General features: G+C 39.5%; 50 protein-coding genes (1 of these 50 running past the window's edge). 28 read left to right on the top strand and 22 right to left on the bottom strand.

Annotation, left to right across the window (positions count from 1 at the left end; translation table 11 throughout):
* On the bottom strand, positions 1–203 hold the beginning of the coding sequence (locus tag BM291_RS12035; protein WP_092897714.1) for a Gfo/Idh/MocA family protein. 1,168 nt of this gene lie to the left of the window's left edge; 203 of the gene's 1,371 nt are visible here — the first part of the coding sequence; it begins with the start codon at positions 201–203; the stop codon falls past the left edge of the window.
* Between the two features lie 29 nt (positions 204–232).
* Complete coding sequence (locus BM291_RS12030; RefSeq protein WP_092897712.1) at positions 233–1,201, bottom strand: DUF6807 domain-containing protein; 969 nt, start codon at positions 1,199–1,201, stop codon at positions 233–235.
* 80 nt (positions 1,202–1,281) lie between these two features.
* Between BM291_RS12030 and BM291_RS12025 the strand changes: the two genes are divergently transcribed.
* From BM291_RS12025 to BM291_RS12015, 3 genes are all read left to right on the top strand, one after another.
* Entirely contained in the window at positions 1,282–2,208 is a 927-nt protein-coding gene (locus tag BM291_RS12025; protein ID WP_092897710.1) for a ThuA domain-containing protein, read from the top strand.
* 79 nt (positions 2,209–2,287) lie between these two features.
* Positions 2,288–2,545 carry an aspartyl protease family protein gene (locus BM291_RS22520; protein ID WP_092897708.1) on the top strand — a complete coding sequence of 86 codons (258 nt, stop codon included), beginning with the start codon at positions 2,288–2,290 and terminating at the stop codon, positions 2,543–2,545.
* 25 nt (positions 2,546–2,570) lie between these two features.
* On the top strand, positions 2,571–2,897 hold the full coding sequence (locus BM291_RS12015; RefSeq protein ID WP_092897706.1) for a hypothetical protein: 327 nt from the start codon (positions 2,571–2,573) through the stop codon (positions 2,895–2,897).
* A gap of 60 nt (positions 2,898–2,957) precedes the next feature.
* Here BM291_RS12015 and BM291_RS12010 read toward each other — a convergent pair whose 3' ends face one another.
* The 4 genes from BM291_RS12010 to BM291_RS11995 form a co-directional block, all read right to left on the bottom strand.
* Positions 2,958–3,299 carry a zinc ribbon domain-containing protein YjdM gene (locus BM291_RS12010; RefSeq protein ID WP_092897704.1) on the bottom strand — a complete coding sequence of 114 codons (342 nt, stop codon included), beginning with the start codon at positions 3,297–3,299 and terminating at the stop codon, positions 2,958–2,960.
* A 76-nt stretch (positions 3,300–3,375) separates the two neighbouring features.
* Positions 3,376–4,626 carry a protoporphyrinogen/coproporphyrinogen oxidase gene (locus BM291_RS12005; protein ID WP_092897702.1) on the bottom strand — a complete coding sequence of 417 codons (1,251 nt, stop codon included), beginning with the start codon at positions 4,624–4,626 and terminating at the stop codon, positions 3,376–3,378.
* Positions 4,627–4,841: 215 nt separating this feature from the next.
* Positions 4,842–5,723: a hypothetical protein gene (locus BM291_RS12000; RefSeq protein WP_092897700.1), complete on the bottom strand. Its 882-nt coding sequence runs from the start codon at positions 5,721–5,723 to the stop codon at positions 4,842–4,844.
* A 9-nt stretch (positions 5,724–5,732) separates the two neighbouring features.
* A complete protein-coding gene (locus tag BM291_RS11995; protein ID WP_092897698.1) occupies positions 5,733–7,772 on the bottom strand; it encodes a hypothetical protein in 2,040 nt (679 codons plus the stop codon).
* Between the two features lie 331 nt (positions 7,773–8,103).
* Here BM291_RS11995 and BM291_RS11990 point away from each other — a divergent pair, with 331 nt between their 5' ends.
* The 3 genes from BM291_RS11990 (at position 8,104) to BM291_RS11980 (ending at position 11,061) form a co-directional block, all read left to right on the top strand.
* Positions 8,104–9,318 carry a serine hydrolase domain-containing protein gene (locus BM291_RS11990; RefSeq protein ID WP_092897696.1) on the top strand — a complete coding sequence of 405 codons (1,215 nt, stop codon included), beginning with the start codon at positions 8,104–8,106 and terminating at the stop codon, positions 9,316–9,318.
* 128 nt (positions 9,319–9,446) lie between these two features.
* Positions 9,447–10,142 carry a ribose-5-phosphate isomerase RpiA gene (rpiA, locus tag BM291_RS11985; RefSeq protein WP_092897694.1) on the top strand — a complete coding sequence of 232 codons (696 nt, stop codon included), beginning with the start codon at positions 9,447–9,449 and terminating at the stop codon, positions 10,140–10,142.
* Positions 10,143–10,230: 88 nt separating this feature from the next.
* Positions 10,231–11,061: a PAS domain S-box protein gene (locus BM291_RS11980; RefSeq protein WP_092897692.1), complete on the top strand. Its 831-nt coding sequence runs from the start codon at positions 10,231–10,233 to the stop codon at positions 11,059–11,061.
* Positions 11,062–11,205: 144 nt separating this feature from the next.
* On the opposite strand, the gene arfB is transcribed toward BM291_RS11980, so the two are convergent.
* Positions 11,206–11,637, bottom strand: a complete 432-nt coding sequence (gene arfB, locus BM291_RS11975) for an alternative ribosome rescue aminoacyl-tRNA hydrolase ArfB (RefSeq protein ID WP_092897690.1) — start codon at positions 11,635–11,637, stop codon at positions 11,206–11,208.
* Between the two features lie 144 nt (positions 11,638–11,781).
* On the opposite strand from arfB, the gene BM291_RS11970 reads away from it, so the two are divergent.
* Positions 11,782–12,810, top strand: coding sequence for a sugar phosphate isomerase/epimerase family protein (locus BM291_RS11970; protein WP_092897688.1), 1,029 nt, complete (start codon positions 11,782–11,784; stop codon positions 12,808–12,810).
* Positions 12,811–12,947: 137 nt separating this feature from the next.
* On the opposite strand, the gene BM291_RS11965 is transcribed toward BM291_RS11970, so the two are convergent.
* The 5 genes from BM291_RS11965 to BM291_RS21915 all read right to left on the bottom strand — a co-directional run bounded on the left by BM291_RS11965 (position 12,948) and on the right by BM291_RS21915 (position 16,442).
* Positions 12,948–13,436 (bottom strand): Dps family protein, encoded by a 489-nt coding sequence (locus BM291_RS11965; RefSeq protein ID WP_092897686.1) that lies wholly within the window; start codon positions 13,434–13,436, stop codon positions 12,948–12,950.
* Between the two features lie 385 nt (positions 13,437–13,821).
* Positions 13,822–15,234 (bottom strand): sigma-54-dependent transcriptional regulator, encoded by a 1,413-nt coding sequence (locus BM291_RS11960; RefSeq protein ID WP_092897684.1) that lies wholly within the window; start codon positions 15,232–15,234, stop codon positions 13,822–13,824.
* Positions 15,235–15,238: 4 nt separating this feature from the next.
* Positions 15,239–15,619: a response regulator gene (locus BM291_RS11955; RefSeq protein ID WP_175499693.1), complete on the bottom strand. Its 381-nt coding sequence runs from the start codon at positions 15,617–15,619 to the stop codon at positions 15,239–15,241.
* A gap of 133 nt (positions 15,620–15,752) precedes the next feature.
* The gene (locus BM291_RS11950) at positions 15,753–16,004 is read right to left on the bottom strand and encodes a hypothetical protein (RefSeq protein ID WP_092897680.1); all 252 of its coding nucleotides are present in this window, start codon (positions 16,002–16,004) and stop codon (positions 15,753–15,755) included.
* 285 nt (positions 16,005–16,289) lie between these two features.
* Positions 16,290–16,442: a lmo0937 family membrane protein gene (locus BM291_RS21915; RefSeq protein ID WP_139229087.1), complete on the bottom strand. Its 153-nt coding sequence runs from the start codon at positions 16,440–16,442 to the stop codon at positions 16,290–16,292.
* A gap of 190 nt (positions 16,443–16,632) precedes the next feature.
* On the opposite strand from BM291_RS21915, the gene BM291_RS11940 reads away from it, so the two are divergent.
* The 8 genes from BM291_RS11940 to BM291_RS11905 all read left to right on the top strand — a co-directional run bounded on the left by BM291_RS11940 (position 16,633) and on the right by BM291_RS11905 (position 24,810).
* Positions 16,633–18,072, top strand: a complete 1,440-nt coding sequence (locus BM291_RS11940) for a sensor histidine kinase (RefSeq protein ID WP_092897678.1) — start codon at positions 16,633–16,635, stop codon at positions 18,070–18,072.
* Between the two features lie 100 nt (positions 18,073–18,172).
* On the top strand, positions 18,173–18,616 hold the full coding sequence (locus tag BM291_RS11935) for a response regulator (RefSeq protein WP_092897676.1): 444 nt from the start codon (positions 18,173–18,175) through the stop codon (positions 18,614–18,616).
* A gap of 9 nt (positions 18,617–18,625) precedes the next feature.
* The gene (locus BM291_RS11930) at positions 18,626–20,071 is read left to right on the top strand and encodes a hybrid sensor histidine kinase/response regulator (protein WP_245786851.1); all 1,446 of its coding nucleotides are present in this window, start codon (positions 18,626–18,628) and stop codon (positions 20,069–20,071) included.
* Positions 20,072–20,336: 265 nt separating this feature from the next.
* Positions 20,337–20,846: a YdeI/OmpD-associated family protein gene (locus BM291_RS11925; protein ID WP_092897674.1), complete on the top strand. Its 510-nt coding sequence runs from the start codon at positions 20,337–20,339 to the stop codon at positions 20,844–20,846.
* A 63-nt stretch (positions 20,847–20,909) separates the two neighbouring features.
* Complete coding sequence (locus BM291_RS11920; RefSeq protein ID WP_092897672.1) at positions 20,910–21,629, top strand: LamB/YcsF family protein; 720 nt, start codon at positions 20,910–20,912, stop codon at positions 21,627–21,629.
* Positions 21,626–22,321: a 5-oxoprolinase subunit PxpB gene (pxpB, locus tag BM291_RS11915; protein WP_092897670.1), complete on the top strand. Its 696-nt coding sequence runs from the start codon at positions 21,626–21,628 to the stop codon at positions 22,319–22,321. The genes BM291_RS11920 and pxpB overlap by 4 nt, the downstream gene beginning before the upstream one ends.
* Positions 22,318–23,190 carry a 5-oxoprolinase subunit C family protein gene (locus tag BM291_RS11910; protein ID WP_092897668.1) on the top strand — a complete coding sequence of 291 codons (873 nt, stop codon included), beginning with the start codon at positions 22,318–22,320 and terminating at the stop codon, positions 23,188–23,190. The genes pxpB and BM291_RS11910 overlap by 4 nt, the downstream gene beginning before the upstream one ends.
* 108 nt (positions 23,191–23,298) lie before the next feature.
* Positions 23,299–24,810 (top strand): DUF4301 family protein, encoded by a 1,512-nt coding sequence (locus BM291_RS11905; RefSeq protein ID WP_092897666.1) that lies wholly within the window; start codon positions 23,299–23,301, stop codon positions 24,808–24,810.
* Positions 24,811–24,872: 62 nt separating this feature from the next.
* Here the strand turns inward: BM291_RS11905 and BM291_RS11900 are convergent, their stop codons facing one another.
* Positions 24,873–26,036 carry a THUMP domain-containing class I SAM-dependent RNA methyltransferase gene (locus BM291_RS11900; protein WP_092897664.1) on the bottom strand — a complete coding sequence of 388 codons (1,164 nt, stop codon included), beginning with the start codon at positions 26,034–26,036 and terminating at the stop codon, positions 24,873–24,875.
* Between the two features lie 563 nt (positions 26,037–26,599).
* On the opposite strand from BM291_RS11900, the gene BM291_RS11895 reads away from it, so the two are divergent.
* From BM291_RS11895 to BM291_RS11870, 6 genes are all read left to right on the top strand, one after another.
* Positions 26,600–27,982: a 3-keto-disaccharide hydrolase gene (locus BM291_RS11895; protein WP_092897662.1), complete on the top strand. Its 1,383-nt coding sequence runs from the start codon at positions 26,600–26,602 to the stop codon at positions 27,980–27,982.
* 11 nt (positions 27,983–27,993) lie between these two features.
* Positions 27,994–29,343, top strand: coding sequence for a Gfo/Idh/MocA family protein (locus BM291_RS11890; RefSeq protein WP_092897660.1), 1,350 nt, complete (start codon positions 27,994–27,996; stop codon positions 29,341–29,343).
* A 352-nt stretch (positions 29,344–29,695) separates the two neighbouring features.
* Positions 29,696–32,713 (top strand): SusC/RagA family TonB-linked outer membrane protein, encoded by a 3,018-nt coding sequence (locus BM291_RS11885; protein WP_092897658.1) that lies wholly within the window; start codon positions 29,696–29,698, stop codon positions 32,711–32,713.
* A 6-nt stretch (positions 32,714–32,719) separates the two neighbouring features.
* Positions 32,720–34,390 (top strand): RagB/SusD family nutrient uptake outer membrane protein, encoded by a 1,671-nt coding sequence (locus tag BM291_RS11880; RefSeq protein WP_092897656.1) that lies wholly within the window; start codon positions 32,720–32,722, stop codon positions 34,388–34,390.
* A gap of 374 nt (positions 34,391–34,764) precedes the next feature.
* Positions 34,765–37,836 carry a SusC/RagA family TonB-linked outer membrane protein gene (locus BM291_RS11875; RefSeq protein ID WP_092897654.1) on the top strand — a complete coding sequence of 1,024 codons (3,072 nt, stop codon included), beginning with the start codon at positions 34,765–34,767 and terminating at the stop codon, positions 37,834–37,836.
* A 17-nt stretch (positions 37,837–37,853) separates the two neighbouring features.
* Positions 37,854–39,689 (top strand): RagB/SusD family nutrient uptake outer membrane protein, encoded by a 1,836-nt coding sequence (locus BM291_RS11870; RefSeq protein ID WP_092897652.1) that lies wholly within the window; start codon positions 37,854–37,856, stop codon positions 39,687–39,689.
* 286 nt (positions 39,690–39,975) lie between these two features.
* Here the strand turns inward: BM291_RS11870 and BM291_RS11865 are convergent, their stop codons facing one another.
* Complete coding sequence (locus BM291_RS11865) at positions 39,976–40,998, bottom strand: LacI family DNA-binding transcriptional regulator (RefSeq protein ID WP_092897650.1); 1,023 nt, start codon at positions 40,996–40,998, stop codon at positions 39,976–39,978.
* A 168-nt stretch (positions 40,999–41,166) separates the two neighbouring features.
* Between BM291_RS11865 and uxaC the strand changes: the two genes are divergently transcribed.
* From uxaC to BM291_RS11840, 5 genes are all read left to right on the top strand, one after another.
* Entirely contained in the window at positions 41,167–42,606 is a 1,440-nt protein-coding gene (uxaC, locus tag BM291_RS11860; RefSeq protein WP_092897648.1) for a glucuronate isomerase, read from the top strand.
* A 2-nt stretch (positions 42,607–42,608) separates the two neighbouring features.
* A complete protein-coding gene (locus BM291_RS11855; protein WP_092897646.1) occupies positions 42,609–43,427 on the top strand; it encodes an SDR family oxidoreductase in 819 nt (272 codons plus the stop codon).
* Between the two features lie 92 nt (positions 43,428–43,519).
* Positions 43,520–44,695 carry a mannonate dehydratase gene (gene uxuA, locus BM291_RS11850; protein WP_092897644.1) on the top strand — a complete coding sequence of 392 codons (1,176 nt, stop codon included), beginning with the start codon at positions 43,520–43,522 and terminating at the stop codon, positions 44,693–44,695.
* A 109-nt stretch (positions 44,696–44,804) separates the two neighbouring features.
* On the top strand, positions 44,805–45,359 hold the full coding sequence (locus tag BM291_RS11845; protein ID WP_092897642.1) for a sugar O-acetyltransferase: 555 nt from the start codon (positions 44,805–44,807) through the stop codon (positions 45,357–45,359).
* A gap of 100 nt (positions 45,360–45,459) precedes the next feature.
* On the top strand, positions 45,460–46,392 hold the full coding sequence (locus BM291_RS11840) for a UDP-glucuronic acid decarboxylase family protein (RefSeq protein ID WP_092897640.1): 933 nt from the start codon (positions 45,460–45,462) through the stop codon (positions 46,390–46,392).
* A 143-nt stretch (positions 46,393–46,535) separates the two neighbouring features.
* Here the strand turns inward: BM291_RS11840 and BM291_RS11835 are convergent, their stop codons facing one another.
* The 8 genes from BM291_RS11835 to BM291_RS11805 all read right to left on the bottom strand — a co-directional run bounded on the left by BM291_RS11835 (position 46,536) and on the right by BM291_RS11805 (position 55,212).
* A complete protein-coding gene (locus BM291_RS11835) occupies positions 46,536–47,975 on the bottom strand; it encodes a sulfatase (protein ID WP_245786850.1) in 1,440 nt (479 codons plus the stop codon).
* 111 nt (positions 47,976–48,086) lie between these two features.
* Positions 48,087–49,655, bottom strand: a complete 1,569-nt coding sequence (locus tag BM291_RS11830; protein ID WP_092897638.1) for a sulfatase — start codon at positions 49,653–49,655, stop codon at positions 48,087–48,089.
* Between the two features lie 137 nt (positions 49,656–49,792).
* A complete protein-coding gene (locus BM291_RS22055) occupies positions 49,793–49,951 on the bottom strand; it encodes a hypothetical protein (protein ID WP_175499692.1) in 159 nt (52 codons plus the stop codon).
* A gap of 71 nt (positions 49,952–50,022) precedes the next feature.
* On the bottom strand, positions 50,023–50,607 hold the full coding sequence (locus BM291_RS11825) for a hypothetical protein (RefSeq protein ID WP_092897636.1): 585 nt from the start codon (positions 50,605–50,607) through the stop codon (positions 50,023–50,025).
* A complete protein-coding gene (locus BM291_RS11820) occupies positions 50,604–50,933 on the bottom strand; it encodes an STAS-like domain-containing protein (RefSeq protein ID WP_092897634.1) in 330 nt (109 codons plus the stop codon). The genes BM291_RS11825 and BM291_RS11820 overlap by 4 nt, the downstream gene beginning before the upstream one ends.
* Before the next feature lie 4 nt (positions 50,934–50,937).
* A complete protein-coding gene (locus BM291_RS11815) occupies positions 50,938–51,957 on the bottom strand; it encodes a hypothetical protein (protein ID WP_092897632.1) in 1,020 nt (339 codons plus the stop codon).
* Between the two features lie 337 nt (positions 51,958–52,294).
* A complete protein-coding gene (locus BM291_RS11810) occupies positions 52,295–53,980 on the bottom strand; it encodes an AMP-binding protein (RefSeq protein WP_092897630.1) in 1,686 nt (561 codons plus the stop codon).
* Between the two features lie 74 nt (positions 53,981–54,054).
* The gene (locus BM291_RS11805; RefSeq protein WP_092897628.1) at positions 54,055–55,212 is read right to left on the bottom strand and encodes an acyl-CoA dehydrogenase family protein; all 1,158 of its coding nucleotides are present in this window, start codon (positions 55,210–55,212) and stop codon (positions 54,055–54,057) included.
* Between the two features lie 174 nt (positions 55,213–55,386).
* Between BM291_RS11805 and BM291_RS11800 the strand changes: the two genes are divergently transcribed.
* Together BM291_RS11800 and BM291_RS11795 are read left to right on the top strand one after the other, a co-directional pair.
* Complete coding sequence (locus tag BM291_RS11800; RefSeq protein WP_092897626.1) at positions 55,387–56,352, top strand: phosphotransferase; 966 nt, start codon at positions 55,387–55,389, stop codon at positions 56,350–56,352.
* Entirely contained in the window at positions 56,349–57,587 is a 1,239-nt protein-coding gene (locus BM291_RS11795) for an ADP-ribosylglycohydrolase family protein (RefSeq protein ID WP_092897624.1), read from the top strand. The genes BM291_RS11800 and BM291_RS11795 overlap by 4 nt, the downstream gene beginning before the upstream one ends.
* Positions 57,588–57,671: the final 84 nt, after the last annotated feature.

The following is a 57,671-nucleotide window of genomic DNA, read 5'->3' as shown; positions in this document are numbered from 1 at the left end:
GAAACTGCAACGATACGAGCGATATCATGCTGCCATACACCTGGCATATCATGATCACGTGCGATTCTACCACAACCAATTTGACCTATATTGATTTTATTACTAGGGGCATTTTTTCCAAAAACAGAAGCGGGTACAATGGTCGGAAATCCTATTGCTGCACTTGCTAAGGCGCTGTTTTTAATGAATTCTCTTCTTTTCATTTCTAATTAGGGTTAATTATTACTTGAATTTATTTTACAAAAGCCCTCCAGTAAGCGTCTGCTTCTGCTGCAGTCATCTTACCGTCAAAGACAATCATTCTGTATTTTAATGTATATCGTTTGTTGGGTAAAAGCTCCCAAGACTCGTGTCTAATCGGAGTGAATTCTATAAAGACATTACCAATTCCATTATAATTATCTTCTGGCCAAACACGCAATGGCTCCGGGTGAGCCTTATTCGTATTGTGACTTAAGAATAGAATCCCACTCTCTCCAGTTGTATCGTCAGTTTCTCCCTGCACGATGATCCATTTTGCATTTGTTCCATCCGCGGTTTTTCTTGTATCTCCTTCAGAAGTTAAAACAGAACTGTTGTCCGTTCCCCATTTCTCTGCGGCACGAAAACCTATTCCACCGCCATAGCGGTAATCATCAAGCAAGATACCCCCAGGGATTTTGGTCTCAATGGTACTCGTGTAATCGACCATGTATCGACCTTTGTCCGCAGGCTTTACCTTGATACGAAGATCTTCGGCAATAGCTATTCGCTCAGATTCTGGAGCTTTCAAATCTAGGTGGTTTTGACGTACGTTAAGTTCGGCTGCACCGCCTGCTACCTTTTTAGAAAGCACATGTGAAAAGTCAACTCTTCCTTTTTGATCTCCCAGATTCCAAAAGTCTACTTCTCTTCCACTGATGGTAGCGCGAGTCCATGGACCCCAGATTCCATAGTGATGATAATGGTCTTTTGGTTGAATTCTAGTAAGAACTTGTCCTGATGGGGATTTTAATGGGTGAATAAATCCAGATTTTGCAAAATCTTTTTTTATGCCTTCAGGCACGTCTGCCACAGCCGTTTGGTAGCTTAGAACAGACTGATTACCAATCACGAAATCAATTCCGCTAGACGTCTCTTTCAACTCTACTTTTTGCGCAAAGACTGATACCATTAAACATAGGTAAATCGCTGGTACGCAGAAAATTCTTTTGAATATCATATAAATTTCAGGTTATTGGGATCGAATTTTAAAGATATAGAATTCTAAATTATCGACTAACCCGTTTATCCAATTACCCCATGAAGAAGATTATTATCTACGGAATCGTTTTCCTAGCCAGTGTCAATATTGCTCTTGCACAAAACCCTCAAGAGATTCCGTTGGATCAAGCTTGGAAAGATAAAATCAGTGAATTAGCTCCAGAAAAAGCCAATTTCCCATTTAAAAAGAAGAAGAAAGTTCTTGTATTTTCACTACACACAGGTTTCTGGCACTGGGTAAATCCTCATACACAAGCCATGATTCAGATTATCTCTGATAAAAGTGGTGCTTTTGACGTGACCACGAGCACAGACATCGCTATGATGGAAAAAGATAAGCTAAAGGAGTTTGATGCTGTAATATTTAACAACACTAACTCTAAGCCTCAGTACAGAAATTTATTTGTCGATAAGATCAGTGAGAACACTTCTTTGGATAGCGTAACTGTATGGGCTCAAGCAAATAAACTGGAGCAAAATATCATTCAGTATGTGAAAAAAGGTGGTGGAATCTTGCTATTCCATGGCGGTGATACCATGCTAAATAACTCAATGGAGTTCTCCAAACTAACTGGCGGTAGCTTCGATTATCACACAAAGCAGCAGGCTTTCCAGGTAAGAATTGAAGATCCTACTCACCCATTGACTAAATCACTTCCAGCTGAAGGTTACAACCATGTGGATGAGCCTTACTTCTACAAGAATGCTTACGATGAATTGGATTTCCATCCATTGACATATTTCAACAACGCGGAGATCGAAGGTCAGAGAAAAGGACAGGAGAAAACTTCAGGCAAAACTTATGTGTCTTGGATCAGAAAAGATGGCAAAGGAAGAGCGATGTATATCTCTACTTCTCACAATGCGCAAAGCTTTGAAAACGCCAATATTCTAGCCTACTTCTTAGATGCAATGCAGTATGTTGCTGGAGACGTGAAAGTAGATGAGACGCCTATTGGTAAGTAACTAGTAATAAACACATAACAAGCAGTGAGATAAACCTTTAAAAGTAGCTTCTCACTGCTTTTTTTATTTTTAAAAATCTATGACAAAAAGACTTTTTGTAACCACAATTTTATTGGCAGTTGCTGCGTTTTTTTATAGTAAATATGTGAGGAATGTTCCAGTTATAATTCCATTTGAGGTAATCAGAAATTCTGTACTTTTTAAAGTAGAAATTGAAGGTAAGCTATACATATTTCTGTTCGATACAGGGGCTCGAACTGTAATTTCTCCCAAGCTTAAAGAAAAGTTGAATATAAAAGAAACAGGTAGCCCATTACGGCTTCGACTTTTACGGTAACAGCTCTGTAGTCGCTGAGACTAATTTGCCAGAACTAAAATTAGCTTCTCTAGCTTATCAAAATCTGGAAGTTTCGATAACTACTCTTCCTGAAAACTTTATTTCCTGCGGAATAGAACTCGATGGTGTTTTAGGTCTGGAATTCTTTAAAGGAAAAGTAGTCAAAATTGATTTAGCAAATAACGAGTTAACAGTAGCAAGTGATATTTCTTATTTAAAGGAAGATTTTGGAAAACCATTAGAAATAACTTTTTTCAGTGGAAACAAACGGCCCTATATCCCTATCACCTTTGAATCTGAAGATGGAGAAATAGTCTATAACTACACCGCCCCAGAACCTGAGAGTGAATGATAAGCAAGCGTCTAAGTCTATTCCAGCAATCCCAAATCGTACTTCCGAAATCTTAAATCGTCAGGCTTTCTTCACAAACTCGCTTTTCAACGCCATAGATCCAAAACCGTCGATCTTACAATCTATGTTGTGATCTCCTTCTACTAGACGAATACTTTTTACTTTAGTCCCAGCTTTGATTGGTTTCGGGGCACCTTTTACCGGAAGATCCTTCACAATAGTGACTGAATCGCCATCAGCTAGAAGTGCTCCATTAGAATCTTTGACTACTAATCCTGCCTCAACTTCTTCTTCAACTTCACCGTGAGTCCATTCAAAACTGCACTCTGGACAGATTAACTTTTCATCCAATTCGTAGCCATAAGGCGAGTTACATGCGGGGCAAGGAGGTATATTTTCCATGTCGCGAAGTTAATGGAAAATTTCAGTAGCCGAAAAATTTGGCTAGAACCGATTAGAATCAATGCGCCAAAAAAACTTAATGAATCGGCATATAGCTATGCACCACAGCCTCGGCCGCTATTCTTCCTGAAGCCATGGCTGCATTTATGGAACCGTTCAAAAGGTAATCACCCGCCAAGAATACCTGATCAGAAATCTTACACTCCGTAAAGGGGATAGTGCCCTTCACATCGTCAACTGTAGGAATAGCATAGTTGATATAATAGGACTTTACAAATTTGAAGTACTCCGCATTGATACGGGAAAGTGCTTCCAACTCAGATTGTACAGCTTTAATCAACTCCTTCTCTTTCAGATCAGTTGCTAGAATTGATACGGAAAGCAATGCTCTACCATTTTTGGAATAGGCAGACGAAACATCACTCATAAAGACCAAATTGTTGATCAAGTGATTTTCTCCGGGAATCAAACCCAACATCGCCCTTCCCATGAATGATTTATGCAGGGAAAAGTAAAGTGTGATGACTGACTTAGCCGGAGAAAACTGACCATCCAGCTGCTTCATGAATTTATCTGGCTGAGTTGCAATGATTATGCGATCAGCTTGAATACGCTCTCCATTTTCCAAATCAATCTGTGTTCCTTGAATGGCTTTAACTTTAGTATTGAATAAGAACTCTGTTGAGTGCAACCGCTGCCTAAGCATTTTTGGAATCTCGATCATCCCATTCGCAGGTATCGCTCCCATCCCCTCAGAAAACATTTTGAAAGTAAACTCAAACATCCTGGAAGAAGTTTTCAAGTCTTTTTCCAAGAATATTCCACGAAAAAACGGCTTGAAAAAATTAGTAATAATCTGTTCTGTAAAGCCATACTCTTTCAAATACTGATAAGTAGAAATAGAAGGTTCGTTGAAAATATCATCAAGACTCTTTTTCTTGAGCTCCTGCGTCAGGCTAAACATTTTCACTTTGTCGAAAAAACTACCCACATGCGAAAATGCCATGTTTACCACTTTAAGTGGATTTCGGAGCGGGTCAGAAACTATGAAGGTATCTTTAGCTCCAAATATTATTGCTCCCGGCTCGAAATACTTAAGATTTAAAGATGCGAAATCTAGGTACTTTCTAGCTTCTGGATAAGCTGTCAGTAGTACCTGAAAGCCATGATCCAAGAGAAAACCATCCACTTCATCAGTTTTCATGCGACCACCAATCCCTTCGCTTCCTTCTAAAATCACCGGGGTGTACCCAGCTTTCTCCAATTCTATTGCAGCAACTAAGCCTGCTACACCCGCACCGATAATATATATTTTTTGATCTTTCATGAATTCAGATTCTAAGTAAAAAAGCCTCTTGAGGTGCTTTGTTTAACTTAAAACCTAACACATTCCTGTAGGTATTGTTTCGTGATTTTTTACCTACAGAAAAGATAATTCATGAAGTGCACCCAAAGCCTTGAAAATGTATCACTAGCTGCATAATCCTAGAACTAGTGAATTGCAAATCATAAAGATCAAGAGCACGTCAGTGAGCAATTGATTTACATACTCCCACTCACCCATGGAATCCCCAACAAATAATATTGCCATAAAGCTCTTCCTGTCTGTTCTGAAGTGCTTTGGGATATTTCCAGTATCAAAGAAGCTATAGTGCAATGCTGCTTTTTCTTTGAAATTTCCAGCCAACGCTGAGACAATACTAAATTTGCCTCAGTATTAACTTTATTAGGGCTGGCCAAAAGGCACTTAGTCGCTCCACTTTGATACCAAGTCAGGGCTATATTTTCAGCATAATCCTTATCCAGTGTTGAACAAGTGAACCAAAGTGTGGCATTTAGTGGGGACACGTATTTATTTGACAGTAAGTCAACTATATCTAAATGACCGTAACCTCTTAACCTATCTCCTTCTCCATGACCCCAATACAACCAGTTACCCTTCATCTGAGAGATGGCTGATAGAATCTCATCTTTGAAATAATCTCCTGGATGGTAGGCCTTCCCCCCTTCTTGTTCCCATTGTGCGAGCATTTCAGTATACACTGGCTGATATTGACAAGTTAAATTAGCTTCAACCTTTGTGGATTTTTTGCTTAAAAGGACCTGTAAGGCATCCTCTACCTCAGACCAATTGTCAGCAAAGAAAACTGAGGAAATCCAGTGACCAGTAGAATTATTATGGACCAAAGCCGGCCACAAATCTATTTTATCACCACTTGCTAAGCTCCTTGGAAGGATAAACATCGCTGATGTAGCTCTGTTTTTCCCCATCAATTGGTCCACTAATGGAAGATATGAGTTTGTCTCAGCGCCAATTTCTGCAACTGGAACAAGGAAATAGCGAGGATGAAGTGCATTCAACCTCGCTATAAAAAGTGAAGCTTCTTCATACCAATATTTAGGTAAAATTATAGCTCTCTTCATTGTAAAAAATTAATTGGTTGCGAATACCAGCTTAGTCTTCAATTGGAAGTCACTTAATCTGAAAGGCTTAATGACAAACCTAGATTTATGAACTTGCTTAGCGTATGGACGCAAAAGATCCACAGGGATTTTCGTACGCTGTCCATCAAACTCTGCTTTCCAAAATTCTTCCACCACTACTGCTTGCTGCTCTCGCTCTAAGCTTAATAGTCTACCGTCAGCTTTTATAAGATCAGCTTCAGACAAATTATAACCTTTACCGAAGAACTGTGAGTGTAGCGCCTCAATCATATACACTCCACCCGAAGTAACTGCCTGCCAAACATGTGTAAGTTCATGGATCAAAGTATCCATAGGTAAGGTGGAGCCTGATTTATAATTGATGACATACATGGTAGTGAATGGACGGTTTTTATTCATCCACATGATCAAATCAGCAGCAAGACTGGCATCGGTCAATTTCACTCTATCTAGATCAATAGAAACGCCAAATACCTTTTCAGCTTCTGCTCTCTCACTGGCATTCAGCCCTCTGTGCGACCCAAAAACATCAAGTAAAATTGCAAAAGTTAATGCGGCAATTGTTCCCCCAAGTTTTGTAGCTTCTATCATAAGGGTAACTGCAGATTTCCCGATTTCAATCAAGCCTTTGATCAAACCTTCTCGGAATGCATCCCGCACATTTGTTGCGATCTCTTTGAGCACCTCTCTCCAGTGGTTGACAGTACCTATCAATGCTGTGATAAGCGTACGAATAACTGATACTGATTTTTGAGCTATTATCTCCAATACCTCTCTCATTCTAGTCCAGATCACACGTAGTGCTTGCATCAATTTCTTTGCTTGAGCAGCAGTAAATCTGGCAATATCATTTAGAAGTGTACCTAGGGAAATCGCCAAGTCTTTAATGGCTCCAATTATGACAGCCAGTTGCTGAACCGTTTTGTGAGCTACAACTCTTAATATGTTAAAAATTGAATTGCCCAGTTCCTTCAAGGCATCTATAACCACTCTTGCGATTAGTCTAGACTGATTAATGACTGCACTCATGATTTCACCCAAACTTCTGCCCAACTTCTTCAATTCCTGAACTAGTCTCTTTGCAAAAGAGAGAGCGAATCGGTTTAGTCTAGCTATAAAATCAATAGACCTCTTTCCAGCACTAATCAGCGCTTTCACAATAGCATTAAGTCTGGATGCGGCCATTTTTGCTACTTCCATAAGTAATGAGGTGAAAGAACCTAAAAGCTGCTCTAATTTGCTTAAGGCTGTTCTTAAGATACTTTCAGCTTGACCGATCGCCCAATTCAACACTTCCAATCCCTTCTTCCCTGCTTCGATTACAGCCTGAATAAATTTATTCACTGCCGCAGTACCTTTCTTGACGGCTTCCGACAGTACTTGAGCCACAGACTTGCCTGCTGCCAGGACAGCTTCCACGAAATCTGAAATTTTATCCTGTGTCCAAGTCACAACCTTCGCTACAGCCTCGGCCAGGTTCTTTCCAGCGGCGGCTATAGCATCTGCCACCGTATTAATCGCTCCGACTACAGCGTCTACTACAGTTCCTACCGTATCTTTCACCCATCCCCAAAGTCCGTCAGTGTCATCTGGCACCACGCCTGTTTTGAGGATTTTTCCTGCAGCACTCAGCCATTCTGCTACGTCCTTAATATCTCCTCCTTCACCAAAATAATCGGCCATCATATCTCCAGCCTCATTCCTTTTCATTCGCGCTATCTGATGTACTAAAAGTGGTGCCTGCTTATTTCTCAAAAAACTCTTAACTATAGTTTTGCGGGTAGTTGGTTTTGCTTTAGCAGACCAAGAAGCAAGTTCAAACGCTTCTTCAAAATCACCCGTTTGACTACGAAGTAGAATAGCTTTTGAGGTAAGATCCAATTCTTTCACGCTCTTCTCTTCGCTACTTTTCAAGACTTGATGGATGTTTTTCCTATCCACTTTCAAAAGCTGCATGCTTTCAAATCTTGTTTTCAAGCTCTTGCTTGATTGAATTTTTTTCAACTGTGTTTCATTAAGATTTCCCATGAGGACAAAAGTTTAAGTAGTAAAAATTATTTAATAGAAAGGCTAAAAATACTTGGACAACAAGGCTTTATCAGTAATATAATTACTAGAAAAAAAATTTAAATAATGGCTGAGCAATAATTTTAAAAGTCAATGAATAACTACCTGCTACTACTCATAACTGCTTGTATCTAATATATTTCTCACTTAATAAGGCTTCTTACTCTGTAGGAACTACCTATTTTGACCTAAGATTAAAACGACCAATTATTCATTTTAGAAGAGCACAATAACCCACAAATGGTCTGTCGATTAGAGGATTATTTAGTAAACTCATCCAAATTATAACTTCATGAAAAAGCTAGTCAGCAGCCTCCTACTCTGTGTCATATTTTCTTCAGTAGTGAATGCTCAAACTTATTTCCCCGAAAAGAATAAATGGGAAAGTAAAAGTCCCGAATCTATGGGACTGAATGCTTCCAAACTTAAAACAGCCATTGACTTTGCTATCGCTCATGAAAGTCAGGAAGACCCGAACTTGAAGATTGCACACTATGAAGGTGGATTTGGACGTGAGCCTTTTGGATATCCTGTGGGCCCAATGAAAACCCGCGGACCTGCTTCCGGACTGATTATTTACAAAGGTTATGTAGTTGGTCAGTGGGGCGAACCCGATCGTGTGGATTTGACATTTTCAGTAGCAAAGAGTTTTCTTTCCACCACAGCTGGATTGGCAGTAGAAGCCGGTTTGATAGATGATGAAAAGGATCTTGTTCATCCCTACATGGCCCCTATCTATCCGTATGAACCTATCAAACTCAGCATCAACAAAGCGGATCACTTTGATCAGGATGATACTTTCGAACTCTTCGACACGCCGCATAATCGTACCATAACTTGGGATCATCTTCTTCGTCAGACTTCTGACTGGGAAGGATCACTCTGGGGCAAACCTGACTGGGCAGATAGACCAAGAGAGGGTGCCAAAGAAAAACGTGCAAGACCGCAAAATGCTCCGGGCTCAGTATATGAATACAATGACACCCGTGTAAATGTGCTTGCTCTTGCTCTAATGAATATCTGGAGAAAGCCACTTCCTTCCGTGCTTAAAGAGAAAATCATGGATCCCATCGGAGCAAGCGATACTTGGAGATGGACTGGCTATGAAAATTCCTTTGTGATCATTGATGGACAAATTATGCAATCAGTCTCCGGTGGTTCGCACTGGGGTGGTGGCATGATGCTTTCCGCTTGGGATCAGGCAAGATTCGGTTACCTGACTATGAATAATGGACAATGGAATGGAAAGCAACTGATATCAACTTCCTGGATCGAAAAATCCAAAACTCCTACCCCTGCAAATCAGGGCTATGGTTTTATGAATTACTTCTTGAACTACGATCAAAAAGATATTCCAGCTGCACCAAAAACAGCCTACTCTCATATTGGAGCAGGCACCAATATGATCTATGTAGATCAGGAAAATGACTTAGTAATCGTCGCCAGATGGATTCCTGGTGGAGACAAGAATGAGTTGGTGAGGTTGGTGCTGGAGAGTTTGAAGTAGCGTTGAGTTGAAAAGTTAAAAGTTGTAGGTTGAAAGTATAGAGAATCTCTTGAACAAGTCTACTTTCATCTCGATACCAACTAGGTTACTTCACTCTTATTTACACCTGAGACCAATTAAATTCTAATATGGAAACGTCATCATCAGAAAAAGAAAAGCACTTGGCAGCCATGAAAGCTGTCACCTACATTAAAAATGGTCAAGTGATCGGACTAGGCACCGGTTCCACTGCAGATTACGCCATCCGTGAAATCGGAAAACTTGTACAGAAAGGTTTACAGATAAAAGCTATACCAACATCCAAGAAAACACAAGAACTCGCTGAGTCTCTAGATATCCCCATCATCGACAGCAATAGCGTGGATTACATCGATATCACCATAGATGGAGCGGATGAGTTCAATGAAGACATGGTACTTATCAAAGGTGGAGGCGGAGCACTGCTGAGAGAAAAGATCGTTGCTTCCATGACACGAAAGCAAATCATTGTCGCTGATTCCAGTAAACAAGTTGCAAAGCTTGGCCTAGCATTTAAATTACCCATTGAAGTAATCCCATTTGCATCCAATTATGTAATGAATCAAGTTAGGGGATTGGGAGGAACTTGCGATATTCGTCATCAATCAGGAAAAATATTCGTGACAGAACAGGGAAATTGGATCCTCGACGCTAACTTTGGTCATATAAAAGATCCCCAATCCCTCTCCCATTCGCTTAACAAAATTTCAGGTCTGGTTTGCCATGGTTTGTTCATAGACCTCGCTGATATTGTTATTATTGGGAGGGGTAATGAAGAGGAAACAATTGCTCGTAAACTAAGCTGATTCTTCTTTAAAACTTACTTATTAACCTGCATATACTTTAAATTATTATACTCGAAATAATAAAGAAGAATAGGCCACTAACTAAACAATGAGCAAAGCCAAAATCTTCTCTATTAATCAACCATGGGCGATCACACTAGTCTACATGTTCGTTGGCATCAACTGGATATTTTTTAGCGATATACTGATTTCAAATGTTTTCAGCGATGATATTCAAGAGATGTCTCGCTTCCAGATGATTAAGGGTTCACTGTATGTTTTACTCACAGGTTTTTTACTTTACTATTTAATCAAAAGCCTCTATGATCAGGTCAATGGGAGGAATCAGGAGCTTGAGCTACTATTTACTAACCCTAATTTAGGTATTTTTAAAGTTGATGAAGAAGGCTATTTCACTCATGTCAGTCCAAATATTATTAACGTCATGGGCTATACTGACACGGAAATAATTGGCAAAAAACTCATTGACTTTACTCCTGAAGACTTCATAAATGAAGATCTGTCCCGTTTGGAAAAAATACTTCAATCAGACGTGGATAAAGCTTTTATTATCAATAAGCATTTGCAAAACAAAAAAGGCGAATTGGTTATAATTGAGATGCATGGAATTATCCTCAAAGACAAAACTGGAGACACAAAGGGATTTATTACTGCCTTTCAAAACATCACAAAGCAAGAGCTTTTTTTACACTCTTTGGAGGGTAAGAACAAGCAACTTCAGGATCTTGCTTCAGATCAATCGCATTTAGTAAGAGCTCCTTTGGCTAGAATTCTAGGTATTATAGAATTGTTACAACATATCGAAATCGATCCTGCCGAAAAGATTGAACTAATTAATCATTTGAAAACATCAGGCGAAGAACTCGACGAGGCTCTGAAGGATATATCAAAAAAAATGAGCAGTAGGTTAACGAAATAGTTCTCAAATACGATTCAGACCTAATAAATTGATTATACCAAAAGACACAGGTTATTGATTAAAGACTTTTCATAGTGACTACTGCAATCGAAAGCTACCACTGTAGCTTCCCTGGTTTAATCTGCATACTGTGACTGAACATTCCTACTCTTTCCAACTACGGTTTGCTTTCTTTTGAGCTTGATTTTTCTTGGCTTTAAGTCGCTTTTCAATAGCCCCTTTTTTGGGTTTGGTAGCTTTGCGTATTCGCTTTTTATGAAAAGCTTTGCGCAGCGAATCCTCAAATTTCCTAACCACCAACTCTTTATTTTGAATCTGTGAGCGCTTTTCCTGAGACTGAAGTTGCAATACCCCCTCTTGGTCAGTTTTAGTTTGCAATTTCTCAAGCAACATCGTCTTTTCCTCCTCACTCAATTGACGTGAATTAGGAATATCAAACTTCAGCTGAACTTTAGTTTCTACTTTATTAACGTTCTGCCCTCCAGCCCCTCCGCTTCTTGAGGTTATGAATTGAAGTTCACTGAGAAAGTCCCCCCTACCTATTCTTTGCTCTATATTTCCTTCAGTATAATCCATATGTGATATTTTAATCCAGTACTCATTTTCAAACGAGTATATGACCAATCAGCCTAGAAATAAAATTATGGGTAAACTTTTCAGCAAAAAAGAAAAAGTAAATACTAATTTGAAGTTTAACTCAACACTCAAACCCAAAAGACCATGAATAATAGAAGAGAATTTCTCATAAAATCAGCACTTGGTGTGGGCGGACTTGCATTAGCACCGTCTTGGCTACAAGGCGCTCCTTCGATCATCAAGTCGCTCAATAAGCCAAATTCACTTATTAATGGCGTGCAAATCGGCTGTATCACTTACTCTTTCAGATCTATGCCGGATCAGAGCGCTGAAGCAACCCTTCAATATGTACTCGACTCAGGTCTATCTGCTATAGAGCTCATGGGTGATCCCGCTGAGTCTTTCGCAGGAAAACCTGTAAACCCTGTCAATATGCGGGAAATGTACCCGCTCATGTCAAAACAAAGAAAAGGCGAAGAACTCACTTCCGAAGAAAAAGCTAAACTGGCAGATTTAACTTCTCAATCCGAAGCATATGGAAAAGAAGCCGCTGCCTGGAGAAGTAAAGTAGGTACTGCTCCTTTTGAGAAAATGCGCAAGATGTATAATGACGCGGGAGTAAGTATTTATGCTTTTAAGCCCAATGCATTTGGAATGAATGCCACAGACGAGGAAATTGCCTATGGAATGACAGCCGCCAAAGCACTTGGTGCTACCCACGTAACTCTAGAGCATCCATCAAATGATGCGCATACGCTGCGTTTAGGTAAGTTGGGAGAAAAATACAAGATGTCTGTAGGCTATCATGGACACGAGCAAGAGACGTTTACGTTCTGGGATACTGCACTGGATCAAAGCAAAAGAAATGCGCTAAACCTAGACGCAGGTCATTACATCGCAGCTGGAAACACAGATCTTATTCCACTGATCGAAAAACAGCATAGCCGCATTCTAAGTATGCACACCAAGGATCGTCAAACACCTGCAAATGGCAAAGGAAACTTGGCTTGGGGAACTGGTGACACTCCTATCCCTGAACTCTTAAATTTAATTTCCAAAAACAAGTATAAGTTCCCAGCAACCATTGAGTTAGAGTATCAAGTCCCAGAAGGATCAGATGCTGTAAAAGAAGTTCAGAAGTGTGTTGAATTTTGTGAAAAAGCTTTAGCTTAGTATATAACAATTATTTTCAATGAAGCTTTTCAAGCTATTTTTTAAAGCGGCAGTTTAAACACTGCCGCTTTTCTTGGTTCAATAAAAAAACCACAGCTTTCACTGTGGTTTTTTTATTGGATTAGTTCTCTTTAAGATTACTTAGAAAACATGGTAAACATCCACATTCTTTTCTCTATATCTCCCACGAATTTGGTCAGCATATCTGCAGTGGCAATATCATCTGCTTCCTCTGCCGCTTTCGCTGCTTTTCTATGCGACTGAGCCAAAATACCCAGTCCATCAATGACATGCTTTACGCATTCTTCTCCGTCAGAGATATCTGTAATTTCCTTATGAATGGTGTTTTTCAAATAGTCCGAATATGCATGCAAGGGCTTGAAGCCAATCGTTACTATTCTTTCCGCCATCTCATCAATATTTTCATACACTTGCGTGTACAGTTCCTCGAACTTAACGTGCAGATCAAAGAAGTTCTCGCCTTTCACATTCCAATGGAATCCTCTTACATTTTGATAAAAAATGTGATAATCAGAAAGCAAATCATTCATTTTATCTGATACATTTTTCATTGCTTTAGCATCTAGTTTCAAATGATTTGCAAGTGTTGCTTTAGTGGTAGTCATATGTGGTGTATTTTAAGTTTTAAAATTCTACTACTATACATCCAACTGGCATGCCATGATAGGTCATCCGAAACGAAGTAGCGCGTTAAAACCTTAAGCAATACACTCTTTGGAAAATCTCCTTAAAGAGCGTATAAAAACTGGCTTTGCATTTCTTTAGGACGAGTTAAGACAAAGGCGTTACGAAAAAAAATCCCCAATTCGTTGAAGATTTTATACAGTCTTGGGATGTAATTGATCTGTCATAAGGAAAATATTCAGGTTAATTAACCAGCCGAAATTCATAAAACCCTTTCATACAGATCGCCAAAATCCCCCATATTTGAAGTCAAATTTGGGCATAAAAAAACCCGGAACTGCGTTCCGGGTTAGGTGTTCAACTTTCTTACAAATCGTATTGCTTCATTTTATTGAAGAGCGTTTTGCGATCTATTCCTAATTGCTTTGCAGCTTGTGTTCTATTGTATTTAACTTCTTCAAGTACCTTTTTCAAAACTTCTGCTTCAGCTTCTGCTGCTGCGTCTTTAAGATTTAACGGCATTTTAGTAGGCTTAATATCGTGCCTCTCCGAATCGGATTCAGAAAAATTAAATTTCTGAGAATATACAATCTCTGGAGGAAGAGCTGAAACTGACATCTTACCCCCGTCAGTCAAAAGCGTTGCTCTACGAATTACGTTAAGCATTTCACGAAGATTACCAGGCCATGGATATTCTTTCAACACATCCATCACTTGCTCATCAAACCCAAATACTTTCTTATTCAATTCTGCATTAGAAAGCTCCAGGAAATGGTAAGCGAAAGCTTCAATATCTGCTTTTCGATTTCTCAAAGGCGGCACTGTAATGCTAAATTCATTAAATCTAAAATATAAATCCTCTCTGAATTTACCCGCTGACACAGCCTTCCTAAGATCTTCATTAGAAGCAACAAGAATTCTCACATCGATAGACTTATCCTTTGTTCCACCTATCCTTCTAAGTTTACGCTCCTGAACGAGCCTAAGAAGACCAACTTGAGTTTCATAGGAAAGATTAGCGATTTCATCCAAGAATATTGTACCTCCATCGGCCAATTCAAACTGCCCTGGCTTCTCTGCCAAAGCTCCTGTAAAGGATCCTTTTTCATGACCCCACAGTTCACTTCCTGCTAATTCTTTGGTCATGGCGCCACAATCGACTGCGATAAAAGGTTTACCGGCGCGCTCACTTTGATCGTGGATAGTACGCGCAATATTTTCCTTACCTGCTCCACTTTCTCCGTAGATTACCACACTTAGGCTTGTAGGTGCTACAAGAGCTACTTCCTTATATAATTTTTTTGATTCAGCACCGGTACCACGAAGGAATTTGGAGTCGGATTTCTGAACCTTGGAATCGGTTTCCTTTTTAAGTTGGGTGGCTTTGGTGAAAGTTTGGGTATTGGATTTATTAGCTTTTGAAGCCGCAAGAGCCCTTTCGATTAGGTTAATAATCTCATCTGGGATCAACGGTTTCGTCACATAGTCGAATGCGCCATTTTTGATCACTTCCACAGCGATTTTCACATCAGCGTAGCCTGTTATTATTGCCACTTGGGTTCTTGGAGAAATCTCTCTGACTTTCATCAGCACATCTCTACCCTCCATGTCACGCAATTTAAAATCACAGAAAATAAGATCAAAAAAAGTCTTTTTGACCATATCTAACCCATTCTTTCCTGAGATTGTAGTTTCAACATCGTAGCCCTTCTTGGTGAGAAATCGTTCCAAAAGTTGACAGATATCTATATTATCATCAATTACGAGAATCTTAGCCATGATTTTACTTTGCGTTATTTGAATTGATTAATTGGCTCTGAACCACCTGGTCCAGACGCGCAATGTTGAATGGTTTACTGAGGAAGTCTAACGCTCCATATTGAATAGCTTCCATTTTTATTTCTTTGTGATCAAAGGCACTCATCATTATTACTTTGGCCTGAATTTCACCTGAATTGATGTGCTTCAATTCTTGTAACCCATTTCCATCAGGTAAGTTAACATCTAAAAAAACCAACTGAGGTTTAGATTGATTAAACAATTTTCTTCCTTCTTGGAGTGTTCCAGCAGTAATCACCGAAAAACCCTTTCTACCCAGAAACCTGGATAATAAGGACCTAATTTCCGGCTCATCATCTATTACTAAGATTAGCTTATTCTTCATTACATAATCTTCTACTCTCTTCGAACTCGGGCACATTCATTCTGTCAATTGGGTACTATATCAAATTATTAAAGGATTAAATTATAAAAAAGGTGCGGCTAAAGGCCACACCTTTTCACATTCTAAACCTATTTCATTTAACTTTTTCTACTTTGTCCTTAGCTGACTGAAGTGCTGTCTTTGTAGCTTCCAACCCGTCTGTCTTCGCTTCAAGGATCTTATTCTTCAAGTCGCCTAGGATGGACTGAAAATCTCCCAGCAGGCTATTTAATTTTTCTTTTTGAGGACCAAATTCTTCCTTATTTTTATAAAGATATGCTCCTACCATAGCGCCTGTGATCAATCCGCTAAGCCAAAGGGTCTTGTTTATTGTTGATTTGTTCATGATTTGTGTAGTTGTGGTTGTTGATAATTATCAGATTTCTTTGATCTGGTCAATGATTTCCTCTTTGGTCTTACCGATTTTCTTCTGCAAACGACCCCAAAGTTCATCTTAATTTACCTTCAGCAAAAGTTAAATCATCATCAAAGAGATCATCATATTGCTGTTTCAGTTTACCTTTAAGGATATTTCATTTTCCCTTTGTTTCAGTAAACTTCCTGGTATCGTTGGTTAAATGTTTCAAATTTCCTTGATTATAAAATCAAGCAGACGATTTGCTTAGAGGCTCTAAATGGATCGCCCTGAAATCAATCTGAATAGCACAGCGATAATAGCTAATACTAGTAATACATGGATCAATCCTCCTGCACTGTAAGCAAATACTCCGACTAGCCAGCCGATCAGAAGAATAACTGCGATGAAATACAATAAAGAACTCATAGTTTTGGTATTTAGGTTGTATGATTATTTATTTATATCTACTAGTTCAACAGGTGTGCCTGAAATAGTAATTAGTAAAAAACCAGCTTAAATGGGCTATTTAGGGGAAATAAGCATAAAATAGAATCTACGATAAAGTAAAAGAAGAATCTTATTGGGAAATAAATTCCCCGATTTAGGTAAATATCAAATGAAAAACGAACAAAACCCATCTATCAGGCAGGTCAAAATATACTCCATAGTAACTCTTCTATTGATTATCATTGGTAGTGGAGTTTCCTATTGGACGGCCGGTAAGATTGAATACTATACTGATGGCGTAATGCACACATCTGATGTCCTTCAACGCACCGATGAATTGTACTCCAGCATTTTGGAAAGGGAAACCAATATTAGAGGGTATGTCCTTACGGGAAACGAAGAGTTTTTGACCAATTATCATCAGTCACATGTGAATGCTGAATCCCTTCTGACTCAGCTTCAGGAATTGACTATGGACAATGCTCGTCAGCAAAATAATATAGAAGAACTCAGGGGGCTGATCAATTCTAGAGTAAGGACTTTTGAAGCTTCAATAACCTATATGAAAGAGCATGGTGACTTAGTTGGTTTCATGGACCCCAATAAGATCAATAATGCCTTGAGTGGTTATACGTTGATCAAAGAAGTTGTCTTGCGTATCAACGATGTAGAAAACGATCTCTTTCTGCAACGAAATCAAGGGTTGGTGAATAACATAAATGCTCTCCCATTTATCGTTGGTCTCATTTCACTTTTCTCTATTACTATAGGTTTGATGACCTTTTTCTCTATTTATCACTATAATAAAGCACAACTCGCTGCGAATAAAGAGATTACTTTATTTCAACAAAAGCTAAGAGATCAAATCAAACTCCTGGATGATTCAAATAAAGAGCTGGAGCAATTTGCCTACGTAGCTTCACATGATTTGCAGGAGCCTCTACGCAAAATCACTGCATTTTCTGATCTATTGAAAGAACAATACAGTGGCAAGTTAGAGGGAGAAGGTGACTTATATTTAAGCAGGATTACAGCTGCCGCAGTTAGAATGAGGCGCTTGATTACAGATCTTTTAGAATACAGTCGTGCAGGTAGAATTGAGAATGAAAAGATAACATCTGTAAAACTTACTACAGTAATTTCAGATATGCTGGAAGACTATGAAATCGCAATTCAAGATAAATCTGCAAAAATAACAGTAGGGGAATTACCGAAAGTAAAAGGCTCTGACACGGAATACCGACAAGTGTTTCAAAACCTAATTTCCAACTCTCTCAAGTTCTCCAAACCTAGTCTCAATCCAGAAATATCCATCACCTCTGAGAAAGCTAGTGATGAACTTATTAATAAATACCCATCCCTGAATAGTAGTGAAAACTACTGCCTAATCAAGGTGAGTGATAACGGGATTGGGTTTGAAAAAACGCATGCTGAAAGAATATTTTCCATATTTCAGAGATTACATGGAAAGAAAGAATATGAAGGCACGGGAATTGGTCTATCTATCACTCGGAAAATAATTGAGAAAAACGGAGGAGTAATATTTGCAGAAAGTAGCGCTGGAAACGGCGCAGTTTTCAATATAATTTTGCCGTATATAAATGCTTAAATGCCGTATATCCCATCTTCTTTCGATAATATTTAATTAACAAAATCGTGCTTATCTTAAGAGCACATTTTAACCCTTGTTTGTCACAGACTATATGCTCATGTCCTTCGAGAAACCCATTCAAATCCTAGTTGCAGAAGACGATGAGGATGATAAGTTATTAATTCTTAAAGCCTTTGAAAGGACTTTGCCAAAGGAAAAAGTTACTTGCGTAGAAGATGGAGAGGCTTTGCTCAAGTATTTAAAACGAACTCCTCCTTACGATGATCTGGAAAAGTATCCTAAACCGGATATTATTCTTCTCGATCTCAATATGCCTCGAAAAGATGGCAGAGAAGCACTCGCTGAAATTAAAAGCAGCGATGAGTTGAAATCCATTCCAGTCATTATTTTCACTACCTCAAATAGTGCTGACGATATACGAATTACCTACAAAATGGGGTCTAGCAGCTTTATTACCAAGCCAGGATCTTTTGAGGAATTAGTCAAAGTCACAGAAGAAATCGAGAATTACTGGTCAAAAACAGTATTGTTGCCAGGGTAAATAGAAAACATGATTAGTACAGAGACCATAAGAATACTCTACGTAGATGATGATCCGGATGACTTCTTTTTAGTATCTACTCTGCTGAAAAGAATCACTGAAACCACCTATGAATTAGAAGGCGCAACTAGCCTTGAAGAAGCCATTACTAAGCTAAATCAGAACTTCGATGTCTTTCTGGTCGATTACCGACTTGGAAAAGATACCGGCCTAGAACTAATTCGCGAGATCAAATCAATTAGGAAACATGCACCTGTAATTATGCTTACCGGCATGAGTACAGGCGACATTGACAGAGAAGCACTCACTTTAGGAGCTTCTGATTATTTAGTCAAAGGGGAATTTGATGCGTATATCCTCGACAGAACACTGAGATATGCTATTCGTGATGCTCAATTGATTGAGTCGCTGGCAAGTGCTGCTGTTAAGTTTCGGTCCATTTTTGAGCTAGCAAGTGATCCCTTTCTTCTGATGGATGATGAAGGTGAGATCATAGAAGCTAATCCCGCATTTCTCAAAAAATTTGGGATGAAAGCATACGACCCTGATTCTATTGAAAGCTTTTTCTTTAAAGACCTACTTATTGAAGAATCATCCCGCCAAGAGCTAGATGACCTGTTTTTCAAAGATCAGGAGATTTATGATATGGAAGCACTCATGACAGTAGATCATGGACATACCATCAATAGTTTAGTAAGTATAGTAAAGCAAGACGTCAGCATATTCCAGGTTTTAATTAAGGACCTGAGCGCGATCAAAGCCAAAGAAGAGGAAGAGCTGAACCTAAAAAAATTCTCCTCTACGGGTAGAATTGCCAGACTTCTAGCACACGAAGTCAAAAACCCACTTACAACGATTCTGCTATCCGCAGACCAACTACATATGGAATTGCCGGAGTCAGTGCTGGCTGAAAGTGGTGACCTGATAGATGTAATCCGCAGGAATTGTGACAGAATCAACCATCTCGTCACTCAACTACTGGATAGCACTCGATTTACAGAATTGGATGCGAAGAGTCATTCGATCAACACCTTGTTAGACGAGGCACTTGAGCATGTCAAGGATCGCATAGACTTCAAAGGAATAAACATCCAAAAACAATATCAAACCGATATTTGTGATGTAAAGGTTGACGGTGAAAAGGTAAAAATTGCATTGGTAAACCTGATTGTAAATGCAATCGAAGCGATACCTGAGAAAACCGGTAAACTTTTACTCAAGACGAGTATCAAGGGAAACCAATGTAGAATTGAAATCAAGGACAATGGAGAAGGAATTCCTAAGGAAAACCTAGAGCGCTTGTTTGAACCTTTCTTTACCAGCAAAGCCACCGGATCTGGACTCGGCCTTACCAATACTCAAAATATCATTCTAAGCCATGGCGGATCTATTCGGGTAAAAAGTGACGTAGGAAAAGGAACTTCCTTCCTGATCACTTTTAACCTTCCAGGTTGAAGCAGTTGAGTATCCGCATGCAATAGCAATCGGATCACGCCTGTCACCAAAATTTCTTTGCTTGCTCGAAGACAATTGACTGAAGTGAACTAAATGCTAAGCTTTACCACATCCTGTAAAGCTTTAATCGTCTTACGGGCAGAAAAGCAGATAGTCGCATATAATAAGTAATTTATGATCCCCTCTTTCGCTAAAATTGAGGGGATTTTTTACTTTAGGCTAGTCGCTAGAAAACGTTGAAAATAATACTTCTCCAAACCACAAAATGATCGAGTTTCAAGGGAAATTGGCTGCATTCGAATTTAATCATTGGCAATATCACATTCCCATTTCTGATGAAATATCCACTCAGATGATGGACACCGAACATCGTCGAGTTTTAATTTGGATAAAAAGCGAAGGTCCATACCACATGGCTCTGATGAAATCAAAAGACTATTGGTATGTATTGGTCAATCAGGAAATCCGTACTCGTTTCAATTTAGTCGAGAAAAGTACATTCTCAGTAAAAATCGACCGTGACCATAGCGAATTCGGACATGAAATGCCTGATGAACTCCAAGTTCTAATGGACCAAGATGAGGAAGGTGCTAACTACTTTAAAAGCCTTACTCCAGGTAAACAACGGATGATGGTCTATACTGTCACCAAAGTCAAAAGCCCAGAAAGCCGAATGAAAAAAGCACTTGCCATTATTCATCACCTCAAACTGGCAAAAGGTAAGCTTGATTACAAACAGCTCAATGAGTTAATTAAGTATTACAATAAGTTATAGAAAATAGTCAAGCCCTTTGGTGACATTTTGTATTTTAGAGTTTATCCAATTTTTCCCCTTGCAATGAAGAAGCTGCCAGAAATAAACTGTGATTTAGGTGAAGGCATCCCAAATGAAACAAAAATATTTCCACTCATAGATACAGCCAGTATTGCGTGTGGAGGGCATTTTGGAGATGAAAACTCAATAAGTGAAAGTATAAGTCTAGCCCTAAAATACCAGAAAAAAGTAGGTGCGCATCCCTCCTATCCAGATCAGAAAAATTTCGGGCGCAAAACAATGAAAATCTCTGATAAAGATCTACAAAAGTCAATACTCATTCAAATCCTCAAGTTCGAGCAACTGGCAGAAAAGGCTGGACTTCCTATGGATCACATCAAATTCCACGGAGCGCTTTATAATGATGCCGTTTCAAATCCTGAATTAGCAGACAGTCTAACCGATTTTATTGCAACCTATTTTCATAATACCCCATTTTTTGTCCCTCCGCATTCTCAACTGGAAAAGTATACCATACAGAAAGGATTAAACGCTAGAACTGAAGTTTTCGGAGACAGACGATATTTGGACAATTATCAATTGATGCCTAGGTCTGTATTCGGATCACACATGATCACAGAAGCTGAAATTTCTACGCATCTCCAAACTTTATTGGAGCAAGGACATCTTCTTTCAGACACAGGAAAGGAACTTCCAATAAAAGCAGACACCATTTGTTTTCATGGAGATAATCCCGGGATTTCAGATTTTTTGCCAACGATCCGCAAAAGGTTTTGGACATGAAACCTAGTGTCAAGCAAATCTCTCCGCTGATTTATGAATTTGAATGGGATTCTAAAGTATCCGATCAGCTGTTGCAGCATCAATTAAGCTTGAAAGCTAATCTTCAGAAAGACTTTGGATCAGCGATCATTGAATTACGGATGGGTTTCAAAACACTTGCGGTTGTACTTTCAAAACCACTTGAAGCTACTTTGTTAGAAGATTGGGTTAAGTCCCTGAATTTAAAAAAATCTTTAAAAGCGCTTCCGGAAAAAATCTGGCAAATACCAGTTTGTTATTCCAAGGAAACTGGCCGTGATCTTGAAGCTTTGGCTAAGCATAAAAACATTAGTCAGGAAGAATTAATCTCATTACATTCTCAACCACTTTATCGACTTCATTTCTATGGGTTTTTACCTGGTTTCATGTATTTGAACGGACTGAAGGAAGAATTACATACTGCTAGGAAAAGTGTTCCAGATCTTACGGTTCCAGTTGGATCCGTAGCCATTGGCGGATCACAAACTGGAATATACCCTTCTTCCAGTCCAGGTGGCTGGCATTTGCTTGGGCAAACTCCCATTTCACTTTTTGATTCAAAACTATCCATTCCAGTATTTGCTATAGCTGGCGAACGAATAGAATTCACTCCAATTACCATACAGGAATTCGAGCATTTGACAAAGCATCCTCAAAAACCAATATCGAGATGATTAAGGATATCGGTTACTTGAAAATCTTAAAAACCGGACCAGGGACATCCATCCAAGATAAAGGCAGAGTTGGCTTTGCTCAATATGGAGTTCCTACCTCAGGAGCCTTAGACTCTAGGTCGCTGACTTGGGTAAATCACTTGTTGCAAAACAACCATTCCGATGCTGTACTAGAAATCTGTCAACCTGGTCTTCAAATCCAATTTGATTCACCTACCCTGATTTGTCTGGCTGGAGCAAAAGCAGCTATCAAGTTAAACGGAGGTGTAATCTCAAGTGATGGAATTCATGAAATCCGTGAAAGTGATCTATTGGAAATCGGATATTTTGAGCAAGGTTCTATACTTTATGTTGGAATCAAAAATGGTTTTCAATGCGAAAAAATCATGAAGTCGAGAAGTTGGTATGCTGGAATCACTGCTGAAGTATTTGCTAAAAAAGGAGATCAGATCCCCTATTTCACTAAGCAAGACCTCCCAAACTATACAGCTTCAAAAGCGCGATGGGATTTCAAATGGAGTCAGAACAACATCATAGAAGCGTACCCAGGTCCAGAATGGGGTTTATTAAACCAAAACACTAAAGATCTCATTGAATCAATGCAGTTTACTATCTCTGAGCTGAAAAACAGAATGGCAATTCAATTGTCGGAATTACTTCCAAACTCCCTTCCTGAAATGGCCACGGCTCCTGTCTATCCAGGCACAGTTCAACTAACTTCAGGCGGCAAATTGATCGTTCTCATGAAAGACGCTCAAGTCACGGGCGGATATGCCAGAATTCTTCAAATTTCTGAAGAAGGAATTTCGATATTGGCACAGAAACAACCTCGTCAACTAATCAGATTCCTAGTGAAAAAAAACCTATGAATTCATAAACTCTCCATTTTAACAAACAAGACAAAAAAATTTACTTGTTGCCTTGAGGAAAGCAACAAAGCCTATTATATTACACTTTTACATCGAACCCACTAACGCATGGATAACCCATTAAAAGCCCAAATTTTGTCTCAGGGAATGCACCCTGAAACCGTAGCACAACAAATTCAGCATTTTGAAAGCGGCTTTCCTTTTCTAAACATTACCGCTCCAGCCACACCTGGAGATGGGATTAAAGTTTTGAGCGAAAAGGAGTTAACACATTTTTTGAATACTTATCCAGAAAAGGCTTCTCAAGTAGAAGTATTGAAATTCGTACCTGCCAGTGGTGCAGCTTCTCGGATGTTCAAAGATCTTTTTGCTTTTCTGGAAGGTGATGGCGATATCAGCAAGTGCCCTTTTGTTCAGAAGTTCATGAACAATATTGAAAAGTTCGCATTCTACGAGGATCTTGATGAGGTGTTGGAAAATCAAGAAAGTAGTATTTATCAGGCGCTCGACACGAAGGATTACAAAAGTATCTTGGCCGCCCTACTTTTAGACGAGGGGCTTGGCTACGGCAATTTGCCTAAGGGATTATTGAGATTTCACCGCTACAAAGATGCGCGAAGAACTCCAGCCTACGAGCACCTGATAGAAGGTGTGCAATATGCGCTTGGCACTGGATCTTTGGTGAAAATTCATTTTACCGTTTCTCCAGAACATGCAGCAAAGTTCAAACAGGAAATTGAAAAGATTCTTCCTGGAATAGAAAAAGAATTCGGTGTCAATTTCGAAATCAGCTATTCTCAGCAGAAAAAGTCAACCGATACCATCGCGGTGAATACCGATAATACACCTTTCACAGAAGAAGATGGCAGTATACTTTTCCGTCCTGCAGGTCATGGGGCCTTGTTGGAAAATCTAAATGAAGTGTCCGCTGATCTGATCTTTATCAAAAATGTAGATAATGTAGTTCCAGACCGATTGAAAGAGGATACCAAAAACTACAAAATGGCAATTGGAGGATTACTTCTAGAAGTTCAGGAAAAAGTATTCGATGCTTTAAGAGCCTTGGAAAAGGAAGAGACGGAAGAAACAGTCGCTAAAGCGGAGCAAGTTGCGATAAATGATTTAGGCGCAAAACTTCCTCAGGATTTCTCTACACTATCTGTTGAATCAAAAGCAGCTTTTCTAAAAATCAAACTCAACCGTCCAATACGCGTTTGTGGAATGGTGAAAAACACCGGAGAACCTGGCGGAGGACCATTCTGGGTTCAAGAAGATGATGGATCACAATCACTTCAAATCTTGGAAACTGCCCAGATAGATTTGAATGACTCTTCATCCAAAGAACATTTCAATGCTGCTACCCACTTCAACCCAGTTGACTTGGTCTGCGCTACCAGAAATTATAAAGGTGAGTCATTTGATCTGCTAAAGTACCGTGATATGATGACAGGATTTATCACCGAAAAATCAAAAAGTGGTAAAGAGCTCAAAGCGCTGGAACTTCCTGGACTTTGGAATGGATCTATGGCTGGATGGAACACCATCTTCGTGGAAGTTCCGCTAATTACTTTCAATCCAGTAAAAACGGTGAACGATCTCTTGAGAGACGAACACCAGTAAAAGTTTGAAAGCTGAAGTCAGAAGTCCGAAAATATCAGATTTTTGACTTCAGCTTTCTTAATTTATTCTTCTTTCTTTCCCTCGTACAAATCGTACTTCAGCAAACGACAGTCAATCGTTCCATTCCAGAATTCAATTCTTCGAGTCGCTTTTAAGCCGATTTTTTTAGCTAATTCAAGATTTCCAGTGAAGATATACCCTCTGTATCCAGCGCATTTTTGCTTCAGAAAATCTCCCATCCTCTTATAAGTTATTTCCAATTCATCGTTCTCCCCTAGCCTTTCGCCATATTCTGGGTTGAACATGATCACTCCGCGAGGTCGCTCAGGAATCTCTGTATCCGCAAAATCACAAACCTGAAATTCTATCATGTGATCCACTCCAGCAGTGATCGCATTCTCCTGTGCGAATGATATTGCCTGAAGGGAAATATCAGAAGCAATGATCTTCAGATCTGGTAGCTCCATGATTTTACTTTCTAACTTCTTTTTCTTTGCCAAGAATGCCTGCTCATCATAACCCAAAATATGCTGAAAAGAATAATGGTCTCTAAATAGACCTGGGTAACGTTTCGTAGCCATCAAAGCCGCCTCGATAGCCAAAGTGCCTGAACCACACATAGGGTTGATAAAAGGGACACGAGTATTCCACTCCGTAGCATAAATCGTTGCTGCTGCCAAAGCCTCCATCATCGGAGCTTTTCCAGGAATCTTACGATAACCATGCTTTGCAAGCGTATCACCAGAGGTATTGATGTAAACAATGCATTGGGTTTCTTTCCAGTACACCTGAAAAACTAAGCCATTGAAGTCAGAACCAGAATCTGGTCTTCTCCCTTTCAATTCTCGAAAACGATCGACGATAGCATCTTTCACTTTCACATTTACGATAAGTGGCGTCGTGATACTTTCATTCTCCGCTACAGAATTTACAGAGAAATAACCATCTACATCCAGGTAGTCCTCCCAAGGGATGGACTTGAATCTTCTGTAGATATCGTCCGCATTTCTCAGGTAAAAAGATTTGATTTCATAGAGAACCTGAGAGGCAGTGCGTAGGTAAAGATTAAGATCCATGCACTCTTCTAAAGTTGCTCTTAATTCAATTCCCGTCCGAGTGACGGATTCCGGCACATAACCGAGTTCGCGCACTTCCTTTTCTAAGTAAGAAACTGAACGATCCTTACACGTAATAAAAACTTTTCCTTTGAGGTTGAAATCAATCATGTGCAAAAGTAATAAATGCCCATGACAACTACTTCTCAAATACAAGGATGATAATTAAGGGCATTCCATATGGCCTTTAAAAATAGATTATGATCATATGAAATCGAGCTTTACTTAAAGTCATAGCGAGAAATGAATATTCCAAGTGAGATTCCATCTGACAATTAAAAAACAATTATAACCAGATGAAATGCCCATGACAACTACTTCTCAAATACAAGGAGAATAATTAAGGGCATTCTCCCGAAAAAAATTCGGGACAGGCTATATGGCCATTAAAAACAGATTATGATCATATGAAATCGAGCTTTACTTAAAAGTCATAGCGAGAAATGAATATTCCTAGTGAGATTCCCCGAACGACTGGAGTTAGCTGTACGAACATCTGACAATTATAAAAAGGTAAATTTTCAATGCCTTCTTTTCCTCTATGTCCTACAGCAATGCTGTTCCTCATTATTTCGAGATAAAACTCGCAAACGATTGCGTAACTTAAGCTTATTGAATTTGCTGCAATGGTACAAAAACTTGACTTTTATATTGAACAATAATACCTCATTACTATGAAATACACCCGTAATATATTCGCGGTTTTAATCGCTTCCCTCACTCTTGCCAGTTGTTCTGCAGAGCAGAAAACTGAAGATGGATGGATTGATTTATTCAATGGCAAAGACCTCAATGGATGGAAACCAGTAGCTGGTACTGCTACTTTTGAAGTTGTCGATGGAGAAATCCAAGGAACCTCAGTAGCTGGATCCCCTAATACTTTTCTTATCACAGAAGAATCTTATGGTGATTATATACTTGAGCTTGACCTTAAAATAGAACACCTGTCCAGTAATTCTGGTGTGATGACCCGAGGCCAATTTGATCCTGCAGCGAGAGATGGCAAAGGGTTGGTTTTTGGTTATCAAATCGAAGCTGATCCATCTGAAAGAGCATGGTCTGGCGGAGTTTATGATGAAGCAAGAAGAGGTTGGTTATACCCACTCGATCTAAATCCTGATGCAAAATCTGCTTTCAAGATGGGAGAATTTAACCATTACAGAATAGAAGCAATCGGCAATGAAATCAAAACTTGGATAAATGGTCAGGAAGTAGCTTACATAGTTGACGATATGGACAAGACTGGTTTTATCGGATTACAAGTTCATGGAATTCAAAAAGCGGAAGACGCTGGCAGAAAGACTTCATTTAAGAATGTTAGGATTCAAACAGAAAATCTTGAACCAAAAGCATTCAGCAAGGATATTTTTGTAGTTAACAATAGCCTTAATTCTTTGACAGAATATGAGAAAAGCAATGGATGGAAATTACTTTTTAACGGACAAAATTCTGATGGATGGAGAGGTGCGAAAAAAGAAACTTTTCCAGAATCAGGTTGGTCTGTAAATGATGGCCTATTGACTATAGCTGCAACAGATGGTAGCGAGTCTACTAATGCTGGTGATATCGTAACTAAAGATCAATATTCTGCCTTTGATCTGGCATTTGAATTCAGGTTAACAGAAGGAGCAAATTCTGGAGTAAAGTATTTTGTGACTTTGTCAGAAGGAAATGTAGGTTCTGCAATTGGCTTGGAATACCAGGTATTGGATGATGATAAGCACCCTGATGCTAAAATGGGTAAAGATGGCAACCGTACGATGTCTTCTTTATATGATTTGATCAAAGCTGATAAAAATGCTAGATTCATTAAGCCAGTTGGAGAGTGGAACAAAGGCCGTGTGGTGGTAACTCCAGACAATAAAGTAGCTCATTACCTTAATGGTGTGAAAGTAGTAGAATACGAAAGAGGATCTCAAGCTTACCGTGACCTAGTAGCGATCAGCAAGTATGCGAAATGGGATAATTTCGGTGAGGCGGAAGCAGGACATATCCTTCTTCAGGATCATGGTGATGAAGTAAGCTTCAAAAACATCAAAATCAAAGAGTTGAAATAAATCTAAAAACCATGAAAAAGAACAACAGAAGAGACTTTATCAAAAAATCTGCGGCTGCTACTGTAGGCTTCTCTGCACTGGGTTCTGCTGCTTTTTCGGCAAAATCTTATGGTAGTATTATAGGCGCAAATGAACGATTGAACGTAGCAATTGCAGGATTAGGAAGAAGGTTAGGTGCCTATTATGAGCCAATCGGATTAAAATCCAGCAATGTCAATCTTATGTATCTCTGTGACGCCATGGAATCTCAAATGCCAAAGGCGGCAAAGAATTTTGCGAAGCACATTGATTATGCACCCAAATTGGAGCAAAACGTCATGAAAGTGATGGATGACAAAGAGGTGGATTGCATGATCATCGCTACGCCAGATCACTGGCATGCACCAGGAACCTGGCTTTCTCTTGAGAGAGGCAAAAACGTTTATGTAGAGAAGCCTTGCTCCCACAATCCTCATGAAGGAGAATTACTGATTGCACTTCAGAAGAAATATAATAAAGTAGTTCAAATGGGTAATCAGCAGCGTTCTGCTCCTGAAAGCCGTGAAATTATTTCTGCCATACATAATGGTGCAATAGGCAAGGCATTTATGGCTAAAGCTTTTTACAGTAATAACCGTGGTGCTGTTCCCAATCCAGTGGCCGCCCCTGCACCAACTGGATTAGATTGGGAAATGTGGCAAGGACCAGCTCCGAGGAAAGCATATACGCATGACACCTGGGATTACAACTGGCATTGGTACGGATGGGAATATGGCACAGCCGAGACTGGCAACAACGCTACTCACGAACTAGATGTAGCTCGTTGGGCCCTTCAGGTAGACTATCCAAGTGAAGTACAGGTCACCGCAGACAAAAGACACTTTGCCGAAGATGGCTGGACGATGTATGACACCATGGATGCTACTTTCAAGTTCGGAAACGGTTCCGTAATCCAATGGGATGGCAAGAGTAGAAACAGCTACAAAACTTATGGTTCTGACAGAGGAACTATTATTTACGGAACAGAAGGATCTGTTTATGTAGATCGAGGTGGTTATAAGCAATTTGACAGATCTGGTAAAGAAGTAAAAAACAGCATGTCATCAAGTAATGAAGCCGGAACGGCACTTGGTGGTGGAGGCGATATGAGTACAACTCACATCGTTAACTTCTTCAATGCAGTTCGAGGATTGGAAAAGCAAAACTCTAATATTGAAGAAGGAGCTGTTAGTACACTACTTTGTCATTTGGCTAACATCAGCTATAGAACTGGAGAAACACTGAAATGTGATCCGAAGAACGGACATATCCAAGGATCAAAAGCAGCTTCAGCCCTATGGACCAGATCTTATGAAAAAGGTTGGGAGCCACCTAAAGTTTAACTTTATCATAATAGACTTCATTTCAAAAACACCTGATCTATAAACTGATCAGGTGTTTTTTTTTATTTTTATATTAGACAGAAAGGACAAAAGCAATAGCATCAAAAACACTCAGTAATACGGCTTATCAGACATATTATCACACTAAACATTTTTTTAGGAACTGATAAGTTAAAGTACAATGCAAAAAAGAACGCAATCGATTGCGTAAGTCCACCGCTTATCCTCTTGAAAATAGGCTTTAAACAAGTTAACTTGACTTCATCATAGCGTGGCAATATGTCTCTTTTAGAAAAAACAGGCTTTAATACGCTTTGATAAGTCTTATTATTAACAACAAACCCATTTTACCATGCAAGCAAAATTTTACACTCACCTGAGGGTAGTGCTCTTTCTGTTGCTATCTGTCTCGTACAGCTGGGCGCAGGAAGCTCAAGTAAGAGGAACGGTCTATGACGAATCAGGAATGGCCTTACCTGGAGCAACTATCCTAGTCAAAGGGACTACAAAAGGAACCACTTCCGATTTGGATGGAAAGTATTCCATTGCAGTTCCGGCTAATGGAACCCTAATTTTCTCTTTCATTGGATACAATCCAATTGAAAAAATCGTAGGTAACCAAACCGTCCTTGATGTGAACCTCTCTCCTGATCTATCTGATCTAGATGAAGTAGTAGTTGTAGGTTACGGAACTGCGAAAAAGAGTCAGCTTACTGGAGCGATCTCTTCTGTAGGTGCAAAGGAAATTCAAGAATTACCTATTAAGGATGCTAGACAAGCACTTCAAGGTCGTGCTGCTGGTGTCGATGTGACGCAGCCAGGATCTAAGCCAGGTTCTTCACCACAGGTAAGAATCAGAGGTAGAAGATCTTTCAACGCATCAAATGAGCCACTATACGTAGTGGATGGAATTCCACTAGCAGGCGGTATTGATGATATCAACCCGCAGGATATTACTTCTATGGAAGTATTGAAAGATGCTTCGGCAACAGCTATTTACGGATCAAGAGGATCAAATGGTGTTGTTTTGATCACCACCAAAAGAGGTACTGTGGGTAAAACTATTGTCTCTCTAGATGCTTATTACGGTATCAATAAAGAACTGGGAAGAATTGATGTATTCAACGGGCCTGAGTTTGCTGAGTATAAAAGAGAATCTCGTAGAGCTGGTGAAGGCTATCCTGCTGGTCCAGCTACACCAGAAGCAGATGCTACTATTTTCGAGCCTATAGAATTAGACGGTATTGCTCAAGGTAGAACTACTGATTATCCAGGTGGCCTTATGAGAACCGGATCTATTCAGAGTTATCAGTTAGGAGTAAGTGGAGGATCTGACAAGACAACCTTCTTCGTGTCTTCTAACTACTTTAAAGACGAAGGTGTAATTATCAATCAGGATTACACTCGTTATACTTTCAGAGCAAACATTGATCATAAGATCACTAAGAACATCAAATTCGGCACATCCACTTTGGTGTCTTACAGTGAGCGAAATGGAGAAAACTTCAATCCACTTGGAGGTGCATTAGCAGAGAATCCACTTGGAAAACCATATGATGAAGACGGAAATATAATATTCCTTCCTACTTCTGACGGTTTGAGAACCAATCCATTTGCTGAAATAGTAGACGGAGCGCAAGAAGATCTAACTAAAAACTATAGAATTTTTAACAGTATTTTTGCTCAGTGGGACATTCTTCCAGGCCTTAGTTATAGATTAGTGTTTGGTCCAGATATCACGATCAGCAGAAACGGTAGATTCACTGGATCTCAGACTAACTCTAGACGTGGTGGTGCCGCTACAGGTAGTGTCAACGATGAATTCACGTTCAACTACACGCTTGAGAATATCCTGAATTACTCTAAAACATTTAATGAAGTTCACAACCTGAATGTAACTGCACTTCAGTCCATTCAGCGAGATAAGTACGAGCAGTCTTCTATCTCTGTTCTAGGAATTCCAGCTGAATCCCAGTTCTATCACAGATTGGGAGATGCTTCACAAATCACAGGAGCTAACACTAACTTGGTGGAATGGTCATTAATGTCCTTCATGGGAAGAGTGAACTATGACTACAAAAACAAGTATCTAGTAACGGCTACCTTGAGAGCTGATGGTAGTTCTAGATTTGGTGCAAACAACCGATTCGCTTATTTCCCTTCTGTTGCTCTTGGATGGAATATCCATTCTGAAAGCTTCATGTCTAACTCTTCTGTGATAGATCAATTGAAGCTAAGAGCTTCTTATGGCTCTATTGGTAATCAGGCGATCAACCCTTATCAGACTCAAGCACTTCTAGGTAGAACTAGCTACGCTTATGATAATAGTGCTGCATTTGGATACGGACCAGGAACAATCGGTAACCCTGATTTGAAGTGGGAAACATCCACTACCTTCAACTTAGGTCTTGATTTCGCTATTTGGAAAAGCAGAATTTTCGGTTCCTTAGAGTATTACGTCACTAATACAAGTGATCTATTGGCACCTCAGCCATTGCCAAACTCTATTGGTTTCGGTGGATACACAACTAACATCGGCGAAACTCAAAATAGAGGTATTGAACTTACCCTTTCAACTTTAAACGTTGAGAAAGGTGGCTTCGTCTGGAGCTCAGACATCGTCTTCACTAAAAACACAGAGGAAATTATCTCTCTTCCAAATGGTGATGATATTTCAGCAGGTAGATTTATTGGTCAGCCTTTGACAATTTTCTATGATTTGAAGAAAATCGGTATCTGGCAAACATCTGAGATCGATGAGGCAAAAGCTTTTGGAAGTAAGCCAGGTGAGATCAAAATAGAAGATTTTAATGGTGATGGAGTAATCAACTCTGAAGACAGACAATTCTTGGGATCAGCTGTTCCTAATTTTGCTCTAGGTTTCACTAACAGATTCAGCTACAAAGGATTTGATTTATCCTTCTTCTTATACGGAAGATTTGGTTACATGCTTAGATCTCAGTTCCACACAAGTAACAACTCCTTAGCTGGACGTTATAACAACTTGGATATTGATTATTGGACTCCAGACAATCCTACCAATGCATATCCTAGACCAAACGTAAACCAGGAAAGCGCAAAATATGCTAGCTCTATGGAGTACTTTGATGGATCTTTCATCAAGGTGAGAAACATCAACTTTGGATACAATTTCAGCCCAGAAGCTGCGAAGAAAATCGGAATGACAAACTTGAGAATTTACACAAGTATTCAGCAGCCGTTCATTTTTGCAAACTACCGTTCTGAGCATAAAGGTATTGATCCAGAAGTTTATTTGGATGGTGAGCAAGGCATAGGCGCGGGCGCAGTAAATGCGAACGTATCCCCTGCTATCACTTCTTTCACATTTGGTATAAATGCTAAATTCTAATCAACAATGAAAAAATTAGCTATAAATATAAAATATTGGGCAAAGTCTACTGCCCTAATCCTTGGACTTTCAGCGGCAGTTTCCTGCGATGGATTTCTGGAAGAGGATGTTGTTGCCCGCATAGGCAATGATTACTTGAACACGCCTAAAGGCATGAATGACGGCATAAACGCAGCTTACAGCAGCATGCGTTTATGGTATGGAACAGAGCGTGGAAATAACTTCACATCTTTCGGTACGGACATCTTTACCAATGGCGCGGATGGTTCATGGAAATTCATGAATACCTATACCAATCAGTTTGATTCTCAAAATGGTCATGTACGTGAGTTATGGGATGGTTTCTATGCTGGTATAAATACCTGTAATGCAGTTATTGACAGATCTGTGAATCTTACAGGGATCTCTCAAGACCTGATAGCGCAACGCGTTTCAGAAGCTAAGTTCATCCGAGCTCACCATTATTTCATTATGGTACAGCTTTTTGGAGCATTGGACTTACAGCTTAGTGAGACCACAGCTCCTACTAAGGAAGTTACGCGTTCCTCTGTAGCAACAATTTATGCTGCTATAATTAAGGATCTGCAAGAAGCTATTCCAAACCTAGAAGCCAAAGCAAAATCGTCAGATTATGGTAGAGCTACTCGCCCAGCTGCAGAGCACTTATTGGGTAGAGTATACCTTACTAAAGCTACTTCCGAAGCTGGAGAAGCTTCAGATTATTCTAAAGCTGAAACGCTATTGCAGAGTGTCATCTCTAATTACGGATTCAAACTTCTTGATGATTTTGCGAATGTGCATGCTTTCGGAAATGAAATCAACGATGAGGTGATCTGGTCTACTCAGTACACCTATGATCCATTGACAAATGGAGGCGGTAACAATTCACACGTTTTCTTCTTGATGGAATATGACGTACAGCCGGGAATGCAAAGAGACACTGAGAATGGTCGACCATTCAAACGTTTCAAGTCCACTGACTATACTTTGAACACAATTTTTGGTGAGAGAGTAAATGACTCTAGGTATAAGAAAACATACCGTGACAATTTCTTGTCCAATAAGCCAGGTACGTACAATACAACATTCGATAAATCTAAAGCTTCAGTAACATTTGCAGCTGGAGACACTACTATTTGGCTTCCAGGATACAATATGTCTTCGGCAGAAAGAGCCAAGTATCCTTATCAAGTGTTGACTCCAGAACTATACACTGAGAGGTTATTCCCTGCCCTAAAAAAGCAAATGGATCCAGGACGTGCAGATCGTACACAGTTTGAAGGTGGTAGAGATTACATTGCTATGCGTCTTGCAGACACCTATCTCCTACTTGCTGAGGCGCAGTTTAGACAAGGTAAAATTGACTTAGCTACGAAGAACATTAATACAGTGAGAAGAAGAGCCGCTTTCCCAGGAAAACAAGCTGCTATGGAAATCTCTGAATCTCAACTGACTTTCGACTTCATTACAGAAGAAAGAGCTAGAGAACTTATTGGTGAGCAAACTAGATGGTTGGATCTTAAAAGATGGGGAATACTTGTAGAGCGAGTGAAAGCTTACAATCCACAAGGAGCTCCAAACATTCAGGCATTCCATGTTTTGAGACCAATTCCTCAAAACCAAATTGACCGTGCTGAAGGAAACGCAAGTGCCTTCCCTCAAAATCCAGGATATTAAGTTATTTACGGATATACAAAATATAATACTTCAAGAGCTGCTTCGAAATTCGAAGCAGCTCTTTTTTATTCTGTACACTCCTACTAAACGATAAATTAGAAACAGATATATAACATCTAAAAGTACTATTACCTATACTTTTCTAGTCCATAAATACACGTGACTACTATACAAAAGGAACAATACAAATCTATTTTTATTAGCGGATAAAACTAAAAAACCGCACTACAAGCCCCGAAATCGATTGCGCGGATTATTACTAGATGAATTAGGCCAGAAGGTCTATTTACTTATATATTGGAATGTTAATTATTCTTAATTAAGACTAATTGACACCTAAGTCAACTTATTCATTAACAAATAACCCCCAACTTATGCGGTACAAATTTTACAAAAACCTCTGGTTTATTGTATTCCTGCTATGCATAAGCGTCACAGTGGCGTATGCACAGGAAGTACAAATTACAGGAACTGTTCTCGATGAAACAGACATGCCTCTCCCTGGGGTAACAATCCTGTTAAAAGGAACTACTACAGGGACAACTACAGATCTAGATGGAAAATACTCCATCTCAGCGCCTAGAACTAGCACGCTAGTTTTCTCTTTTATCGGATACGATCCTCTAGAAATAGAAGTAGGCAATCAATCTGTAATTGACCTAACAATGAATCCTAATGCTTCCGACCTTGAAGAAGTAGTCGTGATCGGATATGGTACTGCTAAAAAGCGTGATATCACTGGTGCCGTTTCTTCTGTGAATCCAAGCAAACTGGAAAATGAGAATCCAAACTCAGTTCAGGATATCCTAAGAGGTAACGCTGCTGGTCTTAATGTAGGAATCAGTACTTCTGCAAAAGGTGGTGGATCACTTCAAGTAAGGGGTCAGACTTCTCTTAATGCAGGAAACTCTCCTTTATTAGTGTTAGATGGAGCAATTTACTATGGTGAGCTAGCAGATATCAATCCGAATGATATCGAAAACTTAGAAGTATTGAAAGATGCCAGTGCTGCAGCAGTATTTGGAGCAAAGGCTGCCAACGGAGTAATACTTATTACTACTAAAAAAGGAACCGTAGGTAAATCAATTATTAAATTCAATGCAAATGCAGGTCTAGCTACAATGGCTACTTATCCTGACGTTTATGGTCCAGACGAATTTATTAGCTGGAGAGAAGATGTCTTTAAAAGTATCAATGCTGGTGGTTACGATCCTTATGAATTCTCTGACCCGAGAAAACTACCAAGTGATGTGTCTCTAGAAGATTGGATGGCATATGATGGATCATCAGGAGATCCTGTTACTGTTTGGCTTCAAAGACTAAACATGCAGCCTGAAGAAATCAAAAACTACCTAGCTGGAAATTCTGTTGACTGGAGAGATAAGATCTTTCAGACTGGATTCAGACAAGATTATACTGTAAGTCTTTCCGGAAGAACTGATAACATCAATTATTATTGGTCTGTAGGTTACCTAAACAATGAAGGTATCATCATCGGTGATGAGTATGAGACTATCCGTACCAGAATCAACCTTGAAGGCAAAGTCAACAAATGGCTTACTGTAGGTATGAATGTTCAGTTCGCAACACAAGACCAAAGTAAAGTCCCTGTAAGTTCTGGACTATATAGAACATTATCTCCATGGGGTTCTGAGTATAACGAAGATGGCACTTACAAATGGAGACCAAATGATGAGCAGAGTGGAGGAACACATCCTTTCTATGACAGAACATACATAGACAGAACTGATAGAGACGTAAATATCAACTCTACTCTTTTTGCTGCTATTAAGCTTCCTTTTGGTTTCAATTTCAGAACCAATTTCACTCCGAGATTTGAGTACTACGAATACTTCAATCATCAATCTGCTGAGCACGAAGTGTGGGGTGCATCAGGAGGAATAGCATCAAGAAGACAACGCAAAGAATACTACTGGCAAATTGATAATATCTTGACTTGGCAGAAAACTTTTGCTGAAAAGCATGATTTCAATGCCACTTTCTTGGTGAATGCAGAGAAATTCCAATCATGGGATAATACCATGACGAACAACGGTTTTGAGCCTCATGATCGTTTGGGTTATCACAACATTGGTGGTGGTATCAACCCAATTATCTCTAGTAATGACGAATACAGCACAGGTGATGCACTAATGGGTCGTTTGATCTATTCTTACGATGGTAAATATTCTACCACTGTTTCACTAAGAAGAGATGGTTACTCCGCATTTGGTCAGAGCAATCCTAGAGCATTATTCTATTCTGCTGCAGTTGGATGGGTTTTCTCTGATGAAAACTTTGTCAATATTGATTGGTTAGACTTCGGTAAAATGAGATTCTCATGGGGAAGTAATGGTAACAGAGATATCGGTAGATACGTAGCACTTTCTGATTTGAATACAGGAAAATACTTTTACCAAAGACCAAGTGGTGAGCTTTACCTAGTCAATCAGCTTTATGTAAACAGAATGCAGAACAGTAATCTTCAGTGGGAAAGAACAGAATCTTTCAACTTAGGTATTGATTTCTCTATACTCAAAACCAGATTAACAGGTACTATTGAGATGTACAAAATGGCTACTACAGATTTGCTTGTACAAAGAAGTTTACCTGATTTCCTTGGGTTCAACTATGTATGGGACAACTTAGGACAAGTTGACAACAAGGGTTTCGAGCTTACTTTGAATTCAACCAATTTTGAAACAAAGAATTTGACATGGAGAACCACGGCTAATTTTCAATTAAACAGAAATGAGATAGTTAGCTTATATGGTGATTTGGACGAAAATGGCGTAGAGCTAGACGATCCAAGTAATGGATGGTTCATCGGTCATGCTATCGATCAGATCTGGAATTACAAAACAGATGGAATTTGGCAATCAGATGAAGCAGAAGCTGCTGCAGAATATGGTGTAAAGCCAGGTGATTTTAAAGTCGTTGATGTAGATGGTGATGGTAAATTCACAAACGCAGATAGACAATTCCAAGGTTATACAGAGCCACGCTTCCGTTGGAGTTTGAGAAATGAGTTTACACTCTTCAAAAACCTAGATGTTTCTTTCATGATGTACTCGTATTGGGGACATGAAGGTTCATTTAATCAAATGAAAAACAGAGATGGCTTCTTGGATAGAACTAGCTCTTATGTAACTCCTTACTGGACAGAAGAAAATCCGAACAATGAGTGGGCAAGACTTAACTCTAGTGAGGGTAGTGCAGGTGGTTATAGCATCTACCGTAAGAAATCTTTTATACGTCTAGAAAATATCTCTATGGGTTACAATTTCCCTAAGCAAATAATAGAGAAAGCTAAAATCACAAATCTACGAGTATACGGAAACATCAGAAATGTAGGATTCTTTGCTCCAGAGTGGGACTTCTGGGATCCAGAAAATTCCGGGCCTATCCCAAGATATTTCACCCTTGGAATTGATGTCACTCTGTAAGCTAAAAAAATATCAAAATGAATATAAGAAGTAAAACAAACTCGATAAAAATCCTTTTAACAGGATTAATTATAGCAGTCACTTCCGGATGTAATGAAGATTGGCTAGAGCCAAAGCCTCTATCTTTCTACTCTCCTGAAAACACCTACAACGACGCAAGTGGATTATGGGCAGCACTAGTGGCCTGTGAAAGAAACATGCGCCATGAATATACTGGTGATGGATCTCCTATCCTTACAGAGCATATTTTCTCTGAAGTAGCTATAGAAGGTACTACAGATAAGTCTGGTCCTGCACAGGATATGAATTTGCTCATTACTCCTGATGCAAACTTAAACTCTACTAACACCAACAGAATAGGATGGTATTGGTACGAAGGTTACAAAGGAATAAAATACGCAAATACGGTTGTTTCAAGAATTGATGAACCTCAGAATTATGAATCTGAAGCAGAGAGGAACCATCTTCTTGCTACAGCCTACTTCCACAGGTCATTACGTTATTATAGACTAACTCAGCAATTCGGTGATATCCCATTAATTCTGGATGAAATTACAACCCCTAAGCTAGATTTTTATTCAACAGATCGAACAGTCATTCTTAAAAAAATGAAAGAAGATCTTGAGTGGGGAGAAGAGTGGATCCCTGTTCAAATGGATAGAGGTAGAGTTCCTAAGGGAGCACTTCAACATCTATTAATCAAAGTCAATCTTGCTCTTGGCGAATTTCAGGATGCACTTGATGTAGCCAATAGATTGATTGATGCAGGTCCTTATGCTCTAATGACACAAAGATTCGGAGTAGATAAAGGCGACCCTACTAAAAATGTGGTATGGGATCTTCACAGACCTGAAAACAAGTCTCCTATTTCTAACACAGAATCAATTCTACTGGTAATGGATAGAATCGATACTGATGGAAGCTCAGGAGGTATTATCACAATGAGAAATGCGGTCCCTTTCTGGGGATCAAACATCAATACTCCGGCTGGAAACAAAGGTACTTCGGACAAATCAGACATAGCTATTGATCAGGTAACTGAAATTGGTCGCGGAATCGGCAGACTTAGAGGTACATGGTATCACCAAAGTATGATATGGGATGATGAAAATGACTTGAGACATGCTCCAGGTAATTGGATGAACATGACTGACTTGGTATATAATAATCCAAGCATCAACGGAAAAGACACGTACTATGGTAAAAATCTTGAATTCAGGAATGATGATGGAGTAGTTTTAGTAGTAGATACAATCAGAAGCTGGTTCTCATGGCCACACTACAAATTGTATGTTCCAGATCCAAAGCGTACTCAGCCTCAAGGTGGAGAAACTGATTGGTACATTTTCAGATTGGCTGAATCTTACTTGCTAAGAGCTGAAGCTAAATTCTGGATGGGTGACCTTGCTGGAGCTGCTGCAGACATCAATGCTGTAAGAAACAGAGCTGGTGCAGGATCTTACGATGCGTCTCAAATCAACATCGGTACTATCTTGGACGAAAGAGCGAGAGAGCTATACTATGAGGAGCCAAGAAAAACTGAGCTGACTAGAATGGCAAGAATCTTCGCAATGACAGGTAAAACTGCCTACAATGGCAAAAGCTATAACGAAGCTGACTTCTCTCAGAATAATTTCTACTACGATAGAATTATGGAAAAGACAGATTACTATAACAAAGGTGTATTTACCAGACATGGTGACACCTATACTATGAGTCCTTATCACGTATTATGGCCTATTCCTCAAGGAGCCATTAATTCAAATACCAAAGGTCACCTAAATCAAAATGAAGGTTACTACGGTTCTGAAAACAATATCCCACCGCTTACAACTATAGATGCGGGAGAATAAATAAGGTTCACACCTTGTACTCTGTGGTGATTCTTAGTCGTTACTCAGTCAAGGAAAAACAACAAATTGAGGTCAGTTTTATAAACTGACCTCTTTTTTGTGCCTTTGCTCTTCTGAAAGTACTTTCTACTAATCAATAGAAAAAAAACTAGCTGAAAATGAATAATTTAACCCCACCTATCTTCTCCCCTCTTTGCCAAATAATTCAGGCCTTTTAGAGATAGAAACAAAAAAAATGCGCTGAAAAGCGCATTTTTTTTGTTTAAAAGGGTTGTGTACTTCTTTCCTATTCTGAAAAAGTTGATTCTCTCACAGTAATAACAGAAGGGATAGTAACCACCTGATCAACCAAATCGTAATGCTTTGGCTTGTTCAATTTTTTGATTAACAATTTGGCACATTCGTGACCAATAGTCAGCGCTGGCTGGGTAATCGTAGTCATTGACGGACTTAAAATCCCTGCAATGGAAGCATTCGAAAAACTAATCAACTTCAGATCTTCCGGGATTCTAATTTTAGTATTCTTAATAGCATGATAGGTAGCAAACCCAAGCTTCTCTACTGAAGCCAAAATCCCATCTGGCTTGCTTGGTGAAGTGAGCATTTCATGGATCAACTGCACATTGGTCTCTTCTACATGACTGCAATAAAAATCAAAAGCTGGATTCATTTCCATGCCTTCATCTTTCAGTGCATCCAAGTATCCACGTTGTCTTTCCTTGGTAATTGATAAGTCTTTGCTCAGCATAAGGAACGCGATCTTTTTGCAGCCCTGCTGTATTAGATGTTTGGTAGCATCAAAAGCTATTTCATAATCATTCGTGATGAACTTAGTTGTAGGGATATCATTACAGATTCTATCAAAGAAAATGATAGGCAATCCTCGATCGTGCAATTTTTTCAGATGCGAAATATCACTTGTTTGACTGGAAACTGACATTACAATTGCATCAGCTCTACCATTCAATAACAAATTCACGATCTTCTTTTCCTTTTCTACGTCCTCGTGCGTGTTGTAAACCAATAGATGATATCCTTGCTCTTGGGCTATATCCTCTATACCATCCATGACCTGGGCAAAAAAACTATTAATCCGCTCAGGGATGATGACAGCGATGGTTTTGCTCTTATTCTCTCTCAAACTCCTTGCAAAAGGGTTTGCGTGATAGTTTAGCTTTTCGGCCATGCTGATGACCTTCTTTTTAGTAGCATCACTGATTTCGTAACTGTCATTCAGTGCTCTTGAAACAGTAGACGGCGCAAGCTTTAATTCTGCGGCCAATTCCTTTAGACTTATACCTCCGGCCATAGTGTTTGTGTTTTATTTGTGTCATGAAAGTACAAACCATTGCCTGAATAAGAGTTATCCCACTTATAAAAATTCGAAATCGTTTCCGCATTTTCTTCCAAAAAACCAGTTGTTTCGAGGTATTTTTAAGATTGAATAGAAGATTTATCATTTTAGCCCATCCAACCTATGCCTTATTCCAGTACAAAAGCATCCTTTTTATCCGATGATTTTCTTTTGCAGAACGAATATGCAAAAACTCTATATCATCAATACGCCAAGGACTTACCAATAATAGATTATCACAATCACCTGCCTCCTGCTGAAATAAATGCAAATAAAAGCTTTGAGAATATTTCAAAAGTTTGGTTAGCGGGCGATCATTACAAGTGGAGAGCTATGCGAACCTTTGGGATAAATGAGAAATTTATCACTGGAGATGCATCTGACGCTGAGAAATTCACTAGCTGGGCTAAAACAGTGCCTTTCACACTCAGAAACCCACTTTATCATTGGACACATTTAGAGCTAAAAAGATATTTTGGATTCGACGAATTGCTATCTGAAGCTAATGCTTCGGAAGCTTATCAGCATTGCAATTCACTTCTAAAACAAGACTCCTTCTCCACTCTGGGTCTTTTGAAGCAAATGAAGGTGGAAGTGGTATGCTCTACTGATGACCCTATCGATTCATTGGATCAGCATGTTGCCTTTCACAAAAAAGATAGTGAGTTGGGTATGTATCCTGCTTTCAGACCTGATAAAGCATATGGAGTAGAGAACCCTACGTTCTATATAAATTATCTCAATCAGCTTGGTGGAACCACTGGCATAGAAATCAACTCCTTCGAGAAATTAGTAGAAGCCCTCAGCAACCGTATAGATTACTTCCATGAAAGAGGATGTAGACTATCTGATCACGGCTTGGAGCAATTGTACTTCTTTAACGAAAATGACTATTCTATTGACTCCATTTTCAATCAAGTAAAGACAGGAAAAGTACTCTCCACACAGGAAGTTAATTTCTTCAAATACACTACTCTCCTAGCACTTTGCAAAATATATCACGCCAAAGGCTGGGTGCAGCAATTTCACCTGGGAGCCCTACGAAATACAAATGAGCGTTCACTCCGCATTTTGGGCCCTGATACAGGATTTGATTCTATTGGAGACTTTTCTCAGGCAAAAGCCATGGGAGCCTTTTTCAATGAATTAAATTTGGATGACCAGCTTGCTAAAACGGCCATCTACAATAACAATCCTGGCGACAATGAGATTTTCGCCACCATGATAGGCAACTTCAATGACGGCTCGATCAAAGGAAAAATACAATTCGGATCCGGCTGGTGGTACCTAGATCAAAAAGATGGAATGGAAAAACAGCTCAATGCACTTTCTAACATGGGCTTGGTGAGTTGCTTCATAGGCATGCTTACAGATTCACGTAGCTTCCTTTCATTCCCTCGTCACGAATACTTCAGACGAATTCTTTGTAACCTGTTTGGACAGGACGTGGCTAACGGAGAACTTCCATGGGATGAGAAATGGCTAGGTGGTATCATCTCTGATATCTGCTACAACAACGCAAAACAATATTTCGACTTTAGTCCAAAAAACATAAAAGTTTAATTATGAGTAATTCATTATTCTCTCTTACAGGGAAAAAAATTGCCTTTTCAGGAGCCACCGGAGTTTTAGGGAAATCCATGAGCCTTTACTTAGCCAAAGAGGGAGCTGAAGTTTTTATTCTTGGTAGAACTCCTGCAAAAGTTGAAGAATTGGTAAATGAGATTCAAGCCACAGGAGGTAAAGCATCTGGTTATATATGTGATGTCACCGATGCTGATAGTGTGCAAAAAGTAGCCAATCAGATCGCTGATGAGCACGTCTACATAGATACGCTGATCAATGCTGCAGGTGGAAATATGCCTGGCGCGGTTATCAGACCTGATCAGACGATCTCAGATCTTGATTTAGATTCTCTACGTAAAGTAATGGATTTGAATTACTTGGGCACAGCTATCCCAAGTCAAATCTTACTTCCTCTTATGCTGAATAAAGGCAAGGGAAATATATTGAACATCAGTTCCATGGCAGCTTCCCGACCTATGACAAGAGTATTGGGATATGCGTCGGCTAAAGCAGCTATCGATAATTTCACTAAATTCCTAGCAGTTGAACTTTGTACAAAACACGGGGCTGAATTCCGTGTGAACGCACTTGCTCCAGGTTTTTTCCTTACCGAGCAAAACAGAGCTTTACTCACTGAAGCAGATGGAAGTCTGACAGGCAGGGGAAATCAAATCATCAACCATACTCCTATGGCTAGATTTGGCAAACCTGAAGATTTGCTGGGAACCTTGCATTGGTTATGTGCAGACGCTTCAGCATTCGTGACCGGAACTATCGTTGCTGTAGATGGAGGCTTTGGAGCCTATTCAGGCGTGTAATTATTGTTAATTTCGAATTTCCTATTTCGAATATAACAGAACTTGAAAATTGAACTTTGAATTTGAAAATTGACCATTAACCCCACAGTAATATGACCTATAAAATGGAGCAAACCATGCGTTGGTATGGACCAAATGACCCTGTAAGTCTCAGAGATATTCTTCAGGCAGGAGCAACCGGCATCGTAACAGCCCTGCACCATATTCCCAATGGAGAAACATGGTCACGAGAAGAAATTAAAGAACGTAAAAATATCATCGAAGCTGCTGGACTGACTTGGTCTGTAGTGGAATCAGTACCAGTACACGAAGTCATCAAAACACGCTCTGGAAATTACCTACAGGTAATTGAGAACTATAAAGAAACCATCCGTAATCTTGCTGCAGAAGGAATTTTTACTGTATGCTACAATTTCATGCCTATTCTAGATTGGACTAGAACCGACCTGGAGTATGAGCTTCCAAACGGTGTGAAAGCCCTACTTTACGAGAAAAAAGCTGTTCAGGCATTTGATCTTTTTATTCTAGAAAGAGAGGAAGCAAAAGCTGAATATTCTCCAGAAGAATATGCTGAAGTAAAGACGTACTACGAAGCGCTCAGTCCTGCCAAACGTCAAATGATCTTCGACAATATGCTGAAAGGGCTTCCTGGTTCAGAGATCGGATATACTTTGGAAGAATTCAAAGCCATGCTCGCTACCTACGATGGAATTGACGCTGCTAAACTAGCTGATCACTTAAGGTTATTTCTGGACGCTATCGTGCCAGTTGCGGAGGAAAATGGAGTTTCGATGGCAATTCACCCAGACGATCCACCATTCCCGCTTTTTGGTTTAGCTAGAATAATGAGTACCGCCGAAGATGCGAGAAGAATATTGAGAGATCAGCCGAGTCCATACAATGGTTTAACTTTCTGTACGGGTTCTTTTGGAGTACGTGCGGACAATGATCTTCCAGCTATGGTCGAGGAATTTGGTGATAATATTCACTTCATACATTTGCGCAGCACCAAAAGAGACGAAGCAGGAAACTTCTTTGAAGACAATCACTTGGAAGGAAATGTGCCTATGGTAGCAGTGATTGATGCAATCATTCAAGTGCAGCAGAAGCGAGGCAAAAGCCTTCCAATGCGACCCGATCATGGTCATTTGATGTTGGATGATTTGAACAAAAAAACTAACCCAGGCTACTCTGCTATCGGTAGATTAAAAGGCCTTGCGGAAATACGCGGCGTGGAAGCAGGATTGCTATACAGCCAAAAGAAATAGAGTAAGTAGAAAGCTTCACCCAGAGAGTTAATTATCCACCATGCGAGATTCCTAAGCCTATCCTGAGTAATCGGAGTGGCCAAATAAAATCAAATTATAAACACGGGAAATGACTGAAAAGGAGAAAATGCTAGCAGGAGAACTCTACCAAGCCGGTGATCCGGAATTGGTAGCAGAACGTCTGAAAGCTCGAAAACTGGTAAAAACCTTCAATGATTCAGATCCTGAAGATACCGAGTTGAGAATTTCTCTGATCAGAAAAATAGTTGGAAAAGCCGGTAAAAATTTCTGGGTAGAACCTCCTTTTTACTGCGACTACGGAACAAACATTGAAGTTGGAGATGATGTATTCTTCAACTTCAATTGTGTAGTTCTTGATGTATGCAAAGTCACTCTTGGTGACCGTGTATTTGTAGCTCCAAACGTTCAGTTTTATCCTGCTACTCACCCACTTGATTCTGTCAAAAGAGGTAAAATGTGGGAATACGGCAAACCAATCACGATAGGAAACGATGTATGGATAGGTGGATCAGCAGTGATTTGTCCAGGAGTAAGCATCGGAGACAGAACTGTCATAGCTGCTGGAGCTGTAGTGACCAAGGGTTTCCCCGCTGATGTAGTGATCGGAGGAAACCCAGCCAAAATCATTAAAAATTTAGTGTAGCTTTTACAGATATCAAGCTTTACCTAATTACTTCCTTTATTTTAAAGAACATTTGCTTATTTTTGGCCACAAGTGTTTTTGAACCTTTTGTAATTACCGAATGAAACGAGTTTTAGTAAGTGGTGGTGGCGGATTTCTTGGCAGCCATCTTTGTGATCGCCTTCTTTCTGAAGGAAATGAAGTGCTTTGCGTTGATAATTTTTTCACGGGCAATAGAAGAAACATTCACCATCTCTTAGACAACAAGAATTTCGAATTACTTCGTCATGATGTTACACATCCACTGTATGTGGAAGTAGATGAAATCTATAATTTAGCTTGTCCAGCCTCCCCTGTTCATTACCAGTTTGATCCGGTACAGACGACTAAAACCTCTGTAATCGGCGCGATGAACATGTTGGGTCTTGCTAAGCGTTTGAAAATCAAAATCCTTCAGGCTAGTACTTCAGAAATCTACGGAGATCCTGAAGTTCACCCACAGCCAGAAAGCTACAAAGGAAGTGTAAATACACTTGGCCCTAGAGCTTGCTACGATGAAGGTAAAAGATGTGCAGAAACGTTGTTTTTCGATTACTATCGCCAACATAAAGTAGCGATCAAAGTCATGCGTATTTTCAATACCTATGGCCCAAGAATGCATCCAAATGATGGTCGTGTAGTGAGTAATTTTATCGTTCAGGCACTACAAGGAAAAGACATCACCATGTATGGAGATGGTATGCAAACCCGCTCTTTCTGCTACGTGGACGACAATATCGAAGGAATGTACAGACTGATGAATAGTCGTGATGGATTTACTGGCCCTGTGAATATCGGGAACCCAGGAGAATTCACCATGCTGGAATTAGCTCAGCAAATCATCGAATTGATCAATAGCAAGAGTAAAATGATTTTTATGCCTTTGCCTCAGGATGATCCTATGCAGAGAAGACCTGTAATCGATCTTGCAAAAAAGGAATTGGACTGGGAGCCTAAAATACAACTGAGGGAAGGATTGGAGAAAACAATCAAGTACTTCGAATCAGTAATCTAAATATCCTAGGAACAAAAAAAAGCCATCTTCGCAGATGGCTTTTTTTTGCTTGGTGCATTATTTCCTACTTACTACGTTTAACTTCTCACCATTTACCACATACAAATTTTACAACTTACATTGCACGTTTTACCTCTTACCACTCATAACAAGCCCGTTGTTTTTTCAATCGCCTCCTTTTCATAGGCAGCGTCGTAATCCGGGTTTTTAATCGTAGGAATAGGCGCTCCAAACTTAGATCTCCAAGCCTCTAGTTTTTTCAGTAGTTCAGCTGTTTTATTGGGATTAGAAACAGCCATATTTATAGATTCAGAAGGATCGTTTTCTAAATCATATAATTCCAATCCTCCATCTTCAAAATACTGATGCAATTTCCATTTTCCAGAAAGTATTACAGAACCTGGGCGCGTCCGGAAAAGTGGATCTCTCGATCCATCCTCCTTAGGATTATAAGCTTCCAAGTATATCGGGAAATGCCAGAACAAGTCTCTTGCTTTACTTTTTTTATCCAATAACACCGGTAAAAAGCTTACTCCATCCAGTTTCACATCCGCACTTGAAGCTATCAATTCTTTGAACGTAGGATAAAAATCCATCTGAGTCACCGCTATATTTTCAACTCCAGCTTTTACCTGATTTTGCCACTTGACAAGTAGGGGGACTCTAATCCCGCCTTCATAATAGCTCCCCTTACCAGCCCTAAGCGGATCCTGATAGCTAGTGGCGCGTATACCGCCATTATCTGATGTAAAGATGATCATGGTGTCATCGGCCAGATTAAGATTGTCAAGCACCGCTAAAAGCCTTCCTACGTTCTGATCCATACTTTCGATCATGGCGGCATAGACCGGATTATTTTGACCTTTTCCTCCTTCCTTATTCTTATATTTTTCTACCAAATCAGCCTTGCCTTGCAAAGGAGAATGGACGGTATAAAAAGGCAGATAGAGGAAAAATGGCCTTCCTACACTTGATTTCACAAAATCAATTGCTTCATCCGTCAATCGGTCGGTTAGGTATTCTCCGGCTGTCTTCGCTTTCAGATTGATATTGTAGGGACTGAAATAGCCGTCTTTCCCAGGATTTCCGCTATGGTTCCCTCCTATGTTCACATCAAATCCATGAATAGCCGGATCATCTGAGATGTGCCATTTACCAAAAACACCAGTACGGTATCCATTATCTTTGAAAAACTTACCTAGTGTATATTGGCTGTCCTGAATGGATTTTGCATTCGCAGAAGCCATCAACTGTCTAGTCCGCTTATCTCCACGGTCTGCAGGGTCTACGGTGTAAATACCGTGAGTCATAGGATAGCGCCCAGTGATCATCGATGCGCGGCTCGGAGCACAATTGGAAGCCGAAGCGTAAGCATGCATGAAAACCTTACTTTCTGTGCTGAGTTTGTCCAAGTTTGGAGTTTCGTAATACTCAGAACCCATAAAGCCCAGATCCGTCCAACCCAAGTCATCCACGTTGATCAGAACCACATTTGGCTTGCTCGGTAGCTGAGTTTTATGCTGTCCAAAAGAGCTCTTTACTCCTGCCAACAACAGCAAACTCACAATGATATATTTCTTCACTGATTCAGATTTTAAACTTGTTATGGTCTACTAAACTACCTACTAAAACTTTCACTTCTAACATCTCACATTTCACCACTTACAGCCTTACCTCTCACTTTTCACCTCCAACTAATCCTTGGTTACCTTGCTTCCCCACCAGTCAGCATTAGGGACATAGGCTGGGTTTAGCATTTTTAGACGCTCGTCTTCCACAGCTTGTCTTCTTACCGTTTTGAATTTTTCCAACACTTCCTGATGTAGCGCCTCGTTATACTCTGGATCCATGGTCGGCTTATTGGCATCAGTTTCTGACAGCCATTTCATCAATTTAGTCGTCAATCTTTTACTCTCTCTAGGATTGCTAAAAGCCAGATTAGTCTGCTCACCCGGGTCAGTCGCGAGGTTATAAAGCTCTACGCTTTCATCCTCCCAGTAGTAGATCAATTTCCAATCCCCCTCACGAACAATGGAACTAGGGTCCCCACCCTGATTACCATAGTGAGGATAATGCCAGTATAGCGAGCGATCTGCGAGTTTCTTGTTCTTCATCGCTGGAGCCAAACTTACTCCCTCCATCTCTATACCTTTAGGCATCTCCAGTCCAGCCAATTCCAACAGGGTAGGATAAAAATCTATCCCACTCGCAGGTACATTCAGGCTAATCAATTCTTTTTGCCCAGGAACTTTGATAAAATAAGGAACACGAAGTCCACCTTCCCACTGGTAACCTTTACCACCTCTCAGAGGTAAATTTGACGTAGAGAAAGCATCTCCAGAGGCCACTCCACCGTGATCTGAAGTAAATACGATAATGGTATTCTCATCCAAACCAGCCTTGGCCAAAGCTGCCGTCACCACTCCTACTGCATCATCCATAGCCTCTACAAGTCCGGCATATACCGGATTGTCCTGATGCTGCCTGATAGGTAACCTTCTCTCCATTTCGAAACCATGATCTGCGATCCCCAACTTTTCAGCTTTCGTTCTGTATTTAGCCCATTTTTCCTCCGTTGTCTGAATAGGTCCATGCACTGCGTAAAATGACAGCATAGCAAAGAATGGCTTTTCGTGTTTTTGGGAGATAAACTTAGCCGTTTCATTTGCTAGGCGCATGCTTAAGTTTTCACCATCTGGACCTTGTTCCATCTTTGGATTATCGTAAGGCGCAAAATATCCACCCATAGGACTACCCGCAGAATAGCCACCCACATTGATATCAAATCCATGATCTTCAGGATAAGAGCCTTCACCTCCTAGATGCCATTTTCCTGCGAAAAAGGTGTCGTATCCAGAATCTCTCAGAGCCTCCGGCAGAGTCAAATAGGATGCTTTTAATGTATGCTCATAATTCGGAGGCAAAAGCTTGGTATGTCGTCCCGCTTTCCTCCAAGCCTCTCCATATCCCGCACCTATCCAATCTGTTACTCCGTGCGTTGCGGGCGTCAACCCAGTCATCAGACTCGCACGTGCCGGACTACATACAGGCGAAGCAGAATATCCCTGGGAAAACTGAAAGGAACGATTTGCCAGTTGATCGATGTGTGGAGTCTCGTAAAAGCTACTTCCTGTCACACTCAAATCATGGTAACCCAAGTCATCGACGAGGATAAAAACAATATTGGGTTGCTTAGGAGCTTGAGCAAAAGTTTGAAAAGCACCGAGCACAAGCGCAGCGATAGGAATGAATTTCTTCAGCATGAGGAGGTTTATTGATAATGAGAAATCTAAGATGGTTAGGATCCTTGAAAATCAAAAAGTGAATGTGATATACTGTAGGGTATTTTATATAAAGGAAGCTGGTTTTAGAGGTAAGTGATCAGTCCCAGTATTCAGTCTCAGTGTTCGGTGATGACGATATCCAAGCGCCAACTATGCGCTACGTACATGCCCAGTATGAGCGAAACGGAGCGAGATGGAAAGGTGATGTTAGACCAAAGTACAAAAGTGTGTATCTTGACTCTAGTCGGAGCACTAGTGATATTGTAAGTTATCATGGAATAGCAGGTTTGATAAACCATTAAATATTTTGATAAATCAATTATAAATTCTAAAACCATGGATGGATTCATAAGTTATAAATTTTTAGAATAAATAATTTTATTTCAAGTTCAAAGGCAGAAAACTGATTTAAATTTTCTTTCAAAAACAACTCATTTATTAAAAATGTATCGGAAAAAATATTGGAGGCCCCAGTTAAATATGTATAGTATGAAAAATATTTTTTCTTTAATTTTTCAATTTGAATTAAATCAGATTTAATTGAATTATTATCCAATTGATTTGAAAGCACATCAAAACCTAGATCAATTTTATTTATATTATACAGAATTTTTTTCTGAAACCTAGAATCTACTTTATCTCCAATCTCTAAATTTGAAAGATCTTTCTCTATACAAGACACAATCTCTCTAATAGATTCTATCTCCTTTATTAAAAATAATTTTATATTTTTATTATTATCTACTATTTTATTAATATAGCTTGGGATTGATATAGCTATACCAACAGTAATTAACCAAGTAATTATCTGACTTATGGTAATATTATCTCTTGTAATTATCCCAAAATTAGAGACAAAAATACCAACAAGTATACCAACTAAAAAAATAACTATGAATATGATTTTCCCTAGAACATTCATTACTCTCATTTTCTTGTAGGATTATTTATTTCATATATAATTTTCTCCAATCTCGTTCTACTATCTATGGATTTAAATTTTAAATGTTTCAGAACTGTTTCAGAACTATATTCTATAGATAGTTTCCCAAATGATCCTGAAACAAATGAAGAAGGATATCCCCAAACATTATCTAGCACAATTAAAATCTCTCCATTTTCCTTAAGTCCATTAATGAATTTAGGCCTCAAATGCTTTTCAAGAAATTCTTCTCCAGAAAAAGGACCATCCTTTTTATACCTCGCACCTGGGGTATCGGAAAAATCATTTGCTATATTAATTTCATCAATTATCATTTTATTATAATTTTAATTCCCAATAAAAAAAAGTACCTCCGAATTTGTAATCTAAAGATACATGAGTTTTATTCTTTAAATCAATCTTTACTTCATTACTAATTAATATAAACTTTTTAAAACAATCCAATTGTGCATTATTAACAATTTGAGGTATCCCTTTACCTCTAATGCTGTTATCTATATCAACTCTTGATTGTATTCTTCCGTTTAATAAATCTTTAACGAATGCACTATTAGATATTAAATTCAATTCTAAAAATAAATTTTTAATGTAATTTTGGTAAACAAGACTTTCAAAAATCCCTACACCTAAATCGAAAAAACAGAATTTACTTACTTTATTTTCCTTATCATTATATACATACATCCACCATTTTGTTTTTTCTATATTTTTTAAACTAGCATGATTATTTGTGTTTTGCATAGCTTCAATCATGATTTCATAAAGTTCTTCGAATGGTTTAGGGCTTGATGCATTTTTTAAAAACTTTAAGCTATGAAGACAAGCATTTTTCGCAATTCTTGGACGTACTTTATAATCTCTCTCTTTATGCAAAATCACATGATCTTTGTCAAGTGGATTTAACAATTTCTTTCTTGAATTAACAAAATCATAGAAACCCGATTTAATGAATAAATCCTTTAATTTTGGATCTTCAGGAGCACCTCCTTTATACAATCCTCCTTTTATAAATTTCTTACTATTGACACTAGCTACCAATAAACTTATAGCATCAGGTGTTAATTTTTTTATTTTTGAAATATCAAATTCAACCTTTTCCTTTTTATTAAATAAATCTCCGCAATCGTTAAAATATTTCAGAACTTCATTAGTATTGTTAATAAAATCAAAGTCAATCGGAGCTTCTTTTATTACATAAGGTTTTTGTTTGAATTTTATTAGATCGTGATATTTTTCAATTCTTTTTTCTTTGTTGCGCTTTTTTCGTTTAAGCCAATTTACTGTTTTCCTTTTACCCTGATAATTTGCTCTTATTTGATATAATTTATTATTAATCATCCTTCTCCTCCCTCCACGATTCTAATCTCCCTTTCTATCAATGCATTCGAATTATTCAATAATTGATCGAATTCAGGTTGGACTTTAAAGATTTTTTTTATGCTTGATGTATGAAAAATAGGCATCTTCTGTTTTTTTTGTAAAAATTGATTCCTAAAGATATCATTTACTCTGAAAACGAAAAACAGTTTTTATATTTTGAATGCGAAAATTTTGGTTAGAAACAGACAAAAAAAAGTCCTCAATAGGAAGTGTTCAGTCTCACTATCCTTAGCTAAACTGAACACTTTCCTCTATGACTTATTACTGAGACTGCCTACTGAAAACTGATATCTACCTACTTTTGTCCTATTTTCTCCATATGCGCTTCTTTGATCTTTCTTCTCAAGATCTTGCCGACATTGGATTTTGGGAGTTCGTCCGTGAAGTGTACTTCCTTAGGGCATTTATAATTAGTCAGGGATTCGTGGCAATGGGAGATGATTTGCTCTTGGGAGATGGATTTGTCTTTCACCACCACATAAGCAACTACGCGCTCGGTGGACTTGACATCTGGAATGCCGATCACTCCTACTTCCAACACGCCAGGATAGGAAGCGATCACATCCTCCACTTCATTGGGATATACATTGAAACCGGATACTAGGATCATTTCCTTCTTTCTATCCACAATCTTGGTAAAGCCATCGTCATCCATCACGCCGATATCGCCTGATTTGAACCAGTCTCCTAGCATCACTTCCGCTGTATCCTTTGGCTTGTGCCAGTAGCCTTTCATTACCTGTGGACCCTTAATGCATATTTCTCCACGCTCACCCGTTGGGAGCGTATTTCCCTCGTCATCTATGATCATAAACTCCGTGTTGGGAAGTGGGATGCCTATAGTACCGTTTCTTTCCGTGCCATCTATGGGATTGCAGGAAGCTACAGGTGAGGTTTCGGTAAGGCCATAGCCTTCGGCCAAAGGTGTGCCTGTCACTGCCAACCATTTTTCAGCTGTTGCTTTTTGCACAGCCATTCCACCACCTACGGATATTTTCAAACTACTAAAATCCAAAGCTCTAAATGAGTCCTGATTCAGAAGGCCATTGAAAAGGGTATTTACTCCAGTAAATACCGTAAACTTCTTTTTGGAAAGATCCTTACAAAAGGCCGGCATATCACGTGGATTGGTGATCAGGAGATTATGCGCACCAATTTTGAGCATGGCTAGACAGTTTACCGTCAGCGCGAAAATGTGATACAAGGGCAACGCCGTAACGACAATCTCTTCCCTTTCTTTCAACTTCGGCTTCATCCAGGCAGAAATCTGCTGCATGTTTGCCACGATATTTCCGTGAGTTAATTCAGCTCCTTTGGAAACTCCCGTCGTACCTCCGGTATATTGAAGAAATGCGGTATCCTCCAACGTGAGATCTACCGATTTGAATTTATGGTTTGCTCCTTCGGCCAAGGCTGATTTAAATGAAACTGCCTTTGGAATAGAGAAAGCTGGCACCATCTTTTTGATGTATTTCACCACCAGATTGACAATAGTACCTTTTACTCCTCCAAGCAAATCGCCTAATTCGGTTACGATGACATGCTTTGCAGGAATCTCAGACATAATTTTCTCCAGATTATCTGCAAAGTTGGCTACGATGATGATCAATTCAGCTCCAGAGTCTTTGAACTGATGCTTCATTTCCGAAGAGGTATAAAGTGGGTTGGTATTGACCACGATCATTCCTGCGCGAATAGCTCCAAACATAGCCACCGGATACTGCAAGGTATTTGGCATCTGAATGGCAACTCGGGTTCCTTTTTTCAATCGCAACACCTGAGTCAGGTAGCATGCAAAATCCTCACTTAGCTTATTTAACTTATTAAATGACATGGTTTTACCCATGCATTCATAAGCCACAGCATCACCATATTTTTTTACACTTTCGTCAAAAAGCTCTGCAACACTAGAATAGGCTTTAAAATCTATTTCTTTTGGTACAGACTCTGGGTAATACTTAAACCAAGGGAAATCCTTCATGTTATGAGTTATTGTTGGGTGAATCTATTTATTGAATTAATCAAAAACTTGGCTTAGGTCAAAAGATTTTTTGCCTATTTCAGGATTTTTCTTGCGATTAACTCTTTCATTATTTCATTGGTACCTGCATATATTCGCTGAACTCTGGCATCTGCATAGGCCCTGGCTACCCCGTAATCCCACATATAACCGTATCCTCCGTGCAACTGAACACACTCATCTGCCACTTTGCATTGCAACTCGGTCATATTGTATTTAGCAGCTGAAGCCATAGCGGAGTCCAGCTTTCCTTCATTGTGAAGCTGTACTAAGTAATCACAGTAAATCCTTCCCTGCTCAAGTGCGGCACACATTTCCGCCAATTTGAAGCGGGTGTTTTGAAATTCGGAAATTGCCTGATTAAAAGCCCTTCGTTCCTTTACATATTTAACAGTTTCCTCGAGCATATATTCTCCTAAGGCTACCGCTGCCAGAGATACGACCAAACGCTCCTGCGCCAGCTCAGTCATCAGGTACTTGAACCCCTCGCCTTCTTTACCTAGCAAATTCTCCTTAGGCACCTTCACATCTTCAAAAAACAATTCGCAGGTATCTTGCGCATGCAATCCTACTTTATCAAATGGAAGTCCTTTGGTATATCCCTCCATGCTATTATCAAGCAAGAGTAAGCTGATTCCTTTTGCGCCTTTCTTGGGATCTGTTTTCACCGCAACCACCACTACATCAGATAGATAACCATTGGTAATAAAGGTTTTACTACCATTGACTAAGTAATGATCTCCCTGATCTATTGCACTAGTTCGAATCCCCTGCAGATCACTGCCCGCTCCAGGTTCGGTCATCGCCACGGCTCCTATGTATTCGCCGGCTATCATCTTGGGAATATATTTTTCCAAGGCCAGCTCAGTTCCGAAATGCAAGATGTACGGCATCACAATATCATTGTGAAGTGGGTACCCAATCGCAGGAGCAGAGCATCCACTCAATCCAAGCTCTTCTATAAAAATAGCGTTGTATCTGAAATCTTTAATATTCATTCCTCCAAAACGCTCAGGAGCCTGAATCCCCAAAAACCCGTTTTCTCCAAGTTTAAGCCAACTTTCTCTCGATACCATCTTATCCTTCTCCCATTGAGAATTGTAAGGCATGATTTCCTTGGCAATGAAATCTCTTACGCTTACTCTGAAAAGATCGTGTTCTTCTGTGAAAAGAGTTCGGGGTAGTCCAAACATGTTCTATATATTTTAGGGTTTAATTCAATTCAAAAATAGGGAATTTTAAATCGTGGCTTTCACATGTCTTCTAAAAGACCATTTGCCACTGATTTTTCAACTTTTATCAAAATGTGCCTGTCTCTAAAAACTTTATCATAGTTTCGATACTTACTATTACCCAAACTCATCAATATGATTGACCTTAATGAGCATTCTAGCTTAGAGATGCTACATTCACTCCCACTGTGGGGTAAAGATGAAAAATTGCTTTCGGTAGAACCTGCAGGGGAAAGTAACATGAATCTAGTATTACGTGTAAATACAAGTATTAGATCAGTTATCCTTAAGCAATCCAAGCCATACGTCCGTAAATTCCCACAGATATTAGCTCCAGTAAATAGAATTGAAATTGAACTTTGCTACTACCAGTTAATAGAAGATGACGATATTCTCAGCGGTTATAGCCCTAAAGTGATTCATTACAATGCTGAGCACCATATTTTACTCATTGAGGATTTGGGAAATGGTATTGACTTCAATACTATTTATGCAAAAGACTACAAATGGGATGACAATGATTTCCATTCTATCAGTCGGTATTTGAATGCATTACATGCACTTGAGGTAAGTAATTTTCCAGACAATATGGAAATGAAAAAGCTTAACCATGAGCATCTTTTTCGTTTCCCTTTTTTGGAAGAAAATGGATTTGACTTAGATATAGTGCAGCCTGGCTTGCAGAAAATCAGCTTGAAATATAAGACAGACGCTGAGTTTAAAGCCGCCTTAGAATTGCTAGGAAAGCGATATTTAGCGATAGGAACCACGCTTTTACATGGGGATTTTTACCCAGCCTCTTGGCTCAAAACTGAGAATGGCGTCAAAATCATCGATACGGAATTTGCCTATATGGGCGATAGCGAATACGACCTTGGGGTTCTTTTCGCACATTTTGATCTAGCAAGAATGGATGAAAGTTATCAAAAAACCTTTTTGCAGCTGTATCAACATAGCTATGCAGAAGACTTGGTGAATGCCTACCGAGGAATGGAAATTATGCGAAGACTTATAGGTATAGCGCAGCTCCCACTTTCACTTACTTTAGCGGAGAAGAAATCACTTTTGGAAAAAGCCAGAAACTATATTTTGCCACAATGAAAAACCTTTGCCTGCTAGTACTTTTCCTTTCCCTACTTTGTGCCTGTGGCAAAAAGGAATCTCCCGTTCAATTTTCTGATCAAGAAATAGCCGAAATAGGGTTAACTGAAAAACAACTGCATGACAAAATACTTGGAATGTTGGTTGGCTCAGCCATTGGAGATGCAATGGGTGCTCCTACGGAAATGTGGGCTAGAGAGGCAATCAATCTGGAATATGGATTTGTAGAAAGCTTGGACTCCATGGTCAGAGAAGTCTCTCCAGAAGGTATTTGGATAGCAAACCTACCAGCAGGAGGCACCACGGACGATACGCGCTGGAAGGTTTTAACTTCCAATTACCTGCTCACACAAAAAAGAGATGAGTTGAACGCTAAGGATTTTGCGAAGCAAATTCTCAGTACATACGAATCCTATACTAAAGAATTTAAGGATATTAAAAGCACTGATCCGGAACCTTTTGAAGCTGTAACGCTCAAGATGGGATGGTTGCAAGAATGGGCTAAAGTAAGTCAACCATTTATAGATAATAACCTGATCGGCTATGCTGATTCTTTGGGTAAATTCTATGGTGGTGAGATGGTTTGTGCGGGATTGCTTTACTCTCCCACACTGGGTTCCTTTTTTCCTGGAAATCCTGAAAAAGCATACGCGGAAGCCTACAAGCTTTCATTTTATGATTTGGGCTATGCAAAAGACATTTCCGCACTCTCAGCTGCCATGACTGCGGCTGGAATGAAGCAAGGAGCTACCAAGGAAGATTTACTCGCATCCTTGCGTTTGGATCCGGAGCATTACTTCGAAAGCCGATTGGTAGGTCGCACTGCCCACAATATCTTAAAAAATGCGCTGCTGATCTCAGCTGAAGCTGCAAAGCAAGACAGCTTGGGAAATCAGCTGCACCCAGATAGCAAAGCACTTCAATTCGCTTTCGCGGAGCTCGATCAGAGACTGCAAGACATGCCCTTCCATGCAGGGGAAGTCTGGCTTCAAACGCTTACAGCAATGATTTATTCAGATTTTGATTTCATGGGAACGCTTACTTTTTTGGTGAATTACGGTAGGGATAATGATACTACTGCTGCAGTAGCTGGCGGGATATTAGGAGCATATTATGGTTTTGAAAATCTTCCAAAACTGGAGCGCGAAAAAATCTTACAGGTTAACAAAGATTTGCTGGGGATAGATCTAGATCAAATCGCCAACGAGTTGACAAGTCACATGTTAGGGAAATGACACTATGTTTTCCCCTGCAAGAGAACAAAGCTCAACTTGAGAATTGACCACCCATAAATAATACCAGCTCTTTGATTTTCTATG

The organism is Algoriphagus aquimarinus (assembly GCF_900112005.1).
Classification (GTDB): Bacteria; Bacteroidota; Bacteroidia; order Cytophagales; family Cyclobacteriaceae; genus Algoriphagus; species Algoriphagus aquimarinus.
This window is presented reverse-complemented; position numbering and strand designations above follow the sequence as displayed.

Bases quoted from the DNA above. Each gene is read 5' to 3' on its own strand.
- BM291_RS12010 (WP_092897704.1), bottom strand. From the start codon at position 3,299: ATGGAAAATATACCTCCTTGCCCCGCATGTAACTCGCCTTATGGCTAC.
- BM291_RS22055 (WP_175499692.1), bottom strand. From the start codon at position 49,951: ATGATAACTTACAATATCACTAGTGCTCCGACTAGAGTCAAGATACAC.
- BM291_RS11960 (WP_092897684.1), bottom strand. From the start codon at position 15,234: ATGGCTAAGATTCTCGTAATTGATGATAATATAGATATCTGTCAACTT.
- BM291_RS11910 (WP_092897668.1), top strand. From the start codon at position 22,318: ATGATTAAGGATATCGGTTACTTGAAAATCTTAAAAACCGGACCAGGG.
- BM291_RS11820 (WP_092897634.1), bottom strand. From the start codon at position 50,933: ATGATAATTGATGAAATTAATATAGCAAATGATTTTTCCGATACCCCA.
- BM291_RS11925 (WP_092897674.1), top strand. From the start codon at position 20,337: ATGATCGAGTTTCAAGGGAAATTGGCTGCATTCGAATTTAATCATTGG.
- BM291_RS11890 (WP_092897660.1), top strand. From the start codon at position 27,994: ATGAAAAAGAACAACAGAAGAGACTTTATCAAAAAATCTGCGGCTGCT.
- uxuA (WP_092897644.1), top strand. From the start codon at position 43,520: ATGACCTATAAAATGGAGCAAACCATGCGTTGGTATGGACCAAATGAC.
- BM291_RS12025 (WP_092897710.1), top strand. From the start codon at position 1,282: ATGAAGAAGATTATTATCTACGGAATCGTTTTCCTAGCCAGTGTCAAT.
- BM291_RS11905 (WP_092897666.1), top strand. From the start codon at position 23,299: ATGGATAACCCATTAAAAGCCCAAATTTTGTCTCAGGGAATGCACCCT.
- BM291_RS11895 (WP_092897662.1), top strand. From the start codon at position 26,600: ATGAAATACACCCGTAATATATTCGCGGTTTTAATCGCTTCCCTCACT.
- BM291_RS11955 (WP_175499693.1), bottom strand. From the start codon at position 15,619: ATGAAGAATAAGCTAATCTTAGTAATAGATGATGAGCCGGAAATTAGG.
- BM291_RS11920 (WP_092897672.1), top strand. From the start codon at position 20,910: ATGAAGAAGCTGCCAGAAATAAACTGTGATTTAGGTGAAGGCATCCCA.
- BM291_RS11995 (WP_092897698.1), bottom strand. From the start codon at position 7,772: ATGGGAAATCTTAATGAAACACAGTTGAAAAAAATTCAATCAAGCAAG.
- BM291_RS11980 (WP_092897692.1), top strand. From the start codon at position 10,231: ATGAGCAAAGCCAAAATCTTCTCTATTAATCAACCATGGGCGATCACA.
- BM291_RS11870 (WP_092897652.1), top strand. From the start codon at position 37,854: ATGAATATAAGAAGTAAAACAAACTCGATAAAAATCCTTTTAACAGGA.
- BM291_RS11935 (WP_092897676.1), top strand. From the start codon at position 18,173: ATGTCCTTCGAGAAACCCATTCAAATCCTAGTTGCAGAAGACGATGAG.
- pxpB (WP_092897670.1), top strand. From the start codon at position 21,626: ATGAAACCTAGTGTCAAGCAAATCTCTCCGCTGATTTATGAATTTGAA.
- BM291_RS11830 (WP_092897638.1), bottom strand. From the start codon at position 49,655: ATGCTGAAGAAATTCATTCCTATCGCTGCGCTTGTGCTCGGTGCTTTT.
- BM291_RS11950 (WP_092897680.1), bottom strand. From the start codon at position 16,004: ATGAACAAATCAACAATAAACAAGACCCTTTGGCTTAGCGGATTGATC.
- BM291_RS11825 (WP_092897636.1), bottom strand. From the start codon at position 50,607: ATGAGAGTAATGAATGTTCTAGGGAAAATCATATTCATAGTTATTTTT.
- BM291_RS11930 (WP_245786851.1), top strand. From the start codon at position 18,626: ATGATTAGTACAGAGACCATAAGAATACTCTACGTAGATGATGATCCG.
- BM291_RS11900 (WP_092897664.1), bottom strand. From the start codon at position 26,036: ATGATTGATTTCAACCTCAAAGGAAAAGTTTTTATTACGTGTAAGGAT.
- BM291_RS11940 (WP_092897678.1), top strand. From the start codon at position 16,633: ATGAAAAACGAACAAAACCCATCTATCAGGCAGGTCAAAATATACTCC.
- BM291_RS11880 (WP_092897656.1), top strand. From the start codon at position 32,720: ATGAAAAAATTAGCTATAAATATAAAATATTGGGCAAAGTCTACTGCC.
- BM291_RS11840 (WP_092897640.1), top strand. From the start codon at position 45,460: ATGAAACGAGTTTTAGTAAGTGGTGGTGGCGGATTTCTTGGCAGCCAT.
- rpiA (WP_092897694.1), top strand. From the start codon at position 9,447: ATGGAAACGTCATCATCAGAAAAAGAAAAGCACTTGGCAGCCATGAAA.
- BM291_RS11795 (WP_092897624.1), top strand. From the start codon at position 56,349: ATGAAAAACCTTTGCCTGCTAGTACTTTTCCTTTCCCTACTTTGTGCC.
- BM291_RS11965 (WP_092897686.1), bottom strand. From the start codon at position 13,436: ATGACTACCACTAAAGCAACACTTGCAAATCATTTGAAACTAGATGCT.
- BM291_RS12005 (WP_092897702.1), bottom strand. From the start codon at position 4,626: ATGAAAGATCAAAAAATATATATTATCGGTGCGGGTGTAGCAGGCTTA.
- BM291_RS11885 (WP_092897658.1), top strand. From the start codon at position 29,696: ATGCAAGCAAAATTTTACACTCACCTGAGGGTAGTGCTCTTTCTGTTG.
- BM291_RS11865 (WP_092897650.1), bottom strand. From the start codon at position 40,998: ATGGCCGGAGGTATAAGTCTAAAGGAATTGGCCGCAGAATTAAAGCTT.
- BM291_RS11875 (WP_092897654.1), top strand. From the start codon at position 34,765: ATGCGGTACAAATTTTACAAAAACCTCTGGTTTATTGTATTCCTGCTA.
- BM291_RS11805 (WP_092897628.1), bottom strand. From the start codon at position 55,212: ATGTTTGGACTACCCCGAACTCTTTTCACAGAAGAACACGATCTTTTC.
- BM291_RS11855 (WP_092897646.1), top strand. From the start codon at position 42,609: ATGAGTAATTCATTATTCTCTCTTACAGGGAAAAAAATTGCCTTTTCA.
- BM291_RS12030 (WP_092897712.1), bottom strand. From the start codon at position 1,201: ATGATATTCAAAAGAATTTTCTGCGTACCAGCGATTTACCTATGTTTA.
- BM291_RS11810 (WP_092897630.1), bottom strand. From the start codon at position 53,980: ATGAAGGATTTCCCTTGGTTTAAGTATTACCCAGAGTCTGTACCAAAA.
- BM291_RS11800 (WP_092897626.1), top strand. From the start codon at position 55,387: ATGATTGACCTTAATGAGCATTCTAGCTTAGAGATGCTACATTCACTC.
- arfB (WP_092897690.1), bottom strand. From the start codon at position 11,637: ATGGATTATACTGAAGGAAATATAGAGCAAAGAATAGGTAGGGGGGAC.
- BM291_RS22520 (WP_092897708.1), top strand. From the start codon at position 2,288: ATGACAAAAAGACTTTTTGTAACCACAATTTTATTGGCAGTTGCTGCG.
- BM291_RS12000 (WP_092897700.1), bottom strand. From the start codon at position 5,723: ATGAAGAGAGCTATAATTTTACCTAAATATTGGTATGAAGAAGCTTCA.
- BM291_RS11845 (WP_092897642.1), top strand. From the start codon at position 44,805: ATGACTGAAAAGGAGAAAATGCTAGCAGGAGAACTCTACCAAGCCGGT.
- BM291_RS21915 (WP_139229087.1), bottom strand. From the start codon at position 16,442: ATGAGTTCTTTATTGTATTTCATCGCAGTTATTCTTCTGATCGGCTGG.
- uxaC (WP_092897648.1), top strand. From the start codon at position 41,167: ATGCCTTATTCCAGTACAAAAGCATCCTTTTTATCCGATGATTTTCTT.
- BM291_RS11990 (WP_092897696.1), top strand. From the start codon at position 8,104: ATGAAAAAGCTAGTCAGCAGCCTCCTACTCTGTGTCATATTTTCTTCA.
- BM291_RS11970 (WP_092897688.1), top strand. From the start codon at position 11,782: ATGAATAATAGAAGAGAATTTCTCATAAAATCAGCACTTGGTGTGGGC.
- BM291_RS11815 (WP_092897632.1), bottom strand. From the start codon at position 51,957: ATGATTAATAATAAATTATATCAAATAAGAGCAAATTATCAGGGTAAA.